This window comes from Pseudomonas sp. RIT778 (assembly GCF_019718735.1).
In the GTDB taxonomy this organism is placed as follows: domain Bacteria; phylum Pseudomonadota; class Gammaproteobacteria; order Pseudomonadales; family Pseudomonadaceae; genus Aquipseudomonas; species Aquipseudomonas aphyarum.
On the sequence record NZ_JAIHBA010000011.1, the window covers coordinates 57,345 to 112,409 of the forward strand.

The following is a 55,065-nucleotide window of genomic DNA, read 5'->3' on the forward strand; positions in this document are numbered from 1 at the left end:
GGCGTCGCCGATCAGCGAGCGAATGTCGCGGTCGGTTTCAGCGGCGATGCGTTGCACCAGCGGATAGGCTTCCGGGTGAACTGCCGAAGAGTCCAGCGGGTTGTCGCCGTTCATCACGCGCAGGAAGCCGGCGGCCTGTTCGAAGGTTTTCTCGCCCAGACGCGCGACTTTCTTCAGTGCGGCGCGGGTCTTGAACGCGCCATGTTCGTCACGGTGAGTCACGATGTTCTGCGCCAGGGTCGCGTTGAGGCCGGAGATTCGCGCCAGCAGCGCCACGGAGGCGGTGTTCACGTCCACGCCCACGGCGTTCACGCAGTCCTCGACCACGGCGTCCAGACCACGCGCCAGTTTCAGCTGCGACACGTCGTGCTGGTACTGGCCGACACCGATGGATTTCGGATCGATTTTCACCAGCTCGGCCAGTGGATCCTGCAGGCGACGGGCAATCGATACCGCGCCACGGATCGACACGTCCAGATCCGGGAATTCCTTGGCCGCCAGTTCAGATGCCGAATACACCGATGCGCCGGCTTCGGACACCATGACCTTGGTCATTTTCATCGCCGGGTATTTTTTGATCAGTTCGATTGCCAGCTTGTCGGTTTCACGGCTGGCGGTGCCGTTGCCGATGGCGATCAGGTCGACCGAGTGCTTGGCGCACAGGGCGGCCAGAATGGCGATGGTCTGATCCCATTTGTTGTGCGGCACGTGCGGGTAAACCGTGGCGTGATCCAGCAGTTTGCCGGTGGAGTCGACCACCGCAACCTTGCAACCGGTACGCAGGCCCGGGTCGAGGCCCAGGGTGGCGCGCGGGCCGGCCGGGGCGGCCAGCAGCAGGTCGTGCAGGTTGTGGGCGAACACGTTGATCGCTTCGGTTTCGGCGCCGTCGCGCAGCTCGCCGAGCAGGTCGGTTTCCAGGTGGGTGTAGAGCTTGACCTTCCAGGTCCAGCGCACCACTTCACCGAGCCATTTGTCGGCCGGGCGGTTCTGGTTCTGGATGCCGACGTGCTGGCCGATCATGCCTTCGCACGGGTGCAGGGTGCCCGGCAGCTCGTCGCCGACTTTCAGCGCGGAGCTGAGAATGCCTTCGTTGCGGCCACGGAAAATCGCCAGCGCGCGGTGCGACGGCATGCTTTTCAGCGGTTCGTCGTGTTCGAAGTAATCGCGGAATTTCGCGCCTTCCTCTTCCTTGCCGGCGATCACGCGGGCACTGAGGGTGGCTTCCTGCTTCAGGTAGGTGCGCAGTTTTTCGAGCAGGTTGGCGTCTTCGGCGAAGCGCTCCATGAGGATGTACTTGGCGCCTTCCAGCGCTGCCTTGGCGTCGGCCACGCCTTTTTCGGCGTCGATGAAGCGCGCGGCTTCGGCTTCCGGGGCCAGCGACGGATCGTTGAACAGACCGTCGGCCAGTTCGCCGAGGCCGGCTTCCAGGGCGATCTGGCCCTTGGTGCGGCGCTTCTGCTTGTACGGCAGGTACAAGTCTTCGAGGCGGGTCTTGGTGTCGGCGAATTTGATTTCGCGCTCCAGCTCAGGGGTGAGTTTGCCCTGCTCCTGGATGCTGGAAAGAATGCTGATGCGCCGTTCGTCGAGTTCTCGCAGGTAGCGCAGACGCTCTTCCAGATGACGCAATTGGGTGTCATCGAGGCTGCCGGTCACTTCTTTCCGGTAACGGGCGATGAAGGGAACGGTAGAGCCTTCATCGAGTAGCGCGACGGCCGCTTCGACCTGTTGTGGGCGTACGCCGAGTTCCTCGGCGATGCGGCTGTTGATGCTGTCCATAAAACCACCTGACAAATTGTGAAAGCAGGCTCGCAGGCGCGTAAATGAAGGCCCGGAGTCTGGTGGGGCGGCTTGATGCTGGCCGCTGCCTGGGTCAAAAGGCATCCCATTGACCCGTGAAATCGAACAATTACTGCGGCGCCCATGAAAATAAAGGACGGCCACCTGCGGTAACGATTCAGACGTTGCCTGACACAAAAGGCCGCGCATTATAACCAGCGTTCTGTCATTCGGGGGGGACGCAGTCTGTAGGCACAAGCCCCGGTTTTCTGGCAGTGAAGGAAAAATCTGCTAACAATGCACACGGTGCGTATAACGGCAGCTACGCCATAATGCGCGCCGAGCTAAAAGGAGCATCCAATGAGCAGCACTGCACAAACTGCTGAAGGCGAAAAAATTCTCATCGTTGACGACGATCCGGGGCTGAGCAGCCTGCTGGAACGCTTTTTCGTCAGCAAGGGCTACCGTGCCCGCGCCGTACCGAATACCGAGCAGATGGATCGTCTGCTGTCGCGTGAAGTGTTCAACCTGGTCGTCCTCGACCTGATGCTGCCGGGCGAAGACGGCCTGACCGCTTGCCGCCGCCTGCGTGGCGCGAACAATCAGATTCCGATCATCATGCTCACCGCCAAGGGCGACGAGCTGAGCCGTATCAAGGGCCTGGAACTGGGCGCCGACGATTACCTGGCCAAGCCATTCAACCCGGACGAGCTGATGGCTCGCGTCAAAGCCGTGTTGCGCCGTCAGGCCGCGCCGGTGCCGGGCGCGCCGGGCAGTGAAGAAGAAAACGTCACGTTCGGCGACTACGTGCTGTCCCTGGCCACCCGCGAACTCAAACGCGGCGACGAAGTGCACATGCTCACCACCGGTGAGTTTGCGGTGCTCAAGGCCCTGGTGATGAACGCCCGTCAGCCGCTGACCCGCGACAAGCTGATGAACCTGGCCCGTGGCCGTGAGTGGGATGCCCTGGAGCGTTCCATCGACGTGCAGATTTCCCGTCTGCGCCGGATGATCGAACCCGATCCGTCCAAGCCGCGCTACATCCAGACCGTCTGGGGTGTCGGCTACGTGTTCGTGCCGGATGGCAACTCCACCAAGTGATGGGTGATTTGTAGGAGCGGGTCTGCGGGAAACGGTCGGAAACGCCGTCCGCGCAGACTCGCAATCCGCAATATGCGAGCATTGCTCGCTCCTGCAAGTGTGTAGCGGTTATCCATGAAAACCCCCGTCTGGTTCCCCCAAAGTTTCTTCTCCCGCACCCTGTGGCTGGTGCTCATCGTCGTATTGTTTTCCAAGGCATTGACTCTGGTTTATCTGTTGATGAACGAGGACGTGCTGGTGGATCGGCAATACAGCCACGGCGTCGCCCTGACGCTGCGCGCCTACTGGGCCGCCGACGAAGAGAACCGCGCGAAAATCGCCGATGCCGCGACCCTGATCCGGGTGGTCGGTGCCGGTGTGCCGGAAGGCGAACAGCACTGGCCGTACAGCGAAATCTACCAGCGGCAGATGCAGGCGGAACTGGGTGCCGACACCGAAGTGCGCTTGCGCATGCATTCGCCGCCGGCCTTGTGGGTTCGTGCCCCGAGCCTCGGTGATGGCTGGTTGAAAGTGCCGTTGTACCCGCACCCGTTGCGTGGCCAGAAAATCTGGAACGTGCTCGGCTGGTTCCTGGCGATCGGCCTGCTGTCCACGGCGTCTGCGTGGATTTTCGTCAGCCAGCTTAACCAGCCACTGAAACGTCTGGTTTATGCCGCCCGGCAACTCGGCCAGGGCCGCAGCGTGCGCCTGCCGATCAGCGACACCCCCAGCGAAATGGCCGAGGTTTATCGTGCCTTCAACCAGATGGCCGAAGACGTCGAGCAGGCCGGTCGCGAGCGTGAGCTGATGCTCGCCGGGGTATCCCATGACTTGCGGACGCCGCTGACCCGTTTGCGGCTGTCACTGGAGTTGATGGGCGACCGCACCGACCTGACCGACGACATGGTGCGCGACATCGAAGACATGGACGCGATCCTCGACCAGTTCCTCGCCTTCATTCGCGATGGTCGGGACGAGTCGGTTGAGGAGGTGGACCTCAGCGATCTGGTGCGTGAAGTGGCGGCGCCCTATAACCAGACCGAAGAGAAAGTGCGCCTGCGCCTGGAACCGATCCAGCCGTTCCCGCTGCGTCGGGTGTCGATGAAGCGTCTGCTGAACAACCTGATTGGCAACGCGCTGAATCATGCCGGCGGCAGCGTGGACGTCGCAGCCTATGTGTCCGGTGACACCAGCGCGCCGTACGTGGTGCTGAGCGTGATGGACCGTGGGGCGGGGATCGACCCTTCCGAGCTTGAGGCGATCTTCAACCCGTTCACCCGTGGCGATCGGGCGCGGGGCGGGAAGGGCACCGGGCTGGGACTGGCGATTGTGAAGCGGATTGCTTCGATGCACGGCGGCAATGTCGAACTGCGCAACCGCTCCGGTGGCGGGCTGGAAGCACGGGTCCGGTTGCCGCTGGGATTGATGCTGCCGCGAGACGCGGTTTAAGTTTCAGGCGGCCTTGCGGCCGCCTGATTCAAGGTTCAACCCTTGCCTTTTGTGCGGGTCATGTTCGGCCCGCCATTCTTCTCGAGATGCTCGATGATGATCCCCGCCACGTTCTTGCCCGTGGTGGTTTCGATGCCTTCCAGACCCGGTGACGAGTTCACTTCCATCACCAGCGGCCCGTGGTTGGAACGCAGGATATCCACACCTGCCACCGACAGCCCCATGACCTTGGCTGCACGCAGCGCGGTCATGCGTTCTTCCGGGGTGATCTTGATCAGGCTGGCACTGCCGCCCCGGTGCAGGTTGGAGCGGAACTCGCCGGGCTTGGCCTGACGCTTCATCGCCGCGATCACCTTGTCGCCGACCACGAAGCAGCGGATGTCGGCGCCGCCGGCCTCCTTGATGTATTCCTGCACCATGATGTTCTGCTTCAGGCCCATGAAGGCCTCGATCACCGACTCTGCCGCCGTCGCGGTTTCACACAACACCACGCCGATGCCCTGAGTGCCTTCCAGCACCTTGATCACCAGCGGTGCGCCGTTGACCATGTCGATCAGGTCGGGAATATCGTCCGGCGAGTGGGCGAAGCCGGTCACCGGCAAACCGATGCCCCGGCGCGACAGCAATTGCAGCGAACGCAGCTTGTCCCGCGAGCGGGCGATGGCCACCGATTCGTTGAGCGGGAACACCCCCATCATTTCAAACTGGCGCAACACTGCGCAGCCATAAAACGTCACCGACGCGCCGATCCGCGGGATCACTGCATCGAAACCCTCCAGCGGCTTGCCGCGGTAGTGGATCTGCGGCTTGTGGCTGGCAATGTTCATATAGGCGCGCAAGGTGTCGATCACCACCATTTCATGCCCGCGTTCGGTTCCGGCTTCGACCAGACGGCGGGTGGAATACAGACGCGGGTTCCGCGACAGCACAGCGATCTTCATGCAACACCTGTGGAGGAGGTAGATACCGGGAACACCGGCTTGTCTTGTACATATTTGATGCCCGGATTGACCACCAGCTGGCCGTCGATCAGGGCTTTGGAACCGAGCAACAGGCGATAGCGCATGGACTTGCGGCAAGCGAGGGTGAACTCGATCGGCCAGACCCGGTCACCCAGGGCCAGGGTGGTGCTGATCACGTAGCGCACCTGGGCCTGACCGTTCGAACTCTTGATGGTCTTGCGGGCGACCAGTGGCGCTTCGCATCGCCGATGACGCAACTGCACGACAGTGCCCAGGTGCGCAGTGAAGCGCACCCATTTCTCGCCGTCGCGTTCGAACGGCTCGATGTCGGTGGCATGCAGGCTGGAGGTGCTGGCGCCGGTGTCGATTTTTGCCCGAAGGCCAGCGACTCCCAGATCCGGAAGCGCCACCCACTCGCGCAGACCGATAACGGTCAAATGGTCAAATGTCTTCAATGGAAAAAACCAACGATTAACGCGTCCACGCTTCAGGGGACACCTGGGCTAACGCTTTGAATGCGGGTCTGGCGAACCAGTAACCCTGCATCAGAAATATTCCGCAGTCCGCCAGGAAATCCCGTTCACCCGCACTCTCTATGCCTTCGGCGATGACTGTAACGTCCAACTCCGCACAGATTGTGACAATCCCCCGAACGATAGCCTGACGAACACGGTCAAGGTCGATATCGCGGATCAGCGCCATATCGAGCTTGATCAGGTCCGGTTGGAAATCGGCCAGCAGATTGAGCCCCGAATAGCCGGCACCGAAATCGTCGATGGCCGTCTTGAAGCCGAATTCGCGGTATTCACGCAGAATATTGGTCAAATGGCGATAGTTATCTACGTGCTCGCTTTCCAGTGTTTCGAAAATCAGCCGGTCGATCGGGAAATTGTGTTTTCTGGCAGCCTCCAGGGTGCTGCGAATGCATAACTCTGGACGATAGACGGCGTTGGGCATGAAGTTGATCGACAAGTGTGTCTGCATATTAAGCTCGGCTGCGCCTTCGATGGCGCGAGTCCGGCAGAGCTGGTCGAAACGGTAGCGGTTATCTTCTGTAACCTGATCCAACACCGTTAAAGCGCCTTCACCAGCCGCACCACGGACCAGTGCCTCATAGGCGTACACCGATTCGTCACGCAGATCCACGATGGGCTGATAAGCGAACGAAAAATCGAAGCCCAGCGGCTCGCTTTGCTGGCAGCCCAGGCACCCGGACTTGGGCGAGGTCAATGAAGACGGAAATTTGGTCACTCGATCACTCCATGCCGTTGAACCGGCGAAGATCACAGTTTATCTGGAGGGCCGGATTCTTGCGCCCGACAGAATCGGTAGTACAGTTCCGACTACTGGCTGAACGAGGAATTCATATGGCGCAAAAACAGGAAGAGGACGACAAGGTCCGTCTCGACAAGTGGCTGTGGGCCGCGCGTTTTTTCAAGACTCGCGCTTTGGCCAAGGCGGCCATCGAGAGCGGCAAGGTGCATTGTCGGGGAGAGCGCTGCAAGCCTGGCAAAGAGCCACGCATTGGCGATGAGTTCGAGATTCGCACGGGCTTCGATGAGAAGACCGTTGTGGTTCAGGCCCTGTCGATCGTGCGTCGCGGTGCACCTGAGGCGCAGACGCTGTATGCCGAGACCGAGGCGAGTATTGCCAAACGTGAAGCGGCTGCGGCGATGCGCAAGGCGGGCGCCCTGGGCGTGACCACCGACGGCAAACCGAGCAAGAAGCAGCGTCGGGATCTGTTCAAGTTTCGTGGGAACAGTAGCGGCGAATAAAAAAACGCAGCCTGCCGGCCTGGGTTCAAGACCCGCCGGCGGCTGCGTTTTTTTCAGTAACCGTTGATTACTGCGCGGACACCACACTCATTCGCGAAACCACCGGCAGTTTGCCCAGCAGCCGGAAAACCGGCGCCGTGACCTTCAGCCAGAAGTTCGCCGCGTGATAAGCAAACGGCGTGTAATAACCCCAGCCCAGTGCCCACACCGCCAACAGCATGCCGCCGATGTAATCGTCCTGGCCCCAATGTGCTCCGGCAACCAGACGCGGCAACATGAACAGCAGCGCCAGACCCCAGATCACCAGGAACTGGCCGACCGTGCGACTGAACACGCCCATGAACAGTGCCCAGATCAGCAGCACCGAAGCGTGGTCACCGGGGAAGCTCTGACTCGAGCGGTCCTTCAGTTCCCAGGTCTTCTCCAGGTGCGGGAAGTAATCGCTGATGTGCACTGCGCCTTCGAGCACCATCGACGGGCTGCTGTGCTGCCAGCCCATGTGATCGGCGAACTTGGAAAACAGCGTGCGGATCACCACCATCAGCAGCAGGATCGAAAAAAATCCGAAAAAGGCGCGGCGTACTTCAATCGCCCTGAACACCCAGTCGCCCTTGATCAGCAGCATCAGCAGAATCAGGCCGACGACGATGTCGAACGGTCGCAGACTTGCAATTGCCCAGATGTGGAGCCATATGGGGTTGCTGGCCAGCGGTGCATTGAGTGTGCGGAACAGCCACTCGTCGAAAATCACACACAGCATCTGACCCGTAGGCCATAACCAGAAAGCCAGTAGTGCCAATGGCACGATGTTGCACAGAACCAGCCGGCCGAGGTTCCACCTTGATTGGAACAAACCCGGATTGTTCATAAAATGCCTCCCGTGGCTGAACATCGGCATCAAAAAGGATGCCAGAAGCGCGGGATTTTCATTCTTTGTAACCATTTTGTCATCACATTCAGATACCCAGACCTATGACCGATTTCCTCGATACCGATTACACCCAACGCTTCATCTTCGATGACAGCGACACGCGCGGCGAACTGGTGTCGCTGGAGCGCAGCTATGCCGAAGTGCTCGCCAAGCACCCGTACCCGGAACCGGTTGCGCAATTGCTGGGCGAACTGATGGCTGCCGCGTCGTTGCTGGTGGGCACCCTGAAATTCGATGGCTTGCTGATTCTTCAGGCCCGCTCCGAAGGCCCGATCCCGCTACTGATGATCGAATGCTCCAGCGAGCGCGAAATCCGTGGCCTGGCGCGCTATCACGCCGAGCAGATTCCGGCCGATGCGACCCTCGGCGACCTGATGCCGAACGGTGTCCTGGCCTTGACCGTCGACCCGATCGCCGGCCAGCGTTATCAGGGCATCGTCGACCTCGACGGCGAAACCCTGTCCGACTGCTTCACCAACTATTTCGTCATGTCCCAGCAGGTCGGCACTCGCTTCAAGCTGTGCGCCGATGGCCGTCGTGCCCGTGGTCTGTTGCTGCAGCAACTGCCGGCCGATCGCCTGAAAGACGAAGAAGAGCGCGCAGCCAGCTGGCAGCACATCACCGCGCTGGGCAACACCCTGACCGCTGATGAACTGTTGAGCCTGGACAACGAAACAGTCCTGCATCGCCTCTACCATGAAGAGCAGGTTCGTCTGTTCGATGTGCAGAAACTGCGCTTCCACTGCAGCTGCTCCCGCGAGCGTTCGGGCAATGCGCTGGTCAGCCTGGGTCTGGAAGATGCGCAGGCGCTCGTGGCCGAGCAAGGTGGAAAAGTCGAGATCGATTGCCAGTTCTGCAACCAGCGCTACCTGTTCGATGCGGCAGATATCGCTCAATTGTTCGCTGGCGCGGGCGTCGAGACGCCGTCAGATACCCGGCACTAAAACGGTTCAGCGCAGGTAAATTCACTGCTCAACGACGGAATAACGCCGTTACGACGGGAGGGCCCTACTCTTTTTGGGCTTTTCTGGCATAATCCGGCCCACTTTTTTCGCGGTAGTAGTGCACGACTTTCTACTACAAAACGTTTGGAGCACACTCGGCCACTGGCCGACGGGGAACCTCATGACGCAAGCCAATAACGCCGTGTACACCGATCTGAGTGTTGATGATCTGGTAAAAGAAGCCCTGAACCGCGGTGAAGGCGAGCTTGCCGATACCGGCGCTCTGGTTGTTCGCACCGGTCATCGCACCGGCCGTTCGCCAGTCGACCGTTTCATCGTTGAAGAGCCTTCCACCCAGGCTGCAATCGCCTGGGGCCCGATCAACCGCAAGTTCCCGGCCGACAAGTTCGACGCGCTGTGGGCTCGTGTTGAAGCATTCAACAACGCGCAAGAGCATTTCGTTTCCCACGTGCATGTAGGCGCGGCCGAAGATCACTACCTGGCCGTGAAGATGACCACCCAGACTGCCTGGCAGAACCTGTTCGGTCGTTGCCTGTTCATCAACCCGGCTCAGTACAACCCGGCCGGTCGCGAAGAGTGGCAAGTGCTGAACGTCGCCAACTTCGAGTGCGTGCCTGAGCGTGACGGCACCAACTCCGACGGTTGCGTGATCATCAACTTCGCCCAGAAGAAAGTGCTGATCGCCGGCATGCGTTACGCCGGTGAAATGAAGAAAGCCATGTTCTCCGTGCAGAACTTCCTGCTGCCGGCCGCTGACGTGCTGCCAATGCACTGCGCTGCCAACATCGGCGAAGAAGGCGACGTGACCCTGTTCTTCGGTCTGTCGGGCACCGGCAAGACCACCCTGTCCGCCGACGAAAGCCGTTACCTGATCGGTGACGACGAACACGGCTGGGGCGAAGGCGTTGTCTTCAACATCGAAGGCGGTTGCTACGCCAAGTGCATCGACCTGTCCGAGAAGAACGAGCCGGTCATCTGGAAAGCCATCAAGCACGGCGCGGTGCTGGAAAACGTCGTGATCGACGATGCCAAGCACGCCGACTACGCCGATGTCAGCCTGACCCAGAACAGCCGCGCGGCCTACCCGCTGGAGCACGTTGCCAAGCGTTCCGAGAAGAACCTGGGCGGCGAGCCAAACGCTGTGATCTTCCTGACCTGCGACCTGACCGGCGTCCTGCCGCCAGTGTCGATCCTCAACGAAGAACAAGCGGCCTACCACTTCCTGTCCGGCTACACCGCTCTGGTGGGCTCGACTGAAATGGGTTCGGGCAGCGGCATCAAGTCGACCTTCTCCACCTGCTTCGGCGCACCGTTCTTCCCGCGTCCGGCCGGCGAATACGCTGAGCTGCTGATCAAGCGCATCCGCGGCTTCGGCTCCAAGGTCTACCTGGTCAACACCGGCTGGACCGGCGGTGGCTACGGCGTCGGCAAACGCTTCAACATCCCGACCACTCGTGCAGTGATCGCAGCGATCCAGAGCGGCGCGCTGATCGGTGCAGCCACCGAGCACCTGGACACCATCAACCTGGACGTGCCACTGGCCGTACCGGGCGTCGAAACCAACCTGCTCAACCCACGCAACACCTGGGCTGACAAGGCTGCGTACGACGAAGCTGCCAAAGCACTGGCCGGTCTGTTCATCGAGAACTTCAAGAAGTTCGAAGTGAGCGACGCGATCAAGGCTGCCGGGCCTAAGTTGTAAGACTTAGTTTTGGTGAATGAAAAAGCCGCCTCTTGAGGGCGGCTTTTTTGTGGGTGACGGGTTGGATTTCATTGTCAGATCAACTGCCATTATTCCCGCACAATCCGCGTTAAACAGCCAGAATAATGCTACTTAAGGAGCCGCGAATCCCCTGAGCATTTTCTCTCCAGCCATCATGGCCATTGCCGTCTGGTATGCAGCACTCGTAGTACTTCCACAACGTCAACTTTGATTGCGTAGATGATGACGTAGTTTGGAGTGACGACGATTTCGCGGGTACCTTCCGCGATACCTTTTCGGTACAGGGCTGGGTGCTGGCGAGCGCTTTCTCCTTTCAGTTCGAAGGCCTCATCGAGTTCAATCGCTGCAACGGGATTTTCCTGGCTGATACGCTCCATGATGTTGTCTCGGTCATCCAGCGCTTCTTGGCGCCAGACCAACCTCATCAACGTGCTCGCTGACGCAGGGCATCCCGTTTGGCGGCAAATATCCTGCGAGCGTCTTCATCGCTGACGCTGGGTCTTGGGTCATCAATGCTGATTTGTACCTGTTGCTTGACCCATTCTTCATACGCAGCTGCTTCATGAGCTTGTTTCATCGCTTCGGCGCGATCAGGGCGAGCATAGGTTTTTATCTGTAGGGGGTCGTAACTGGAGGCGTCCACATCGAAGTGATTGATGCCCACTCCTTGCAGGTAGGTCACCAGTGTTTCAAGCCGCTTGAACAGACGTACCTGGCCACTGCGTTGTGCGGTCAGTGAGTATTCTTTGCTTCCTTGCTGAATCTGAATCGACCAGCCACCGGGTTTGGCGACGATATGTGCGCTACTGATCGAACCGTTCTCAAACAGCCGCGTGAGAGTGCTGTGATCAATGGTTTCAGTGGTCATGAAGGCAAGCCCTTGGTTGAACAATGGCTCCCATCGTACGCAATCAATAATAGTTTGCAAAATTCTGATCCTTAAGTTTCGCGCCGGAGATGTCAGCGTCAGTGTTCGAGATAGGGGCAGGCAGTTCTAGCTGTGAACACGCCTGCCGAGGAATTCGTCAGGCCGGCGCTTTCCAGTTGAGCATTCGTTGCTGGGCGACCTGGAGCAGGTCATAGCCGTCTTTGGTGAGAAGGTAGAGCGCGTGGGTGATGTGCGGGATGTCTTCTACGTCGGCGTGTTTGAAGCAGAGGCAGTAGAGGGTTTGCAGCAGGTCGCTTGAGGCGCGCAGGCGCTGGACGGCGCATTCGAGGATGTCTTGCGGGTTGGCTTCGGTGTCGATGACGAGGGGCTTGGTGTCGGTGAGGTTGGAGTCGAGTGGGCGGTAGCGATCGGAGTGGAGCTCGTTCCATGATTTCATTTTTTAGATCCTCAATTGCTTCGAATGAAGCCACCACATCGTGACCAAGCGACTGGAGGCGACTGTGTTCGGGTTGGTCAACCGGTGAGGATCATGCACATACCCGGCACGCTCGAAAGCGTCCCAAACACAGCCACCATAACGCTGCTGGCAATTGAGTGCCGGCAGCATACAGCGGACGCGAATGCATGATCCATTCGGGTGACCAAGCCCGAGTCGCTGAATTGGCAGCGACAGTCACAACTATAGGTTTCAGCCCACTGGCGCCGATAGAAGACAAGGCGCCGCTGCGTGTAGGAACGGGATGCAGATTCCGGCAGGCTGTTCCTACAGTTCAATCACGGTTTTCAACGAATCGCCCGATACCCCTCAACATCCAGCACACTCGTGGTCAGCCCGGTCGCCGGGCTGTAGATCGTGCCTTTCACCGTCGAAAACGGAACGCCTTTGCTGCCCAGCGAAACGTAACGCTCGCCTTGATCCAGTTCGGTGAACCAGGTGTAGGAGCACTTCTCCATGGCCTTGTATTTCGCTGCCGCGTTGACGATGGTGGCGGCATGGTTGCGCAGGTCGGCGTCGGTGAGGTTGAGGTTTTTGTCGAGTACGGTGCCCCAGCGTTTCAGGCAGACCTCGGCAAAGTGGCGGACGATGAGGCCGGGTTCGGCCAGCACTTTTGGACCACTGTTGCCGTCGGCGGAGGCGTTGCCGACCAGGGTGGCGTGACGGCCAGGCATGGGGAAGATGCTGGTCTTGGTGCCGGTCGCGGTTTGCGGGATGACGCAACTGAAGCCCTTGGAGCGCTCATCCCGTGCATAGAAACCCACATATTCTTTTACGTTGACGTTGAGCTTTACCCGTTGTTCCTGAAAGTTGCCAATACCTGGTACCGGGTCGATGGCAAAGATATTCACTGGGATGTTTTTCAGTGCACTGTCGTTGAACATGGCATTGGCCAGCATATGGCAACTGATGCCGCCGCGGCTCCAGCCCACCAGATTGACTTTTGTTGGAATAACACCGTCCTTGCGAAAGGTTTTAATAATCTGTTCCTGTAACTTCTGTTGCGTGACGCTGCGATCGCCATAGTTATATTTACGCCACAGCCAGGAGCCTTCGACTTTTACTTCTTCAATCGGAATGCCGGCGGCTTTGAGGCGGTTGTATTCCACTTCGGTCAGTTGCTCGCGCTGCCAGTCGCACTTGCCTTTGATGATGTTCATCGCGTGCAGGACGTTTTCCTCCCAGCCCTTGCCGAACAAGGTCCCGCTGAGGCCGTAGTCCTTGGATTGGGTGAACAGTTCATCGGCTTGCAGGTTACTGGTGCCGGGGCCATCGACCACGATCCATTCGGCGAACTCACGACCGACGTGATGAGAGGCAAGTGTGGAAACCAATTCACCGTCCCAATAGTTTTCGTGGGCGTTATCAAACTTTGTCGAACCTGTACCGCAAAAGAAAATAGTCAGCGTAGTCATGTTGTTGCTCTTGATTGATGTAAGAGCAAACAGGCTAGTTCCAATCTTTGTTGTAATGGAAGCGATGGGTTGTTGCGAACTTTGTAAGTTGGTCAGCTGGCTTTAACTATTTATTTGCTGTCTGGCAACTTCCAGCAAGTCACAGCCGTCCTGCGTCAACAAATAAAGCGCATTGACGATGTTGGGGATATCTTTCACGTCGGCCTGTTTGAAACACAAACAGTAAAGAGTTTCCAGCAGGTCACTGGCGGCACGCAGGCGCTGATCGGCGGCATTGAGCAAATCACCCGGTGCTGCTGCGGTGTCGATGACCATTACCGGGTTGTCGCCGTCGCAGGTCTTGAGAGGGCGAAAACGAGTATTCAGCGGTGTGAACATGTTCATGGTTGAGGCGTGTCCTTTACGAAGTCGCTTCGGCGGGCCGACACAGTGTTTTCAGTCGCGCCGGCCACTATAGAAGGGCGCCGTCGAGTGGGACAAGACAGCCACAATGGACAGAATTCGTAGGGGTTTTTCCGGGGTACGGGCATTTGCCCTACGCGTTTTTGCGGCTTTTTCACAGCCAAACCCTGATGGGCGAAATTTCCTACGTGTTTGTCGGGCGATTCCCGTTAAACATCTGTATGGTGCGCGCCAGAATCCGTGGGGTGTTTCCAAACGTCCGACACAGACTTAAAGGGAATTAGGTATGCAGTGGCTACGAATGGCCTCGATCGTTTTGCTATGGGCGGGTGGTTGTCGTTTGGCGTTGGCCTCCGAGGCGGGCAATGGACTGGTGCTCACCCAAGTGGAGCGCACCGAATGGCCGGACGCACTCACGACCCAGGCCAGCATCGACACGGCGTCCCGCGCCGAAGTGCTGATGTTCGGCAAGGCACTGCTGGCCAGCGAAGGCCTGGATGAGTCCGGGCTGAAACAACGTCTGGGCGTGCCGCATGTGCAGCTCAAGTCGATCCGCCAAGTGCGTGACGGCCTATGGGATCGTTTGCTCACCACCTATCGCAACGCCAGCCAGAACTGCGACGAGCAAGCGTTCTGTCCTCGGGTGCGCAGTGTCGCCGACCTGCGTCAGTTGGCGGCGGCATTCACCGGTGATATCAGCCCGGCCCATGCACTGTGGGCCAGCAAAAGCCAGGGCGTGCATGAGCAGCTGTTGAACGAGCAATTGCGAGTGGCGGTGTTGCAGCCGTAGTCCCGCTGTCACGGCCCCGCCGTCACGACGTTGGCCAAAGGCTGGAGGTCGTCGGGTATCATCCCGTATCGATTTGACCCCCGACCTTTTCTCGACTCGCTGCGATCGCCCGCTAGGCTGTTGGCATCACAGCGGTCAACGGAGTGACAGCGAATGCACAACACCCTGGAACAGGTTTTCGGTTATCCACAGTTTCGACCCGGCCAGGAGACCGCAATCAGCGCCGTTCTCGCCGGGCGCTCGGCCGCCGCGATATTTCCCACCGGCTCCGGCAAGTCCCTTTGTTACCAGGTACCGGCACTCCTGCTGCCACACCTGACGCTGGTGGTCTCGCCGCTGCTGGCGTTGATGCAGGATCAGCTCGAGTTTTTGCGACGACACGGGATTTCGGCAGGCAGCATCGATTCGGCGCAGAGCCGCGAAGACGCCAACGATGTAATGGCGCGCGCCCGTTCGGGCGAACTGAAGATCCTGATGATTTCCGTGGAGCGTTTGAAGAACGAGCGCTTTCGCAACTTTTTGCAGCAGGTGCCGATCTCGCTGCTGGTGGTGGACGAGGCGCACTGCATCTCCGAATGGGGCCACAACTTCCGTCCCGACTACCTCAAGCTGCCGGACTACCAGCGCCAGTTCAACATCCCGCAAACCCTGTTGCTGACTGCCACGGCGACGCCGAAAGTGATCGCCGACATGCAGGCGAAATTCGCCATCGCGGCAGAAGATGTGGTGACCACCGGTTTCTATCGGCCCAACCTCAATCTGCTGGTCGAGCCGGTGCGTGGGCAGGACAAGCGCCGACGGCTGGTGGAGTGGATGAGCGAGCGCGCGGGCCAGCCGAGTATTGTCTACGTCACCCTGCAGAAAACCGCCGAGCAGATTGCCGAACATCTTGAGCGCAATGGCATTCAGGCCGAGGCTTATCACGCCGGTTTACCCCATGAGCAACGGGACGCGATCCAGAAGCGCTTCATGGGCGGGCAGTCCAATTGCATCGTCGCCACCATCGCCTTCGGCATGGGCATCGACAAGAGCGACATCCGCAACGTGGTGCATTTCGACCTGCCCAAATCCATCGAAAACTACAGCCAGGAAATCGGCCGCGCCGGGCGTGACGGGCAGCCGTCCGACTGCCTGGTGCTGGCCAACCGCGACAGCCTCAATGTGCTGGAAAACTTCGTGTATGGCGACACGCCGGAACAGGACGGTATTCGTCACGTGCTCGACGAATTGCAGGCCGCCGCACCCGAAGGCCAATGGGAATTTCTGCTCGGGCCGCTGGCGGACCAGAGCAACATCCGTTCGTTGCCTTTGAAGACGTTACTGGTGCAACTGGAGCTGCGAGGACTGATTGCCCCGCGCTACGCGTACTACGCCGAATACCGTTTCAAATACCTGCTGGAGCCCGAGGCGTTGCTTGAGCGTTTCGAAGGTGAACGGAGGGATTTCGTCGCCGCGATCATCCAGACCTCAAGCCGCGCACGCACCTGGGCTACGGTGAATTTCGAGGCGATGTACGAGCAGTATTCCGCCGAGCGCAATCGGGTGGTGAAGGCGCTGGATTACTTTCAGGAAAAGGGCTGGGTCGAGCTTGAGAGCAAGCAAATGACCGAGGTCTACAACGTCCTGCGCGGCGATTTCGACAGCCAGGCCCTGAGCGCTGAACTGCATGAGTATTTCACCCGCCATGAGCAAACCGAAGTGGCGCGGATTCACGCCATGCTCGAGCTGTTCGCCACCGAGCGATGCCTCGGATATCGGCTGGCCGAATATTTTGGCGATCACAATGCGCCGCAGCAGTGCGGACATTGCTCGGTGTGTCACGGGCACGTCGCCCGGTTGCCGGCGCCTCCGGAACTGCCGGCGCTTGTGGATAAAAATTTTGCGGCGTTGTGCGGCGATTTTATCCACAGGCATCAGCAGCACGCTGGCAGTGCTCCGTCGGCGGAGCGATTGACCCGATTCCTGTGCGGAATCAGCGTGCCGTTGTTTACCAAGCTCAAGGCCCGGGCCATTTCCGGGTTTGCGGCGCTGGAGGAATATCCTTACGCCGAGGTTCGGGCCTGGGCTCAGACACATCTTTGAGGTCTCGAATCCATCTGCTGAATGTCGATCATCACGGCAATGAACTTCAAAAATGCCCGGTGGCTGACTATGGTGATGGCTGTCTTCGGATCGCCAACAAGAGAACAACATGAGCCAGACATCCTTCGCTATTCAGCAGGCCGCCGTGATCGGCGCCGGCACCATGGGCCGCGGCATCGTCATGTGCCTGGCCAACGCCGGCGTGTCAGTGCAGTGGGTCGATAACAATCCACAAATGCTCGAACAGGCGCTGGCCACGGTGGCCGATATCTACGCGCACAACGTGCGGCAGGGACGGATCGACCAGGCCGAGGCCGATGCGCGGATTGCCCGTATCAGTGCGGCGCCAGACTATGTGGCGATTCGCAACGTCGACCTGGTGATCGAAGCGGTGTACGAAAACCTCGAACTCAAGCAGAAGATCTTCCGCGAGCTCGATGGCGTGCTGAAGCCCGAGGCGCTGCTGGCGAGCAATACCTCGGCGCTGGACATCGACGCCATTGCCGCCGCGACACGACGCCCGACTCAAGTGCTGGGCCTGCATTTCTTCAGCCCGGCGCACATCATGAAATTGCTGGAAATCGTCCGTGGCGCGCAGACCTCACCGGCAGTGCTTGAAGCGGCGCTTGAGCTGGGCAAACGCATGGGCAAGGTCAGTGTGGTGTCGGGCAACTGCCACGGTTTTATCGGCAACCGCATGCTGCATCCGTATGTGCTTGAAGCACGCAAGATGTTGCTCGAAGGGGCGTACCCGCACCAGGTCGATGCGGCATTGCAGAGCTTCGGTTTCGCCATGGGGCCGTTTCGCATGTACGACGTGGTCGGCATCGATCTCGAGTGGCGTGCCCGCGAGCTGGCCGGCAAGGGGCAGGACGCGCCCGAGGTTCAGGTGGATAACCGCTTGTGCGAACAGGGTCGCTTCGGTCAGAAGTCCGGTAATGGCTATTACCATTACGAGCCGGGCAGCCGTCAGGCCGAGCATGATCCCGAGGTCGATGCGCTGGTGTTGAGCGTCAGCGAAGGGTTGGGATTTCATCGGCGGGATATCGGCTCGGAGGAGATCCTTGAGCGGTGCTTGCTGGCGTTGGTCAATGAAGGCGCGAAGATCCTGCAGGAAGGGATTGCCGAGTCGGCGCATGACATCGATCAGGTCTACCTGAATGGCTATGGCTTCCCGGCGGAGCGGGGCGGACCGATGGCCTGGGCGGATGATCAGGGGCTGGCCGACATTCACAAGCGATTGCTGGCGCTGGAAACCCGGCAGGGCGACCACTGGCGGCCGGCGCCATTGATCGGCGAGCTGGCGGCGCGAGGCAAGGGTTTTTACCTTTAGACTGGGCAGATCACTCCAGGAATCGACACTGATGTCCAACCCGATGCCGCAACGCAGCGATTACCCGCACTTCCAGCCGATCACCACGCGCTGGCATGACAACGACGCCTACGGCCACGTCAACAACGTCACCTATTACAGCTTCTTCGACACGGCGGTGAACACGTACCTGATCCAGGTCGGAGGGCTGGATATCCATGACGGCGAGGTGGTGGGGTTTGTGGTGAGTTCGTCCTGCGACTATTTCGCGTCGATCGCTTTTCCGGATCGAATCGAGATTGGTCTGCGGGTCGGCAAGCTGGGCAACAGTTCGGTGCAATACGAACTGGCGGTGTTCAAGGAGGGAGAACAGGAAGCCTGTGCCGCCGGACGTTTCGTGCATGTATTCGTCGACCGGGCATCCAATCAGCCGGTGTCGATTCCGGCCCCATTGCGCGATGCGCTGGAACGCCTGACGGTGTGACAGGCAAAAAAAATCGCAGCCCGGGGGAGCTGCGATTTTTCTTCAAGCCTTCGCCTCAGCGGTGGCGATAGTACTTGTGATGCTTGCGATGGCCGTAGGCATGACCGCGACCACGGTGGTCGTCACGGTAGTAGCGACGGTCACGACCACGGTCGTAATGACGATCGTCGTCATCGCTCTTGTTGCCCATGTAGTTGCCCAGCGCGCCACCCGCGCCGCCGCCGGCTGCTGCGCCGATCAGGCTGCCGGTGGTGCCGCCCATGCTGCGGCCGACCACGTTGCCGCCGGCTGCGCCCAGCGCACCACCGATGGCCGCTTCGCCACGGCTGCGCTTGTCGGCGCCGACCGCACTACCACCCGCGCCGCCCAGGGCTGCGCCAATGGTTGAACCTGTACTGCCGCCTAACGATTGACCGACGACCGAGCCAAGAACCCCGCCCAATGCGCCGCCCACACCTGCTTCGGTGGTGCCTCCGGCAGAAGCGAAGCCACTGACCAGGCCAAGGGACAACAAGAGAATCGAGGAGAACTTCATAGAGGAGCCTCAAAGGGATGACGGCGCGATCCTGAGGCTCTGCAATGGGCGTGACAATCGAAATCCGACGAATAGCACGACCTGTATACAATTCTGCAAGTTGCTGATTTTTGGGCGGAACTTAACGGTTTTTCGCCGGTCTTTAGCTACTTCGGACAGGCCGCTTTGATCACAAAGCGGCCTTTTTTGTGGGCGTTTGAAAAGTGTTTGCGCGTTCTATCGAGTCTGATTTTCGGACGCAGAGCGTCCTTGGCTGCGCTCCCACGCAGAACGTGGGAGCGATCAGGATCAGGCCGACTTGGCCATGATCAGCCCCGTTTCACTCGCAGCTTCCAGCCGGATAGCAATAAACTTCGACGTCGGCGTATGGCTGCCATCGCCGGTGCTTTCCAGCGGCACCAACGGGTTCACCTCAGGGTAATAAGCCGCCGCCTGCCCCGCCGGAATATCGAACGCCAGCAGCGTGAAGCCCTTCACCCGACGCTCGCGGCCGTCGTCCCACAGCGACACGATGTCAGCCTTTTGCCCCGGCTTGAAGCCCAGACGAATGATGTCCGCCTCGTTGGCGAACAGCACATCACGTTGCCCCTTCACGCCGCGATAACGATCGTCGAGACCATAAATCGTGGTGTTGTACTGATCGTGGGAACGCATCGATTGCAGGATCAGGTCCGGCAGTTGGCCGGTAGCGCGAGTGCGCTCGTGGATCAGGTCCTTGGGCAGCATGTTCGGCTTGAAGTTGGCCCGGCCTGACGTGGTGTTCCACTTGCGCGCGCCGGCGCTGTTGCCGAGGTAGAAACCGCCCGGGTTCTTGACCTTCTCGTTGAAATCCTTGAAGCCCGGAATGGTGTCGGCGATCAGCTCGCGGATGCGCCGGTAGTCGGCCACCAGCCAGTTCCAGTCCACCGGTTTGCTGCCCAGGGTCGCGGCGGCGATGCCGGCAATGATCGACGGCTCCGAGCGCATCTGGTTCGACAGTGGCTGCAACTGACCGTTGGAGGCGTGCACCATGCTGAACGAGTCTTCCACGGTGACGGCTTGCGGGCCTTCGGTCTGGATGTCGATGTCGGTACGGCCCAGGCACGGCAGGATCAACGCATCCTTGCCGTGAGCCAGGTGGCTGCGGTTGAGTTTGGTGCTGATCTGCACGGTCAGGTCGCAGTTGCTCAGGGCCTGGAAGGTACGCGGGCTGTCCGGTGTGGCTTGAGCGAAGTTGCCGCCCAGCCCGATGAACACCTTGGCGCGACCTTCGGCCATCGCGTGAATCGCTTCGACCACGTTGTGCCCGTTGTGACGCGGCACCTTGAACTGGAAGCGACGCTCCAGGGAATCGAGGAATGCCACCGGCGGACGCTCGTTGATGCCCATAGTGCGGTCGCCCTGCACGTTACTGTGGCCACGCACCGGGCACAGACCGGCGCCGGGCTTGCCGATGTTGCCGCGCAGCAGCATCAGGTTGGCGATTTCCTGGATGGTCGGCACCGAATGACGATGCTGGGTGATGCCCATCGCCCAGCACATGATCACGTTCTTGCCTTTGGCGTACATGCGCGCCGCTTGCTCGATTTCCACCAGGGTCAGGCCGGACTGCGCGACGATCTGTTCCCACGGCGTGTCATCGACGACGCCCAGATACTCGAGCACGTTGACGCTGTGTTCATTGAGGAAGTCGTGATCGAACACCGCCGGTGCGCCGGCCTTCTGCGCCTCGCGTTCCCATTGCAGCAGGAACTTGGCCATGCCGCGCAGCACCGCCATGTCGCCGCCCAGCGCCGGGCGGAAATACGCGGTGTTGGTCGGCTTGTCGCCGTTGGTGAGCATTTCGATCGGGTGCTGTGGATGCTGGAAACGTTCCAGACCCCGCTCTTTCAGCGGGTTGATGCACACCACCTGAGCGCCGCGTTTCACCGCTTCACGCAGGGGTTCGAGCATGCGCGGGTGGTTGGTGCCCGGGTTCTGGCCCCAGACGAAAATCGCGTCGGCGTGTTCGAAATCGTCGAAGGTCACGGTGCCTTTGCCGACGCCGACACTCTGCGCCAGCGCCACGCCGCTGGCCTCGTGGCACATGTTCGAGCAGTCGGGGAAGTTGTTGGTGCCGAAGGCGCGCACGAACAGTTGATACAGATACGCCGCTTCGTTGCTGGCGCGGCCCGAGGTGTAGAACTCGGCCTGATCCGGACTCGACAGCGCTTGCAGGTGTTTGCCGATCAGCGCGTAGGCATCGTCCCAGCTGATCGGCTTGTAGCGATCGGTTTCGGCGTCATACACGACCGGCTCGGTCAGGCGACCTTGATATTCGAGCCAGTAGTCGCTCTGTTCCAGCAACGCAGTGACGCTGTGCTTGGCGAAAAATTTGCCGTCCACCCGACGCTTGGTCGCTTCCCAGTTCACCGCTTTGGCGCCGTTTTCGCAGAACTTGACCATGCCGCTTTCCGGCGAATCGCCCCAGGCGCAGCCCGGGCAGTCGAAGCCGCCGTTCTGGTTGGTCTTGAGCATCATGCGCAGGTTTTTCAGCGCGTTGTCGCTGGTCAGCCAGGCCTGGGCCACGCTGATCAGGGCGCCCCAGCCGCCGGCTGCGCCCTTGTAAGGCTTGTAGCGCGGGACGGGTTTCTGGTCGGCTTGATGGTGTTGGCTCACGAGTGTTTCTCCATTTCTGGGCTATACACCCGCGGCGCGTTCTTTTGCGGCAGGTGGATGAGATTGAGGTTGTGGCGTCGGGCCCATTGCACGGCGAGGCCGGTGGGCGCGGACAGGCTGACCAGGGTCTGAATCCCGGCCCGCAAAACTTTCTGGATCAATTCGAGGCTGCAACGGCTGGTGACAATCGCCAGCCCGCCGGCTGTGGATATCTTTTGTCGGATCAGGCCGCCGATCAGCTTGTCGAGGGCGTTGTGCCGGCCGATGTCTTCGCGGCCCAGCAGCAATTCACCGCTGGCGTTCATGAACACCGCGGCATGCACCGCGCCGCAGTGCTGGCCCAGCGGCTGGAACGCGCCGATGCGCTGACGCAAACCTTCGAGCCATTCGATGGGCGGTAAAGGTGCGCCGGGCAAAACCTTCAAATCAGGCAGCGCCTGCTCCACCGCTTCCACGCCGCACAACCCGCAACCGCTGGTGCCGGCCAGTTGCCGACGTTGTTGCTTGAGGTTCCAGAAGGCGCGGTTGGCGATGGTCACTTGTGCGTATTGCGCCGAGCCCGAGCCGGTCAGTTGCAGGTCGTAGATGTCCGAGGCGTCTTCGATGATGCCGCTGCCGAGGCTGAAGCCGACGATGAAGTCTTCAAGGTCGGTCGGGGTGACCAGCATCACGGCCTGGCTGATGCCGTTGTAGGCAATCGCCAACGCGACTTCTTCGGCCAGCGCGGTGCTGGCCGATTCCGCGAGGGGAAGATCGCTGTAGCTGTAGGTCTGACTGGCGGCAGGCGCGGGCGTTTCGAGAGCAGGCGCCGCGCAGGCCGGGCGCTTGGCGTTCATGGCATCACCGACGGATTGATCAACGTTAAGACTAGGCGCGGCAAGTTGTCGCGTCTAATCGCTAGTGTCGATCCTTCGATAGATGCCGTCGATCAAGCGTCTGTTGGTGATTTCTGATAAAGCGCGAAACACGCCTCGGCCAGCGCCGATCGTGGTGCCCCGCGACGCATGATCAGCCCCAGTCGGGCAAGGGTCTGGGCGTTTTCGATGGGTTGCAAACGCAGGTTATCCGTGAGGTTTTCCAGGCCGCCGTCCAGTGGCATCACCGCGCAGCACAGCCCGCCGTGCACAGCTTGCAACAATTGGTGAACGGCGTCGGTTTGCAGCAAGGGTTGCGGGGTCAGGCCTCGGCTGTGGAAGTTATGGTCGATGGACTGGCGAAAATGCATGCCGCTGGTGAGCATGCCCAGGGGCAGTTCGATCAGTGACTCCCAGCTCAGCGGTGCTTCGCCAAAGCTGAAGAACCGCTGGTCGTAGAGCAGGCCCATCTGCGTTTCACTGAAGGCCAGGGATTCAAAACGCTCGCCGTCGAGGCGATCCAGATAAGACACGCCAATGTCGATGCGATTGTTCGCCAGTTGCTCCAGAACGTGTTCTGAGCTGAGCGAGGACAGTTCGAAGCGCAGGTTCGGGTGTTGCGCGTGCAGGCGTTGCATCAAAGGCAGCGCATCGAAACTCGACAACGGCACCACGCCCAGCCGCAGGGTGCCGATCAGATTGCCGCGACAGGCCGCCGCTTCCGCCTGCAAGCCGTCGTAGGCCGCTAGCACCGTGCGCGCCCAGGCCAGTACCCGTTCGCCCGGCGCGGTGAAACCTTCGAAACGCTGGCCACGGTTGACCAGCGGCAGGTCTAGTTCTTCTTCGAGGCTGCGCAGGCGCATCGACAAGGTCGGCTGGGTGATGTGGCAGCGGGCGGCGGCCTGGCCGAAATGGCGGGTTTCGTCGAGGGCGATGAGGAATTTCAGCTGCTTGATGTCCATCTTCGCTCCGGGGCGCTGGCAAGGGTGGGCGATTCTACCGCTTGCGCGGAGGCAGGGTCATTGGTCGGGCCGGAACCGGGTTTGTCCGGGGTGGTCTAGGCTTGGGCGTCTGGAACTTAAATCAAGGAGTGTGCTATGAGTCTTTTGAGCTTTGTGAAAGAGGCCGGTGAGAAGTTGCTAGACCTGCTCACCCCCGGCAACGCCAATGCCAGCGAGCAATTGAAGGAGCACATCAGCAAGGTCGGGTTGGGTAACCCGAATGTTCAGGCGACCGTGGACGGTGACAAGGTGACGGTCACCGGTGAAGTGGCGAGCCAGGAAGAGAAAGAGAAGATTCTTCTGGCAGTGGGCAACATTGCCGGTGTCGGCAGCGTCGATGACCAGATCACCGTGACCGGGCCGGTTGTGGCGGCGGCGCGTTTTGTGGTCGTGAAGAAGGGCGACACCCTCAGCGCGATTTCCCTGGCGGTGTATGGCAACGCCAACCAGTACAACAAAATCTTCGAGGCCAACAAGCCGCTGCTGTCACATCCGGACAAGATTTATCCGGGGCAGACGCTGCGTATTCCTGAATAACCGCAGATACCGCCATCGCGAGCAGGCTCGCTCCCACCTTGGAATGCATTTCTATTGTGGGAGCGAGCCTGCTCACGATGGGGACGATGCGGTCTACAGGCCCGCAATCAAATCCCGATAATCCTCGACCGCCGCAAATTCCCCGGTGTCCTTCGGCCCTTTGCGGCTGTCCGGTTCCTTCACGGCCAACAGATGCGCCACGCCGAAATTCCGCGCACTGCGCAGGATCGGCAAGGTGTCGTCGATGAACAGGCTGCGTGCCGGGTCAAAACCGATGTCGGCCTGCAAGGCGTCCCAGAATTGCGGGTTTTCCTTGGGGAAACCGTAATCGTGGGAACTGATCAGCCGTTCGAAGTACGGCGCCAGTTCGATTCGTTCCAGTTTCAGCGACAGTGAATCGCGGTGCGCGTTGGTGATCATCACCACGCGTTTGCCGGCTCGTTTGATCGCTTCCAGAAAGGTGTCGGCGTCCGGGCGCAGGGCGATCAGGTGGGCGGTTTCCAGTTTCAGTTCACGCACCGATAGCTTCAGTTCCGCGCTCCAGAAGTCCAGGCAGTACCACTGCAATTGACCGGCATGGCGCTCGAACAGCGGCTGCAATTCCATTTCCGCCATGGCCCGGCTCACGCCATGCAGTTCGGCGTAGCGTTGCGGCAGGTGTTCCAGCCAGAAGTGGTTGTCGAAGTGCAGGTCCAGCAACGTGCCGTCCATGTCGAGCAGAACGGTATCGATGTCGGACCACGGTAATGAAGGCATGGCAACGTCTCGAACGGTAGAAAGATATCCGACGCAAACAATCGGAAAAGCCGCGTTATAGTAGCGCGTTCACGCCAAGGAGCTTTGCATGCGCCAGAAACCCACCGTACTCGCCCGCGAGATCGTCGCCACCAGCCGGCTGTTCTGCGTCGAAGAGCTGAAGCTGCGTTTCTCCAACGGCGTGGAACGCACCTACGAGCGGCTGGTCGGCAAGGGCGCCGGCTATGGCGCGGTCATGATCGTGGCGATGCTCGATGCCGAGCACGCGGTGCTGGTCGAGGAATACTGCGGTGGCACCGACGAATATGAACTGTCGTTGCCCAAAGGCCTGATCGAACCCGGCGAAGATGTGCTGGCTGCCGCCGAACGCGAGCTCAAGGAAGAAGCCGGTTATGGCGCGCGACAACTGGAGCATCTGACCGAGCTGTCGTTGTCCCCCGGTTACATGAGCCAGAAGATACAGGTGGTGCTGGCCACCGATTTGTACGAAGAACGCCTCGAAGGCGATGAGCCCGAGCCGATGCGTGTGGACAAGGTCAACCTGCGGGAGCTGTCGACGCTGGCGCAAAATCCGAATTTCAGTGAGGGACGCGCCCTGGCGGCGTTGTACCTGACCCGCGACCTGCTGACCCAGCGCGGATTTTTCCAGTCATGAGTGAGATGCCGATGAGTTTTCCCCATCCGTTGATGGCGCCGGTGGTCGAGCTGGCATTACGGGCCGGTGAGGCGATCCTGCCGTTCTGGCGTGCCGATGTGGCCGTCACCGCCAAGTCCGATGATTCGCCGGTGACGGCGGCGGACATGGCCGCGCATCACGTGATCGTGGCCGGCCTGACAGCGCTGGATCCGAGCATTCCGGTGCTGTCCGAAGAGGACGCCAATATCCCGCAAAGCGTGCGCGCGGGCTGGCAGCGCTGGTGGCTGGTGGATCCGCTGGATGGCACCAAGGAGTTCATCAGCGGCAGCGAAGAATTCACCGTCAACATCGCGCTGATCGAGAACGGCCGGGTGGTGTTCGGTGTGGTGACGATGCCGACCAACGGTCGCTTCTACGTCGGCGGAGCCGGGCTTGGTGCCTGGCGCGGCGATACGGGCGGTACGCCGGTGGCGATTCAGGTTCGTGATGTGCCCGGTCCTGGCGAAGCCTTCACCGTGGTTGCCAGCCGCCGTCATTCGAGCCCGGAGCAGGAACGCTTGCTGGCCGGGTTGAGTGCCAGCCTTGGCGAGTTGCAGCTGGCCAACATCGGCAGTTCGCTGAAGTTCTGTCTGCTGGCCGAAGGTGCTGCCGATTGCTACCCGCGTCTGGCGCCGACTTCGCAGTGGGACACGGCAGCGGCGCAGGGTGTTCTGGAAGGGGCGGGTGGCGAGGTGCTGGACCTGAGTGGCGAAGCGTTCTGTTACCCACCACGGGAGTCGTTGTTGAACGGTTTCTTCCTGGCGTTGCCAGCGAAAGCCGCGTGGCGGGCGAAGCTGCTCGAACTCGCCCGCTCGTAAGCTCCCTCAGTCTTCAGCGGTGCAGGACGTACTGCCCGCTGAACGTCACCGCATCCTCATCGCTTCCCGTATTGACCACCCGCGTGTGCAGGGTCAGTCGCGCCCGTCCGTAGCGCTGATACATCGCCAGAAATTTCTTCCACACCGCAGCGCTCGGTGACGGGCAGATCGCAATGGCATCGCCCGTGACCGGCAGTGGATAACTGATCTGCCCTTCCTGAATCACGATGTGCCCGTCTTCGATGCCTTCCTCTTTCAAACGCAAATGCAGCCAGCCCCAACCCGCCAGCACCGCGCCGCAATACAGGCTGCCGCCGAACATGGTGCTCTTGTGATTGACGTTGGCGTCCAGCGGCAGGTGCAGGCGTAGTTGCTGTTCCTGCCAGTCGAGCACCTTGAGGCCCATGTCCCGGGTCAGCGGGATGTCGTGGTGAAGAACGGATTCCAGATAACGACTGTCGTGCTTCATGCCCGGACCTCTTGCGGCAGAAAAGTGAATTGAGCGTGCTTCATTCGGATTCGTCGGAATGGCCGCCGCTGCCAGCGAAATTCAGCCCGTGCTTGCGCAGTTTGTCGTGCAGGGTCTTGCGCGGAATGCCCAGGGCTTCGGCGAGACTGCGCACGGAACCGTGAGAGCGGGCCAGTTCGGCGGCGATCAGGGATTTCTCGAAGTTTTCCACTTGCTCGCTGAGCCCACCTGCGGTGATTTCGACGGTGGTGCCGGGGCTGCCATCGGGCTGCGTGTTGTCCAGTGCCAGTTCCAGGCCGAGGGCAAAGCGCTCCGCCGCGTTCTGCAATTCCCGCACGTTGCCCGGCCATGAATGCCGCAGCAGCAACGCCCGTTGCGCCGGTTGCAGTTCATGCGGTGGCAGACCATGGCGCGCGCTGGCTTCATCGGCGTAATGCTGGAACAGCATCAACGCGTCTTCGCCCCGTTCACGCAGTGGCGGAATGCGCAGCGGCGCCACGTTGAGGCGGTAATACAAGTCCGCCCGGAAACGTCCCTGATCGGCGGCCTGACGCAGGTCTTCCTTGGTGGCGGCAATGACGCGGATGTCCAGCGGGATCAACTGATTGCCGCCCAGGCGTTCGACCACGCGCTCCTGCAGCATGCGCAGCAGTTTGACCTGCACATCCATGCTCATGCTTTCGATTTCGTCGAGGAACAGCGTGCCGCCATTGGCGAATTCAAACTTGCCGATCCGGCGCTTTTGCGCGCCGGTGAAAGCGCCGGGCTCATGGCCGAACAGTTCGCTTTCGACCACCGACTCGGCCAGCGCTCCGGCGTTGATCGCCACGAACGGGCCGTTACGCCGGCTCGACAGATCGTGCAGGGCGCGGGCGACGACTTCCTTGCCGGCGCCGGTTTCGCCGAGGATCAGCACGTCGGCTTTGGTCGCCGCCAGTGCGCCGATCTGCTCGCGCAGGCGTGACATCGGCGCGGACTGGCCGACCAACCGCGCGCTCAGTTCGTTGCGATCACTCAGGGCCATGCGCAGGCTGCGGTTGTCCAGCACCAGGCGCCGCAGAGCCAGGGCGCGGCGCACGCTGTCGAGCAGGGCGTCGCTGGCGAAGGGTTTTTCCAGAAAGTCATAAGCACCGGCGCGCATGGCCTGCACGGCCAGTGGCACGTCGCCGTGGCCGGTGATCAGCAGCACCGGCAGTTCCGGATCCTGGGCGTGCAGTTCGCTCAGCAGTTCCAGGCCATCCATGCCGGGCATGCGGATGTCGCTGACCACCACGCCCGGCCAGTCGCGCTCGAGTTGCGCGGCCAGGCCCTTGGCTTCGGACAGTGGAAGAATTTTCAGGCCGGCCAGATCCAGGGTCTGGCCGAGAGCCTGCCGCAGGTGCGGGTCGTCGTCGATCAGCACCACCTGAATGCGGTTGTCGATGGTCATGCGCTTCGATCCTCGGACGGTTGCAGGCTGACCCCGGGCGCGCCGGCGCGCAGCCGCAGGGTGATCAAGGCGCCACCTTGCTTGTGGTTGGCGAACGACAGTTCACCACCGAAGGCGCGCATCAGGGTTTCGCAAATGGCCAACCCCAGACCGAGACCCTGAGTGCGGGTCTTGGTCGTGTAAAACGGTTCGCTGGCGCGGCCCAGGGCTTCCATGCAGAAACCCGGGCCATTGTCGCGAATGTACAGGTTGACGCCTTCGTCGGTGGATTCGGCACTCAGCCACAATTTGCGCGGCGGGCCTTTCTCGGTCAGGGCGTCGAGGGCGTTGGCCAGCAGGTTACCCAACACCTGACGCAGACGGGTTTCCCCGGCCTCGACCCACAGGGTGGCGGCGGGCAGGTCACGGATCAGCTCGACATCCATGCTGCGGCGACGTTTGGCCAGCAAGGCGAGCGCGTCGTCCAGCGCCGGTTGCAGGGCGACGCTTTCCGGGGCGTGGCGGTCGCGGCGGGCGAAGGCGCGCAGGTGGGCGATGATCGAGGCCATGCGCCCGGTCAGCTCGCTGATCAGCTTGAGGTTACCGCGGGCATCTTCGGTGCGTTCGTGGTCGAGCAGCACTTCGGCGTTCTCGGCGTAGCTGCGGATCGCCGCCAGCGGCTGGTTAAGTTCGTGGCTGATGCTCGCCGACATTGTCCCCAGCGCCGACAGTTTGCCGGCCTGCACCAGATCGTCCTGGGCGCGCACCAGTTCCTGCTGGGCCTGTTCGCGTTCAAGCACTTCCTGTTTCAGGCGGCGGTTGAGGCCTTCGAGATCGCTGGTGCGTTCGGCGACCCGCCCCTCAAGCTCCCGTCGGGCCTTGGCTTCGAATGCGATCCGTTCCAGATAATGACGACGACGCTGCATCATCAGGCCCAGCAATAGCATCACCACCAGCAAGGTGGCGCCGCCGATCGCCACCACCGTGCGCACCGGTCGGTCGATCAACGTGCGCGGGGCCAGAATGCTGACGCTCCAGCCGGTTTCCGCGATGTCCTGGGTCTGCGGCAGCCACGCGGTCGGGCTCAGATTCAGCGGGCGTGGCTCGCGGGTCGGGTAGGGCTGGATTGCGGTGATCGCCGCACGCTCGGCATCACTCAGAGTGCGGGTCGCGCGAAAGCGCCATTCCGGGCGCGAGGTGAGGATGACGACACCGTTGTGGTCGGTCACCAGCAGTTGTTCCGGGGTTTTGCCCCACAGGCTTTCGGTGTGGTCGAGGTCAACCTTGATCACCAGCACCCCGATGATTTTCTCGCCATTGCGCACGGCAGCGGCGAAGAAGTAGCCGCGCTTGGCGGAGGTGGTGCCCAGACCGAAGAAGCGCCCGAGGCGGCCGGCCATGGCCTCGCTGAAGTACGGCCGGAAAGAGAAATTGCGCCCGACGAAACTGTCGTGCTTGTCCCAGTTCGATGCCGCGAGCGTCTGGCCGCTGGTGTCCATCAGGTACATGACTTCGGCGCCGGTCTGCGCCGCGATGTTCTTCAACAGGCGGTTGGCGTTGCCCTGGGTCACGCCGTCATCCGGCGCCCCGAGCACCGCGCGCAGGGCCGGGAGGTCGCCGAGGATTTGCGGCAGCACTTCATAGCGATGCAGCGTGCCCAGCAGGTTGGCGACGTAGAGGTCGAGGGTCTGGCGGTTCTGGCCGGCCAGTTCGCTGCGGTAATAGCGCTCGGCCAGATGTTCCAGCGGCCACAGCAGCGGTGCCAGGCACAGAGCCAGCAGGGCAAGACTGCGCCAGCGGGGGCGGCGGGGAAGGGTCGGAGTCATGAGCATCGAGCGCCTGTGGGTACAGGCGCATTATGCCTAGGCTTGCCGGCGCAGTCTGCGCACCCGTGGTCGGGTGTGCAGCGGCGCTGAAAATTCACACAGGACTTCAGGAAAAGACGTCGGCGTCCTTGAAGAAGGCGGCTGCCTGATCCTTGGCCGACAGTTTTGGCGCTTCGTCCAGCTGCCAGTCGATAGCCAGATCCGGGTCATCCCAGCGAATGCTGCGCTCGGCCGACGGGGTGTAGTAGTCAGTAGTCTTGTAGAGGAATTCGGCGAACTCGCTCAGCACCACGAAACCGTGGGCGAAACCTTCCGGTACCCACAGTTGGCGATGGTTGTCGGCGGACAGGCGTACGGCCACCCACTTGCCGAAATGCGGCGAGCTGCGGCGGATATCCACGGCGACATCGAGGACTTCGCCGACGGTGACGCGGACCAGTTTGCCCTGGGTGTTTTCCAACTGGTAATGCAGCCCACGCAGAACGCCTTTCTGCGAGCGCGAATGGTTGTCCTGCACAAACTGCGTGTCGAGGCCGGTCGCGTCCTGAAACGCCTTGGCATTGAAGCTTTCGTAAAAGAACCCGCGCTCATCACCAAACACCTTGGGTTCGATGATCAGGACACCAGGCAGGTCAGTGGGGATTACATTCATGGGGATATTCCAGTGGCAGGTTTGAATGGCCGACATTCTTGCGCAAAGTGCCAGAGGGTGCGAGGGGGGCATGCAAATCCACTTGCCTCGCAGGGCGTCGGGGGACGGATGGTCGGGGGTTGCTAATCGCCCGTAGCAATGGCGATATAGGCGCCTAATAAAATTTCAGGGGTCGTTCCATGTCGTTCGCCACGTTGATTCATCGCGCCAGTTTGCCCAGCCCTCAGGTTTCGCTGGAGCAGGCCCGGCATCTGCTGGCGCAGCATTACGGCTTGAACGGCACGTTGCAGGCCCTGGGCAGCCAGCAAGATCTCAATTACCGGGTCGACAGCGAGCGTGGGCGGTTCGTGCTGAAGATCTGTCGGGGCGACTATTCGCTGGTCGAACTGCAAGCCCAGCATGCTGGCCTGAAATATCTGGCTGAACACTGCGATGTCCACGTTCCCCGGGTCATCCCGGCCAACGACGGCCAAGACCTGTTGACCCTGGACGTCGGTGGAGAATCGGTGCATGTGCGGTTGCTCGATTACATCGAGGGGCAGCCACTGACGGCTCTCGATCATCTTGGCCATGAGGTTGTTGCCGGGTTCGGACGGCTCTGCGGTGAAATGGATCTGGCTCTGGCCGGGTTCGACCATCCGGGACTCGAACGCACGTTGCAGTGGGACGCGCGCCACGCCAGCGCACTGATCGAGCACCTGCTGCCGGTCATCGAAGACGAACGCCAACGCACGCTGATCGCCGAGGCTGCCGAACAGGTCAGGCTTCGTTTGCAGCCGCTGCTGGAAAAACTGCCGGTGCAGGCGATCCACATGGACATCACCGATGACAACGTGGTCTGGCAGCGTGATGCCCGGCGGCACTGGCAATTGCAGGGCGTTATCGATTTCGGCGATCTGGTGCGCACCTGGCGCATCACCGATCTGTCGGTCACCTGCGCCGCGCTGCTGCATCACGCCGCCGGCGATCCGTTCGTGATTCTGCCGGCCGTGCAGGCTTATCACGCGGTCAATCCGCTGCAACACGAAGAACTGCTGGCGCTGTGGCCGCTGATCGTGGCGCGGGCGGCGGTGCTGGTGCTCAGTGGCGAGCAACAGGTCAGCATCGATCCGGGCAATATCTACAGCCGCGACAACCTGACCCACGAGTGGGAGATCTTCCGGGTCGCCACTTCGGTGCCGCTGGCATTGATGGAAGCGGCGATTCTCACGGTGGTCGGCCAGACATTGCCAGCCATCGACAGTGAAGGCTTTGCGCCGTTGTTGCCCGATCTGGTCGGGCGCGAATTCGCGTTGATCGATCTGGGGGTGTTGAGCGCGCACTTCGAGGCGGGCAACTGGGAGCAACCTGGCATCGATCAGCGCCTGTTGAACGAGGCCGCCGCGATCCACGGTCTGGCGGCCAGCCGATACGGGCAATACCGGTTGTCGCGCACCCGGCCTGACAGCGCCGATGAGCCAGAGACATTCCCGCTGCACGTCGAATTGCACGTGCCCCAGGGTTCGACGGTGGAAGCGCCGTTTGCTGGCGTACTTCACCTGTCGGCCGACGGCGCGCTGCGACTCGACGGCCCGCAACTGAGCCTGCGTTTGTGGGGCGTGAAACCGTTGCACGGCGGCGCAGCGCTGGTCAAAGGCCAGGTGCTGGGTTCGGTGGACGGTCCGTTGATCGTGCAATTGATTCGCGGCGCACAGCTTGAAGCGCCGCTGTTCTGCACGCCGACCCGCGCGGCTGCTTGGCAAGCACTTTCCCCATCACCGGCCGCGCTGCTGGGCCTGGCCTGCGACGCCGAACCCGAGCTGGACGCGGCAACCCTGCTGGCGCGCCGCGACGCCAGTTTCGCCCGCACCCAGAAGCATTATTACGTCGACCCGCCGCGCATAGAGCGCGGCTGGCGCAATCACCTGATCGACATGCAGGGCCGCTCCTATCTCGACATGCTCAACAACGTCGCGGTGCTCGGCCACGGTCATCCGCGCATGGCGGCGGTGGCGAGCCGGCAGTGGTCGCTGCTCAACACCAACTCGCGATTTAACTATGCGGCGGTCGCCGAGTTTTCCGAGCGCTTGCTGAAGCTGGCGCCGGAGGGCATGGATCGGGTGTTCCTGGTCAACAGCGGCAGCGAGGCCAATGACCTGGCGATTCGCCTGGCGTGGGCCGCCAGCGGTGGCCGCGACATGATCAGCGTGCTGGAGGCCTATCACGGCTGGACGGTCGGCGCGGACGCGGTCTCGACCTCGATTGCCGATAACCCGCAGGCCCTGAGCAGTCGCCCGGACTGGGTGCATGCGGTCACCGCTCCAAACACCTATCGCGGCGAATTTCGCGGCCCGGATTCGGCGCCGGATTACGTGCGCAGCGTCGAACATCATCTGGCGAAGATTGATGAGCAGAAACGCCAACTGGCCGGGTTCATCTGCGAGCCGGTCTACGGCAACGCGGGCGGGATCTCGCTGCCGCCGGGTTACCTGAAAAAAGTCTATGAACTGGTGCGCGCCCGGGGCGGCGTGTGCATCGCCGATGAGGTGCAGGTCGGTTACGGGCGCATGGGCCACTTCTTCTGGGGTTTCGAAGAGCAGGGCGTGGTGCCGGACATCATCACCATGGCCAAAGGCATGGGCAACGGCCAGCCGCTGGGTGCTGTGATCACCCGCCGGGAAATCGCCGAGGCGCTGGAAGCCGAGGGTTATTTCTTCTCGTCCGCCGGCGGCAGTCCCGTGAGCTGCCAGATCGGCATGGCGGTGCTCGACGTCATGGAAGAAGAAAAACTCTGGGAAAACGCCCAAGTGGTCGGCGCTCACTTCAAGACCCGGCTGGAGGCGTTGATCGATCAATATCCGTTGGTCGGCGCGGTGCACGGTTCCGGGTTCTATCTGGGGGTCGAGCTGATCCGCAATCGGGAAACCCTGGAACCGGCGACCGAGGAAACCACGCTGTTGTGTGATCGTCTGCGGGCGCTGGGGATTTTCATGCAGCCAACCGGCGATTACCTGAACGTCCTGAAGATCAAGCCGCCGATGGTCACCTCGCGTCAGAGCGTGGATTTCTTTGTCGACATGCTGGCGAAGGTGCTTGAAGAAGGGCTTTGAAACGATCCGCAACCTTCAAATACCGATTTGTATCGGTATTTGAAGGGGCTAATTCAGATTGTTTTTTATTATTGGCTTCTAAAGCCGATATTTATCGTTTATAAAGTCGCCATAGTCCGTCGTCCATCCCTGTACGGCGTGTTGAAAACCCTCGACGGTTCCCTGGAGTCTGATCGACATGACCACATTGAAAAGCACACCACGCGCCGATGGCTTCTACATGCCGGCCGAATGGGCACCGCAAACCCAGACCTGGATGATCTGGCCGGAACGTCCGGACAACTGGCGTCTGGGCGGCAAGCCAGCTCAGGCTGCCCATGCCGCTGTGGCCAAGGCCATCGCGCGTTTCGAACCGGTGACCGTGGCGGTGTCCGCCGGCCAGTACGAAAACGCTCGCGCTCGCCTCGACGTGCCGAATATCCGTGTGGTCGAGATGTCCAGCGATGACGCCTGGGTTCGCGACAGCGGCCCGACTTTCGTGATCAACAACAGCGGCGAAGTGCGCGGTGTGAACTGGGACTTCAACGCCTGGGGCGGCTTTGACGGCGGCCTGTATTCGCCGTGGAACCGCGATTCCCAGGTCGGCGGCAAGATCCTCGAAATCGAGCGCAGCTCGCGTTATCGCACCGAAGGTTTCGTGCTCGAAGGCGGCTCGATTCATGTCGACGGCGAAGGCACCCTGATCACCACCGAAGAATGCCTGCTCAACCGCAATCGCAACCCGCATTTGGGCCGCGAAGAAATCGAAGCGGTGCTCAGCGAAAACCTGTCGGTGGACAAGATCATCTGGCTGCCGGATGGCCTGTTCAACGACGAAACCGACGGCCATGTGGATAACTTCTGCTGCTACGTGCGTCCGGGCGAAGTGTTGCTGGCGTGGACCGACGATCCGCAGGATCCGAACTACCCGCGCTGCCAGGCCGCGATGAAAGTGCTGGAAAGCAGCACCGACGCCAAGGGCCGCCCGTTCACGGTGCACAAGATGCCGATTCCGGGGCCGCTGTTCGCCACTGAAGAAGAGTGCGCGGGCGTGGATCCGGTGGATGGCACTCAGGAACGTAACCCTAGCGTGCGTCTGGCCGGTTCCTACGTGAACTTCCTGATCGTCAACGGCGGCATCATCGCGCCAAGCTTCGACGATCCGATGGACGCGCCGGCCCGGGAGATCCTGCAGAACCTGTTCCCGCAACACGAAGTGGTGATGGTGCCGGGCCGCGAACTGTTACTGGGCGGTGGCAATATTCACTGCCTTACCCAACAGCAACCCGCACCGCACAAAGAGTGAGTGCGGATGTAACAGCTTGAGTTGATTGAAAAAACGACCGGGCAGTCATTTGTTGCCCACGGTTGAAGAGAAACCCGCAGCCCGTCAGGACTGCGGGTTTCTTTATGTCCGCCGGTCGACAATTTCATGACGTTGGCATAGGTCTTGTATCGCTCATGGCGCACTAGGGAGGGGGGAGAACTTCAACAGTTCTGTCATAAACCTTGGATAACGTAGCCGCTCATGAACGGGGAGAGAGCGCTGAAATGAACGCCGAAGTGAACGTAATCAGCGAGCGGACGTTGCATCCCATGGCTGTAAATAGTGAGTCGCTCCAGATTGTCGCGCACTGGTTGAAGTCCAATGGAACGCGTCAGATCAGGGAACCTGATCCGCGCCGGATGATGATCGAGCGTTACCCCGCTGGCCTGTTCAGCGAGGCCGAACTGGAAGCACTTTGGGATGTGATGGAAGGATAAGAAGAACAAACAAGGATTGTAAAAAGCGCTGCCGGGATGGCAGCGCTTTTTTTATGGGCGCGATATCAGAAGCTGTAGGTGCCGGTAACCACCAGGCTGCGCGGTGCGCCCGGCTGGATCTGGAACGCGCTGGTGGCCGACGAGTAATACTCGCGGTCGGTGATGTTGTTCAGGGCGCCACGCAGGTCCCAGTCCTTGTGGCGGTAGCCGACCAGTGCGTCCCAGCGACCGTAGCCCGGCAGCACGGTGGTGTTGGCGTTGTCGGCATAACGCTGACCGACCAGGGTCAGGCCGGTTTCGGCGTACCAGCCCATTTCCGGTTTCCAGGTCAGGAACAGGCTGCCGTTGCGCTTGGCCACGTTGTTCACGCGTTTACCTTCCAGGCCGTTGTTGTCCTTCTCGATAGTTGCGTCCTGCACACCGACGCCGCCGCGCACGTACCAGTTGCCGACGATCTTGCCGGTACCGGTCAGCTCGATCCCGCGCGAGCGTTGCAGACCGCTGAGCACGGTCAGGGTCGGGTCGTTCGGATCGGTGGTGCGACGGTTGTAGAGTTCCAGCTCATAGACGGCGAGGGTGGTGCTCAGGCGATCGTCGAGCCAGTCGCTCTTCACGCCAATTTCCTTTTGCTTGGTCAGTTCCGGGCTCAGGTCGTTGGTATTGCCGGCCGCGCCCGGGGTGATACCGATCAGACCACCGCCGACCGGCGAGAACGTCTTGGTCCACGAGGCGTAGAACGAGTGGTTCTGCAGCGGCGTCCAGACCACGCCGAAACGCGGGCTGGTGCTATGGCTGTCACGGTCTTCGGAGATGTTGCGCAGCTTGTTGGTCGACTCGATATCGAAGGTGTCGTAGCGCAGACCGGCGAGCAATTGCCATTGATCGTTGAGGCGCAGTTGATCCTGAACGTAGACCGCGCGGCTTTCGACTTCGGTGTGGCTGCTGCTCGACACCTGCATGCGCCCGGTGTGGCGCAGGTCGCGGTTGGGGTTGTACAGATCCAGCGAAGGCACGGCGGAACTGCCGCGCCCGGAAGTGGCGGCGTTGTACAGCGTCGGGTCGCGGCGCTGGCTGCCGGTTTCGAGGCCGGTCAGCAGGCGGTGCTCGAGGCCGAAGGTTTCGAATCCGCCTTCCAGCTCAACGTTGTTGAACACGTTGCGGGTAGTCAGATCCTGCTGCCAGTGCTGGCGGGTGACCTTCTTGGTCGCCGGGGTGTAACCGGTGAGGTAGGTGTTGTCGAAATCGCTGTCGAGCTTGAACACGCCGAGTGTGTGGCGCAACTGCCAGTTATCGTTGATTTCATAGCTCAGCTTCGAGCGCAGGGACTGGGTTTTGTCGTCGATGAAATCGTGATCGTTGCCGTAGGTCGTGTCCCGGCCGACATCCGCCGGACGTCCACCGACCCCGGGAATGCCGCGATCCGGCGTGCGGTTGTAGCGGCTGTATTCGTATTGCACCAGCCAGTTCAGATCTGGGGTGAGCTGCCAGCTCATCGACGGTGCGAACAGTTGGCGATTGCCGCTGACGCCGTCGCGGAAGCTGTTCTCGTCCATGTTGCCCATGTTCAGGCGCAGGCTGATGTTGTCGCTCGGGTCGGTGCTGAGGTCAGCGTACAGGCTGCGCAGATCTTCGCTGCCACCCTGGGCCTCGATGGTCGAGCGGCGACCGAATTCGGGAGCCTTGCTCACGCGGTTGACGATCCCGCCCTGGCTGCCACGGCCGTACAACACAGCGGCCGGGCCTTTGAGCACTTCGACGCGTTCGATGTTGTGCAGGTCGCGCTTGTACTGGCTGTCGTCGCGGATGCCGTCCAGATAGAAGTCATTGCTGGCATCGAAGCCACGGATGCGCAGGCTGTCGAAGCGCGTGTCGCCGCCGCTGCTGACGTTGGGCATGCCGCTCAAGGCGTCGCCCAAGTCATTGGTGCCGTAGTTGGCGAAGTTGGCGGTCTTGACCGAGTCGATTGCCTGGGGCACGTAACGCACGGGTGTTGAAGTACGGGTCGCGGTATTGCTGACCTTCACACGCGGGTCGTCGGCCTGGGTTTCGGCACTGATCGAGGTGGCGGGCAGTTCGGTCGCGGAGTAAGCAAAACCGGAAGACAAAAAGGCAGAAAGCCCAAGCGTGACGGGCGTGAGACGGAACGGGGCAGGCATTGAAAAGCGCATCCGAAAGGGTGGAAGAATTCGAGCGCGCGAATGGTAATGCTTTGCATTTACTTCCGTTAATTATTCCTGAAAGGTTCCGTGGTTTGATTGTGTCAATTTATTTCAGATTTGTATCGGAGCGGACAACGAGTGCATTTGACCGATTGCCGAAACAGACTGAAAGCCATTCCGGCGTTTTTCCGCAACGACCGAGGGACTAATGTGCCGACATCATTTTTCCCACCTTCAGACCGGAGCTTTCCGATGACTCTTCATTACATCTACGACCCGCTGTGCGGCTGGTGCTATGGCGCCAAACCACTGGTGCAAGCCGCACAGCAAGTGCTGCCGGTGATCGCCCACGCAGGCGGCATGATGACCGGTGCCAACCGCCAGAACGTTTCACCGCAACTGCGCAATTACGTAATGCCGCATGATCGGCGCATTGCCGAATACACCGGTCAGCCATTCGGCGACGCCTACTTCGAAGGATTGTTGCGCGATCATTCGGCGGTGTTTGATTCGGCACCACCGATTGCTGCTGTGATGGCAGCGGAAAAAATCGACGGTCGTGGCCTGGAACTACTTGGCCGTTTGCAGACTGCGCACTATGTCGAAGGGCGGCGAATCGCCGACGAAAGTGTGCTGTTGGAATGTGCGGTGGAGTTGGGCTACAACGCCGATATTTTCTTGAACACCGTGCAGTCCGTCGACACCGAACAACATATAAAGAACAGCCGCGCCCTGTTGGCAAAAGTTGGTGGGCAGGGTTTTCCAACTTTTGCACTGGAACAGGACGGTCAGTTCACACTGGTTGATATCGGGCCGTGGCTGGGCAAGTCCGAAGCCTTCGCTCAATGGCTGAGCGAGTCGTTTACACCCGCGCCAGGGACTGAAACCCTGCAGGTCTGTGGCCTCGATGGTTGCGCGTAATCCCGCATCAAAATCCCTGACTGCGAGCAATTCCGTGCACGAAGCCATCGCAAAATTTACTTTTTTTAGACGTTTTTCGCCTATTTAAAGACGATTCTTGAAATTGACACATTGTTGAGGGCGCGGCTACGATTCGGCTCAACGCCTGTGGCTAACCGCCATGACTCAAAATTAGGAGCAGGCCCGCCATGACATTGTCTTGAGCGGGTCTTTTTGTTTCGGGGTGAATAAAAGAGTGCAATAAGCGCCGTTTCAGCCGTTCGACACAGCGCGTTTCAACCCGTAATAAGGAAAACAAAATGTTGAACAAGCGAATCAGTCTGATCGCACTGGGGATGTTGAGTGCCACTTCGGCCATGGCTAACGACCAGGCCGAGTCCAAGGGTTTTGTTGAAGACAGCAGCCTCAAAGTGCTGCTGCGCAATGCCTACATCAATCGTGACTACAAAGACGGTAACGACGATAAAGCCGAGTGGGGCCAAGCGGCTATCGGTACGTTCTCGTCCGGTTTCACCCAAGGCACCGTCGGTGTAGGTGTGGACGCGTTCGGTCTGTACGCGCTGCGTCTGGACGGCGGCAAGGGCCGCAGCGGCGCTGGCGGTATCGACTTCTTCAAACAGGGTGACAGCGGCAACGCGGCTGACGACCTGTCCAAGGGCGGCGCAGCGGTCAAATTCCGTCTGTCCAACACCGTACTGACCTACGGCGACCAGATGCCGGCCCTGCCGGTGCTGAACTACGACAACTCGCGTCTGCTGCCGGAAAGCTACACCGGTACCTTGATCACTTCCAAAGAGATCAAAGGCCTGGAACTGAATGCCGGTCGTTTCACCGCTGAATCGCGTAAAAGCGCTGAAGGCCGTGACAGCGGTGGTCTGAAGTCGATCAACGTGTTGGGCGGTAGCTACCAGTTCACCGAACAGTTCAAGGCAGCGCTGTACGCTTCCGACGTCGAAGACGTGCTGAAGAAGCAATACGTGAACGCCAACTACGTGTTCCCGATCGACAAGGATCAGTCCCTGACCCTGGACTTCAACGGCTACCGCACCAAGCTGGACAACTCCTACGTCCGCGAAAACGGTGTGACCGGCGACGACAACAAGATCTGGAGCCTGGCAGCGACCTTCGCCACCGGCCCGCACTCGTTCACCGTGGCGCACCAGCGCTCCACCGGCGACAGCAACCTGGGTTACGCCTACGGCGGTTACCAGAAAGGTCAGGGTCGCGTGGGTGACGGTGGCAACACCATCTACCTGGCCAACTCCTACTGGTCCGACTTCAACGCTGAAGACGAGCGCAGCTGGCAGTTGGGCTACGGCCTGGACTTCAGCGCATTCGGCGTACCGGGTCTGAGCTACAACTTCGCGTACGTGCGTGGTGACAACATCACCACGTCCACCAGCGAAGGCGGCACCGAGCGCGAGATCTTCAACCAGTTCAAGTACGTCGTGCAAAGTGGCCCGGCCAAAGACTTGAGCATCAAGCTGCGTAGCTCGATCCTGCGTGTTTCGCAGAAATCCAGCGAATACAACGTCAGCGGCAACGAACTGCGTGTGTTCGTGGACTACCCGATCAACATCTTCTGATGATCGGTTGAACCCGCGAAACGCGACAGAAAAACCCCGACTTGTTCGGGGTTTTTTTTTGACGCTTTTTGAAAAAACAGCATAAAAACCCGTGTTTTTGTCATTTGAAATGCACTTTCAAGCCGTTTCAAATCGCGTTTCAAACAGGGCTTTAAATGCCTGAAATTCTTTCTCATGGACGCAAATTCTCCACCTAATAGATTAGGCCGCTCAATGCAGCGGAGAATTTGGTAATGATCGTTTTAACCAGAGAAGTGGGCGAATCGCTACGGCGCGACAAGTACGCCAATGTGCAGGGTGCTGACTTCAATCTCTACGGTCATTTCGCCGACTTCGTCAGACTGACCAAAAGTTGGGAAAACATGGAGCCTGACAGTTACTACGGTCAGGCCGAAGCCGGCATGCGTTACCGTCGTTACAGCGACTTTGAGTACAACCCCAAGACTCGCGAACTGAAGCAACTGGAACATCGCGCGTACGTGCAATCCAAGGCCAACAACAGCTATGTGGGCGGCGTGGTACGGCACTTCCAGGACTTCTCGGACGAAGTCATCAGCTCGCCGGTGATGCGCAGCCTGATCGACACCGATTTCGAAGTGTACAAAAGCGTGTTGCCGGAAGAGCTGCACGATGAAATCTGGCAGTGCCAGATCCATCAGATCCGCATCGAGATCAAACCCGGCAAACAACTGGAAATCACCCCGGAAGGGATTCACTGCGACGGTTATCCGTTCAGCGGCGTGCACTTCTGGGGCCGCAACAATGTCGAGGGTGCCGAGAGTCGTTTGTACGACATCCACGAGCATCAACTGGCCTCGACCACCTACCAGGAAATCCTCGACACCACCTACTTCCTCGACCGCGACATGCGCCACTACGTGACACCGGCGCGCAACACCCATACCCATGCCATGGCGTACCGGCAGATCCTGGCAATTTCTTTCTCGCGGCCCGGGACCGCTTTCGACATTGTTCGCTAATCAGATTGCCCAAATCGACGGCGTCGAATGCTCGACGCCGGTGGTGCTGCGGCGCGCGACGGCCAAGGACGCGCAGCGCATGGAGCGTTTCTTCCGCCAGTTCGACGAAGTGTCGTTCTGCGAATGGCAGGACGCCAAATGCCTGCGCGGCGTGCTGATCCAGAAAACCACCACGGCGTATCTGGCCTTCGATGTTGAAGGCGAAATCGTCGGCGCGGTGCTGGGCGGCATGCTGGGCAGTCGCGGCACGATCAATCATCTGGCGGTCAGCCTGCGCTATCGCAGCCAGGGCGTCGGCCAGCGGTTGGTGGAAGCGGCGTCGGCTGACATGAAACGGGTCGGTGTGCTGCGGATGTTTCTGTTCGTCGACGATGCTAACCTCGCGGGCAAGCGTTTCTGGACGGCCCAGGGTTTTTGCGAACCTCACGGCGAGCGAACATTTGAGAGGGATCTATGAATGAAACATCCGGCAGTGCGCCGCTGATGGTCGACCGTCAGCCGTCGCGCACCTTTGCCGAAGCCAGCCCGGTGGTGGCCGGTTACTTCACCGTGTCGTTCGTGTTCGGGCTGATGGCGGTCAACGCGGGGCTGCCGCTGTGGCTGCCGGTGGCCATGTGTCTGTTCGTGTATGCCGGGGCTTCGCAATTTGCGGCGCTGGCGCTGATCAGCAGCGGGGCGTCGCTGACCACCATTGTGCTGACCACGTTTCTGATCAACGCGCGGCACATGCTGATGTCGGTCTACATGGCGAAGGCCCTGCGGGCGCTGGGTCTGAGCCGCATGGAGCGCTGGTGTTACGCCGGCGGGCTGACCGACGAATCGTTCGCCTTCCACAGCGTCAAACTGGGCACTGGTGCGCCGGTGAACATTCGATATCTGATCGGCTTCAACCTGTTCTGCCACACCTCTTGGGTGATCGGCGGATTGCTCGGCGCTCTGTGCGCGCAGTACGCGTCGCACCTGATCAAATACCAGCTCGATTACGCGCTGACCGCGATGATGCTCTACGTGCTGGTCTCGCTGTGCAACACCCGCAACAAACTCATCGCCGCTCTGGCCGCAGTCGTCTGCATGGGCGCACTGAGTCTGGTGGGCAGCTCGCCATTCAACGTTTTCATCGCCACGTTTGTGGGCTGCGGAGTGGGTGTATGCCTGACCAAACGTTCCTGATTCTGGTGGTCGCGCTGATGATGGCCGTGACCTTCCTGCCACGGGCCTTGCCGCTGCAGGTCAACACCGAGCACTGGCCGCCCTTCGTCGCCCGGGCGCTGGAGTACCTGCCGGTGGCGATCGTCGCTGCGATCAGCCTGACACCCTTGTTGATCAAGGATCAGCACATACAGCTCGATCGCCCGGAATTCTATGCAGCGATTCCGACGCTGTTATGTGCGTATTTCAGCAAAAACCTCTTTCTCAGTGTGGCGGTTGGGACGGCTGCGTACATTGCGCTCGGCTCGTTCATGTAGCGGCAGATCGACCACGTCGTTCAACGCCTGGCCGGACAGATCCGGGTTGTTCACCGCCAGGCGCACTTCGAGGAAATCCTCGAACCCGGGGAAAATCGTCAGGCCGTTCTTCTGCGCGGCCTCGCGGGAGACCATGCCGACGGCGTCCATCTGGGTGATGAGCGACAGGGTCAGCGTTTCGCTGCAGGAGTAGATCGTCCGCTGACTGTTCTCGTGATTGCCCAGCCCGGCGTCGAGAAAACGCAAAAAGCTGTGGGAATACGGACAATCTTCTGCGGGACGCACCTGAAACTTGTTGCCAAGCAACGTCAGCGGATCGTTCTCCTGACCGCAGTGCGCGCCGACCACCTGCACCTGCACTTCCGGCAGGACAATGCTCGGAAGACCCGGACGCTGCGGGCCGATCAGCACCGCAAGGTCGAAGTCTTCGTTCTTCAGCTTGCTGAGGTTTTCCATCGACTCGGCGTAGCTGAATTCCATCTGGTAATCAGGAAACACCTCGATCAGGCGTCCGATCATTCGCCGGTTGAAGTCCGGCGCCAGCGTGGTGTTCAACGCCACTTTCAACGTGCGCTGTCCCGGCACCTTCAACGCTTCGACTTTCTCTTCCATCTGCCGCGTGGCAATCAGCACTCTGTCCATATAGGGCGTCAGCTCGGTGCCTTGCGGCGTCAGCGTCAGCCCCTTGTTGGATCGTCTAAACAAGCGGAAACCGAACTGCTCTTCGACCTTGTTCAACTGTGCGGCCAGGGCCTGCACAGTCAGGCACGAATGCTCGGCTGCGGCCGACAACGAGCCGGTCTGCACGATGCGCATGAGGTTGCGTAAGGTTCTGCTATCCATGGGTAATGCCCTCTGAAGTGGGCTGGGTATTGTTGTGTACGTGACGACCTGAACGGCGCCATTTGCCGGCTATATTCCTGTACCTGAGCATAGTTGTCGCGCAATTAGTAGCGAATTGATGTCCCCGCCGATGGCTGGAGGCTGACACAGGATCGGGGTTTTTGGTGACGTGGGGGTGATTGGGGTCAAAAAAAGTGCACGGTTTGGGTGCGTCTTCGGGGATTTTTCAAGGGAAACGACTGACACGAAGGGTGCCTTTTACCCGCAGTTTTTACGGACAGGTCCCAGAGATCATTGCGAATGAGCTGATATCGACTGTCAGAGTGATCGTCTCTAATAAGTCGCACTGTCTGGAAATAGGTAATTGCGATGCTGGTTAAACGAAAATCCGAACATGTGCGAAGACCCTCGCAGAAGACCGCCCGCGCCATGAGGGAAGCACTACTCCTTCGCCAGTATTTTGATTCGATTGGCTGAAGGCACAAGGAGATGCAGAAAAAGGCATTGAATCACGCTGAACTGACGCGTTCGTTTTGCTCAAATTCTGGTGTCGTTGTTACAGGCTATTCATTACACCACCTCACAAATGAAGTACCCCACCCCTACTTTTTCCCCTCCCGGCACACGCCTACATTGAGCTCCAACACCTGACCATCATCCCGAGGGCAGGTCACTGGAGTAGTCGTCATGCCATTTGTCAGCGTACGCATCACCCGCGACGGTGTTACCCGCGAGCAGAAAGCTCAGGTGATCGCCGAAATCACCGAAACCCTGGAACGCGTCCTCAACAAACGCCCGGACCTGACCCACATCGTGATCGAAGAAGTCGACACCGATAACTGGGGCTACGCCGGCATCACCACTACCGAATACCGCCGACAACTGGCGGAACGGGGCCAGTCATGACCCCGACCGTGACCATCGATTTCGTCTCCGACGTGGTGTGCCCCTGGTGCGCACTCGGGGCGACAGCGCTGGAGCAGGCGATCGGCAATCTGGCCGGCGAGGTTTCGGTGGAGCTGACCTACAAGCCCTTCGAACTCAACCCGGACATGCCCGCCGAAGGTGAACCGGCGGTGCAGCACCTGATGCGCAAATACGGCCGCACCGCCGAAGACGTCGCCGCCGGCAAGAAGATGCAGATCGAACGCGGCAAAGCCATCGGTTTCGAGTTCGACCTGGAGAAACGCACGCACTTTCACAACACCTTCGACGCTCATCGATTGCTGATGTGGGCGGCGCAGGAAGGGCGGCAGGTCGCGCTGAAAAAGATCCTGCTGCGCGCTTACTTCCGCGACGGCGACAACCCCAACGATCACCCGACGCTGATCCGTCTGGCGACCGAAGCGGGACTGGATGCGGCGAGGGCCCGCAAGGTGCTGGCCAACGACGAATTCGCCAGCGAAGTGCGGCAACTGCAGGCGTTTTACCGGCAGCACGGAATCAACTCGGTGCCCGCGCTGATCCTGAACGGTAAGCACCTGGTGTCCGGTTCGCAATCGGTCGAGTACTACGAACAAATGCTGAAACAACTGGCTACCGCCTGATTCAACACCTACTTATTGATTGAGGATTTCATCATGAGCAATTCGAAAAAAACCGTCGTTATCACCGGTGCTTCCCAAGGTCTGGGCGAAGGCATGGTCAAGGCCTTCCGTGAACTGGGCTACAACATCGTCGCCACCTCGCGCTCGATCAAACCGTCGAACGATCCGCAGATCCTGACCATCGCCGGCGACATCGGCGACCCGGCCACCGCACAGCGTGTAATCAGCGAAGGCGTGGCACGTTTCGGCCGCATCGACACCCTGGTCAACAACGCCGGCATCTTCGTCGCCAAACCGTTCACCGCCTACACACCGGAAGACTACGCCGCCGTGCTGTCAGTCAACCTCAACGGTTTCTTCTATATCACCCAACTGGCCATCGCCGAGATGGAAAAACAAGGCAAGGGCCACGTGGTCAACATCACCACCAGCCTGGTCGACCACGCCATCGACGGCGTGCCCTCGGTCCTCGCTTCGCTGACCAAGGGCGGCCTCAACGCGGCCACCAAATCCTTGGCCATCGAATACGCCAAGCGCGGAATCCGGGTGAACGCGGTATCGCCGGGCATCATCAAGACACCGATGCACGGCGAGGAAACCCACGCGGCACTGGGGGCGCTGCATCCGGTTGGGCATATGGGCGAGATCGACGATATTGCGCAGGCGGTGGTGTATCTCGATAACGCGAACTTTGTGACCGGCGAGATTCTGCATGTGGATGGCGGGCAGAGCGCTGGGCACTGATTGATGCGGTAACACAACGCCCTTGCAGAGATGCGAGGGCTTTTTTGTGCGCGACGGTTTACGGATCTGGAGTCAGCACTTTGACCGCGTCATCGACCAGCGCCTTGCTCAATTCCTGCAAATATTGCGAGGCGCAGGCGTGGAGTTCCGGGTCGTTGGCGGCAGAGGTATCCGAGGTGAGCAGTTTGGAAATATGGAGCAGATGCGAGGCGTGGGAGAGGGCGGTGACGACCGGGACGCCGGAGTTGGTGCGGAAGAGTGCGTGGTTGGACTGGAAGGAGAAATGGGTGAGGCCGAGGGTTTTCAGATTGTGGGGATGGGTCATGGCTTCACCTACCGTTTGCTGGTTGGTGGAACGGGCAGACTTTGGACGGATCGATGCTAATCATTTGTGAAACTCCCTGTACCAAATGAGCGCTGCCACTTCGTTCTCAGGCGAAAGGGTGGCAGTTATGCGCAGGCTGAGAAACCGGAGATACAGGAACCCGGCAGGCCCGAAGACCTCCCACGCACAGCCGCCATTGCACGGAAATGCAGGCACAAAAAAACGCCGGCAAACGTGGGTTGGGGCGCTGGTGCGCCTGCATCTTACGCGGGTTCTCAGGCCCGGTCGCTGAGTTGGCAGCGACGGGTTTGACGGTAGCGCAATCGTGGCCAGGTGGTGGCGAGGAGGCCGACATACTCGCATGCAACACTTATGTTGCATGGGTAACAAATATGTTGCACGGTCGCTCTACCGAAGCGGCGAGTGATGTGCGAGAGCAACATCGAATTTCGGCATGCGGTTGGACCCAGTTGTACCCCTATGAAAGGAAGCGTGATGTTCGAATATGCGTTGGAAGTTCACGAGGAGCCGAGCAGTGTATGGTTGTCCTGCGCAGAAATTCCAGAGATGCACGCCGCTGGCGACACCCTCAAGGAAGCACTCGATGGCGCGATTGATGCGATGGAAACGGCATTGTCGATTTACGTTGATGATCGCCGGTTGATTCCGACAGGTGATACGGGAGAGCAGGAAAGTGACGCGGTATTGCGTCTGCCTGCACTGACTGCCGCAAAGGTTGGGCTCTGGAATACGCTTTTGGAGTCTGGGGTAAGCAAAGCTGAACTGGCACGACGCTTGGGTGTGCAACGGCCCCAGGTAGATCGGTTAGTCGATTTCCTGCATCACTCCAAGATCGAGAATGTCGAGCGCGCGTTGCAGCAGCTTGGGCGGCGGATTTTGCTTTCGGTTGAAGCTGCTTAGGATTGGAGAAAAGCCCCCCCCCCGACAGCGATCGCTGTCGGGGGCTTTTTCATTTGACGCGGAAAACCCAAGCCCCAGAAACAACAAAGCCCCTGCATTTCTGCAGGGGCTTCGTCTTTGTATGGTGCCGGCACCAGGAATCGCCCCCGAGATCTATTGATTACGGAAAGGTGCTTTAAACAATAAAAACAATGTCTTATGTGAATTTTTGTTGCGTGCGGACACACCAAAGCCCGCATGCTTCGCGGGCTTCGGTTCGCTTGTTACGTGGGTGTTGGCCCAGACGTCGGACGAATAGGACCTTATTCGGAAAGTTCATTCACGCGGCTGGTAAAGGAAATCCATATCGTCGGCCCGAAGATTCCACTTTTCCGCGATCACGCGTGCCTCACCCGCACCATGCAAAACGTTCCTGGCAGGGGGGAATACGCCCGCATAATGATGTGCGAAGTGTCCAAGCAGCATGACGATAACCATTAGATGGCCCGATCCCAGCATGTACTGATCTTGCAAGTTGTTCGCTTGGCCGTTCTGAATTGCCCCGATGAAATCACTGTGCACATGGCCGCTCAAAAAAGGATAGATCGAGGTGAAGTAGGTTCTGTGCAAACCCGCCTCTAATGCTAAGTCGTTCCAGTTCCAGCCAACGCCCCAGTCACCCTTACGAAGGCTTTTTTGTTGGGCTTCAGTATAGTTTTGGAAGTGCGGAGAGCCTTGGATCTCAGGCCACAAAGCGACAGCATCGTCTTCGGCTGCCTGTCTGACTGTCCGAGCATCATTTGTGGTGGCAGCCATTTTGCTCCGTTTTTTCCACCCACAATACTCCCAAACATTATGTCGGAACTCTTGTAGGGATTGGTTTCCACCGCTGAGGAGCCACGTCATCACCAGATAGTTCTCAAGCGACGAACGAGTCAGAACCGCTATTGAAGAGTGGTCAATAAAGCTGCGTGATGGGATGGTTTGATTTTGAAACGGAGAGGGTTCCAGTAAGGTTCGCGCGGAACACATATGACGGAACAGCTTCTTTGCCAGATCATGCTGACTGAACATCCACCCAGGAACTTCCGCTTTCGGATCATGCTGCGTTGCCTGCGCAGTTATCATGTCTGCCATCAGTGCGATCAGAAGACCGAATTCCCTCTCAAGCTCTTCCTCTCGTTGATACGGCATCCACTGATCCCCCTCGTTTTTATTATGTTCGTTCAGTGTATCAGTCAGCCAGTCATCGCTGATCAGGCGCGCTCGCGCTTCTTTCTCGCCCGCGGTCTAGACGTGTCGTTGAGTGTGTTTCACTCAGTCTGAGGAGAAAAGGTGACAGAGAAAAGGTGACAGATCTATTTTTCGAATACTCATCCGATACTGGGGAGCTCCTGTGTATTGAACGTGGTTTTAGCAACGTGCATCGGTACACACAGGTCGTCTAAACCCTGCCCTCCCAAAGCTGCCAAACTCTTCATCAGACAAACGTGCATTGCCCATCTATACGGCAAAGCCGTATAGTTCCGCCCATGTATACCATTATCGAAACCGAAATTTTCAAGCGCTATGCTGACGGTATCTGGGCCGATGGTGAGCGGCATGAATTCATAAACTGGCTTGCCGCAAACCCGCTGGCTGGTGACGTCGTGCCGGGTAGCGGAGGCCTTCGCAAGGTTCGCTGGTCTCGTAGCGGAATGGGCAAGCGAGGTGGTACACGTGTCATTTATTACAACACGCTTTCCGAAGGCTCAATTTGGTTGCTGATTGCCTACACCAAGGCCAAATTTGACAACCTGCCCGCAGCCTTCCTTAAGCAACTGAAGGAGGAAATCAGCGATGGTCAATGAACTGGAGCAATTCCAGCAGGACTTGCTGGACTCTGTCCGCCAAATGAAGGCGGGAAAAGCAGCTCGTGTGACAGAGGTGCCACTTTCGGCGGCTGCTGAAGCGCGGGCCAAGGTGGGCGTTTCGCAAAGTGCGTTCGCCAAGTTGATCGGTGTGAGTCTGCGGACGTTGCAGGATTGGGAGCAGGGTCGCAGGCAGCCGACTGGGGCGGCACAGACATTGTTGCGTGTTGCTAGCCAGCATCCGGAAGCATTGCGGGATTTGCAGCCAGCCTGAGGTGAAATCGTCTACGGATTGTTGCGACTAGAAACTGGCAACACGGTTGCCGATGATCGGAAATGTGGACACTCCAGAAACAACAAAGCCCCTGCATTTCTGCAGGGGCTTCGTTTTGTATGGTGCCGGCACCAGGAATCGAACCCGGGACCTACTGATTACAAGTCAGTTGCTCTACCATCTGAGCTATACCGGCGTGTGGGCGACGATTATAGCGACTCGGGTGCTTCTGTAAACCCCTGAATTCAGACTATTTTTGCGCCCTCTGCGAATTACGCCCGGCGCAGGACGTTGCGCAGTTTTTGTACAGTGCGCCAGGCGCGGCTGTTTTGCATGGCGCGCAGTTCGGCTTCGGCTTGTTCGGCGCGTTGCAGGGCGGTTTCCAGTGCAGGGTTGATCGGGTGGGCGAGGTTGTGGCCTTTGCACAGCTGGAAGTTGTCGAGGTTGCACGGTGGCAGGTCGAACGCGGGTTTGAGGGCGATGTGTTCGTTGGCCAGGAAGAAGCTGTTGAGGCCGTCGAACAAGACGTTGGTGTAGCCGGCGTCGGTCACCAGGTGTTCCCAGGTGTGGTCGCGCTCCCATGGGGTTTCGATGAGGATGATCCAGGGGCGGAAGCGACTGAAGTCCATGCCGCGCAGGACGGTTTCTTCGTGGCCTTCGACGTCGATTTTCAGGAAGTGGATCGGCCGCTCGGCGGCGTGTTCTTCGCAGATCGAGGTCAGTGTGCGTGCGTTGACGGTGAGGCTTTGCACGTCCATGCCGAGGTTTTTGCGTTCTTGCGCAACGACCGGGTCAGCGGTGGACAGCCCGGTGTCGGGAATGCCGTAGAAAGTCAGTTCGCCCGGCTGGTCGCTGGCCACGCATTGCAGCGTGGTGTCGCGGGGGCGATGCTGGCGGAGTGCGTCGTAGTAGTTCTGCATCGGTTCGACGTTAATACCTTGCCAGCCGCGATCATAAAAGGCTTTGGTGACCGAATCGTGGATCGGGTCATTGGCGCCGACATCGATATAAAAGCCGTTTTCAAAATACTGCAGGGCGCGCCAAAGGCGAACGTCCTCGAAATTCTGTGCGTAAGAAATGAACGTCACGGTCGCTTCCTGTCGGTCAGATTTTTCTTGTTCGGGCGCGCGCTACCTGCACGGCGTAGGTCTGTATAGCAAGGGCGGATGGCAGGCGCAATTGCCCGTTGCCGGCGTCCGCGATTCGGCGGTTATGTCCTTTTGGTCGAGGGCTTATGCACAACAGGCTCTGAAGAGGGCGGGCTTAGGCAGGTTTTTGTGGACGGGTTCTCATTTGAGTCGCAAATCCCTGTTTTGCCGGTTTTTTATTTATGTGAACAAAAAATGACCAGTGCTGTTAATGGCCTGAAACAGCCGTGGATATTGGATCCACGATAAATCCATCAACAGAGTTATCCACAGGTCGTGAAAGATTAAACGCGTTCGGCCAGCAGCAGGAAATTGCGCGGTGTGAGCGGCGCCTCGCAGAAGGTGCCGAGACGTACGACGTATCCTTGTTCGGTGAGGAAAAGTGCCCGGTCAAGATTCAGCCAAAGCTCAAGCGGGCGTCGGAACAGTCCGCGGAGCAGTTCCAGGTTGCGAACTTCGGCCAATCGCTGCCAACCGGCGGCTTCCAGTGCTAGCCAATCTGGCGAGCCGATTGTGGATAACTCTTTCAGCGCTGCCAGGTCGCGGCAGTAATCAGCAAACGGTTTCTCCAGCCAGGCGCTGGGCAGAGAAGGCGTGGGCAGGTATTCGTCGACGCCGCGCACTTGCCGTTGCAACAGATCAAAGGCCAGTCGCCTGGCCATGGAGGTGTCACGCTGACGTCGGACGCGGGCACCGGCGGTGACGGTTTCGCTCATTGGCAGTGAAAGATCTTCCAGCGAGAGCTGTAAGTCTGATCGCGAACCTGCGGAGGACAACGCCTGATATTCAGTGCGACTGATCCGGTTATAGCAGCACGGTGAAACAGCCAATTGCCGGCAACCGGCGGCACTAGCCAGATACATCAGCCGCACATGCAGATCACCGCAAGCGTGCAGGGCAACAGGCGTGTGTTCGGCGCTCAGCAATAAAGCGGTGTTCGCCGCGAGCACATTCTGCTCCACATGCAGCGCATGCAGGTGATGACGCTGACTCAGCGCCTGACCGCTGACAACCAGCGCCGGGTCGTATTCCAGGCAGGTGAGTTGCTGATCAGCACCGAGCAGACGCCTGCCCAAATGCCCTTTTCCCGAACACCAATCCAACCAGTGCTTCGGTTGCGAGGCAAACGACAAGCGGCTGGCGAAGGCCTCGATCTGCTGCCATTTGCGTCCCGGCACATCGACATTCAGACGATGCCCGGCGGTTTCCAGCGAATGCGCAGGCAACTCACCGACCGAACTCAACTCAAGCGACAACGCCGCCAATGAAGCAAACGGCTCCGGCGCATTCAAGAGTTCGGCAGGCTGGTTATGGGCGTTTTCCGCATCTTCCAGCGACCGCCCGCGTAGCCACGAGGCCAGTTCCGGGTAGGACGCTTCCCAAGGCAGTTGCAGATGAGTGAACGGGCGGGGCTTCCACAACGCCTGATGGGCTGTGAGAAATGAATCCAGTGCCGTGAAACGGGCGAGCAGGGCCTCGCCCGTCAGCACGCCGGAAGAATCAGCGCCCTTGGCACGCATCGACGCGCAGCCAGCGTTCCAGCAGTTTGAAACCGCGAACCAGCACGTAAGCCATCACCAGATAGAACACGCCAGCCGCGAAGAAGATCTCCACCGGCAAGTAAGTGCGGGCGATGATTGTGCGCGCCATGCCGGTCAGTTCCAGCAAGGTCACGGTGCTGGCCAGGGCGCTGGCCTTGAGCATCAGGATCACTTCGTTGCTGTAGGCCGGCAGGCCGATACGCGCGGCACGCGGCAGGATGATGTAGAACAGCGCTTTCGGCCGGGACATGCCCAACGCCCGCGCCGCTTCGATCTCGCCCGGCGGAATCGCCTGAATCGCACCACGCAGGATCTCGGCGATGTATGCCGCCGTATGCAGAGTCATGGTTGCGGTGGCGCACCAGAACGGATCGCGCAGGTACGGCCACATCGAGCTGTTACGCACCGCATCGAATTGCGCCAGGCCGTAGTAGACCAGGAACAGCTGAACCAGCAACGGCGTGCCACGGAAAAAGAAGATGTAGCCGTAGGGCAAAGCGCGCACGTACCACAGCTTCGAAGAACGGGCGATGCCCAGTGGAATCGCCAGCAGCAAACCGGCGATCACGGCGATGGCCACCAGCTCCAGGGTCAGCGTCGCGCCTTGGGCCAGTTTCGGCAGCCACTTGATGATGACTTCCCAATTCATTGAGCGCTCCTCGCGAAGCCGCGTGCGGCGCGCTTTTCCAGCAGGTGCATGCCGATCATCGCCAGCACGGTCAGGCACAGGTACATGAGCGCCGCCACCATATAGAAGGTGAACGGCTGCTTGGACACGTTTACGCCGATCTGTGCGTGGCGCATGATTTCTTCCAGGCCGATGACCGACACCAGCGCGGTGTCTTTCATCAGGATCATGAACAGGTTGCCCAGGCCGGGCAGGGCGATGCGCCACATCTGCGGCATGATCAGTCGGGTGAAGATCCGCCATTTCGACAGGCCCAGGGCCACGCCGGCCTCACGGTGGCCTTTGGGAATGGCGAGGATCGCGCCACGAAACACTTCCGTGGCGTAGGCGCCGAAGCACAGGCCCAGCGCGATGACGCCGGCGGCGAAGGCGCTGAGTTCCAGTTCGGGGTTGCCGAGGAATTCACCGAGCGCGCGCATCGCGTTGACCGTACCGAAGTAGATCAACAGCACCCAGAGCAATTCCGGGACGCCACGCACCAGGGTCGAATAGGTTCCGCCAAGCCATTGCAGCGGCTTGTACGGGGACGTCTTGGCCAAGGCGCCGAGCAGACCGAGCACCAGCCCCAGGCACAGGGCCGAGAGTGCCAGTTTGACGGTCATCAGCGCGCCGGCGAAAAGCGCCGGGCCGAATCCGTAGAGGTCGATAATCATGGATTTCTTTTCAAATCGCGGCAGGCAAGGCCGGGGATCGGCGCCGTCATGTAACGGCGCCGATCCGGCAGGTCAGGATCAGTAGATGCTGAACGGGAAGTACTTGTCGTTGATCTTCTTGTAGGTGCCGTCGGCAACGATTTCCTTCAGCGCGGCGTTCAGCTTCTCGCGGATCGGGTCGCCTTTACGTACAGCGATACCGATCTTGTCGCTTTCTTCCACCGGGTCGCCCTTGAATTCGTAGGCTTTGCCGGCGTCGCTTTTCAGCCACTCGTAGTTGACGTATTTGTCGGCGAGGATGCCGTCCAGGCGACCGGAGGTCAGGTCGAGGTAAGCGTTTTCCTGGGTGTCATACAGCTTGACGGTGATGTCGTCACCGAAGTTGTCTTCCAGGAAGGTGCCGGCCAGGGTCGCACGCTGGGCGCCGATCACTTTGCCTTTCAGCGCAGCCTTGTCGGTTTTGAAGTCGACGTTTTTCGGCGCGATGAATTGCAGCTTGTTGGAGTAGTACGGGTCGGTGAAGTCCACCGCTTGCTTGCGCTCGTCGGTGATCGACATCGAGGAGATCAGGAAGTCGAACTTCTTGGCGTTCAGGGCCGGGATGATGCCGTCCCAGTCCGAGGTAACCACGGAGCATTCAACTTTCATCTTGGCGCACAGGGCGTCGCCGATGTCTTTGTCGAAGCCGACGACGTTGCCGCTGGCGTCTTTATTGTTGAACGGCGGGTAAGCCGCTTCGATGCCCATCTTCAGGGTCTCGGCCATGGCACCGGCGCTGAACGCGAGGGTGACGGCGGCGGCCAGGAAGACCTTTTTGTAGTTCTGCATGCGGGTAGCTCCGTTAGCGGTTGCTGGACATGAATTGTTTGCAGCGCGCCGAAAGCGGGTTTTCGAACACCTGCTGTGGCGATCCTTGCTCTTCTACCAGGCCCTGGTGGAGGAACACCACTTCGCTGGAGACCTGACGGGCGAAGCCCATTTCATGGGTCACGAGCAGCATGGTGCGGCCTTCTTCGGCCAATGCGCGGATGACATTAAGTACTTCCTGGACCATTTCCGGGTCAAGGGCGGAGGTGGGCTCGTCGAAGAGGATCACCTTGGGCTGCATCGCCAGCGTACGGGCAATCGCCGCGCGCTGTTGCTGGCCGCCGGACAGTTGCGCCGGATAAGCGTGGCGCTTGTCGGCGATGCCGACCTTGGCCAGCAGCGCTTCGGCCACTTCGATGGCTTCGGCCTTGCTCTGGCCGAGCACGCGGCGCGGGGCTTCGATGATGTTGTCGAGCACGCTCATGTGCGGCCACAGATTAAAGTTTTGAAACACAAAACCAATCTCGGAGCGCAGGCGATTGATCTGCTTGCCGTCGGCGGCAACCAGTTCGCCATTCTTGGCGGCCTTGAGCTTGAGTTCTTCCCCGGCGACCAGGATCTGGCCTTGATGCGGGTTTTCCAACAGGTTGATGCAACGCAGGAACGTGGACTTGCCGGAACCGGAGGAACCCAGGATCGAGATCACATCGCCGTCGCGGGCGGTCAGCGAGATGCCTTTGAGCACCTCAAGCTGTCCGTAGCGTTTGTGCAAGTTGCGGATTTCAAGCGCGGGCGTGGCCTCAGCCATGTGCGTTCCTCATATATGTTGCGCTCCTGCTGTTGGTTGGCCTTCCTGGCGAGGCGGCCAAGCTAGCATAGCGTTTCAATGGCAGCCAACAGCGCTACGAGCGGTAAACGGATGGCGTGTGGCAGGTTGTCGCATCGGCGCAGCAGACTGTCGCCCCATCAACAACCGAACGGGTGTTTGAACGTGGATTCCCGTAGGTGTCGCGTAAAAAAAGGCGCGATGTTGCCACCTTTGGCGGGGTGTTGGAAGCGCTAACCGGCCGAACGTTCCTCATTCGCCCTTTTATTGTGCAT

At 59.9% G+C, this 55,065-nt stretch carries 56 protein-coding genes and 1 tRNA gene (1 of these 57 cut by a window edge); 27 read left to right on the forward strand and 30 right to left on the reverse strand.

Going from position 1 to position 55,065, the window contains the following annotated elements; translation table 11 throughout:
• Positions 1–1,776, reverse strand: partial view of a Tex family protein gene (locus K5E37_RS08615; protein ID WP_221533604.1) — the 5' portion only. 549 nt of this gene lie to the left of the window's left edge; the window shows 1,776 of its 2,325 coding nt (coding positions 1–1,776); it begins with the start codon at positions 1,774–1,776; the stop codon falls past the left edge of the window.
• A 360-nt stretch (positions 1,777–2,136) separates the two neighbouring features.
• Between K5E37_RS08615 and ompR the strand changes: the two genes are divergently transcribed.
• Both ompR and K5E37_RS08625 read left to right on the forward strand, forming a co-directional pair.
• On the forward strand, positions 2,137–2,877 hold the full coding sequence (gene ompR, locus K5E37_RS08620) for a two-component system response regulator OmpR (protein WP_007952694.1): 741 nt from the start codon (positions 2,137–2,139) through the stop codon (positions 2,875–2,877).
• A gap of 114 nt (positions 2,878–2,991) precedes the next feature.
• Positions 2,992–4,305 (forward strand): ATP-binding protein, encoded by a 1,314-nt coding sequence (locus K5E37_RS08625; RefSeq protein WP_007952691.1) that lies wholly within the window; start codon positions 2,992–2,994, stop codon positions 4,303–4,305.
• 35 nt (positions 4,306–4,340) lie between these two features.
• Here K5E37_RS08625 and rimK read toward each other — a convergent pair whose 3' ends face one another.
• Genes rimK through K5E37_RS08640 form a run of 3 tightly spaced genes read right to left on the reverse strand, consistent with a single transcriptional unit; the run spans position 4,341 to position 6,518 of the window.
• A complete protein-coding gene (gene rimK / locus K5E37_RS08630; protein ID WP_007952690.1) occupies positions 4,341–5,246 on the reverse strand; it encodes a 30S ribosomal protein S6--L-glutamate ligase in 906 nt (301 codons plus the stop codon).
• Positions 5,243–5,689 (reverse strand): ATP-dependent zinc protease, encoded by a 447-nt coding sequence (locus tag K5E37_RS08635; RefSeq protein WP_170844915.1) that lies wholly within the window; start codon positions 5,687–5,689, stop codon positions 5,243–5,245. Before K5E37_RS08635 ends, rimK begins: the two co-directional genes overlap by 4 nt.
• A gap of 49 nt (positions 5,690–5,738) precedes the next feature.
• Positions 5,739–6,518 (reverse strand): EAL domain-containing protein, encoded by a 780-nt coding sequence (locus tag K5E37_RS08640; RefSeq protein WP_221533605.1) that lies wholly within the window; start codon positions 6,516–6,518, stop codon positions 5,739–5,741.
• A gap of 116 nt (positions 6,519–6,634) precedes the next feature.
• Between K5E37_RS08640 and K5E37_RS08645 the strand changes: the two genes are divergently transcribed.
• Positions 6,635–7,042: an RNA-binding S4 domain-containing protein gene (locus K5E37_RS08645; protein WP_007952687.1), complete on the forward strand. Its 408-nt coding sequence runs from the start codon at positions 6,635–6,637 to the stop codon at positions 7,040–7,042.
• A 67-nt stretch (positions 7,043–7,109) separates the two neighbouring features.
• Here the strand turns inward: K5E37_RS08645 and K5E37_RS08650 are convergent, their stop codons facing one another.
• The gene (locus K5E37_RS08650) at positions 7,110–7,910 is read right to left on the reverse strand and encodes a phosphatase PAP2 family protein (protein ID WP_221533606.1); all 801 of its coding nucleotides are present in this window, start codon (positions 7,908–7,910) and stop codon (positions 7,110–7,112) included.
• Positions 7,911–8,014: 104 nt separating this feature from the next.
• Here K5E37_RS08650 and hslO point away from each other — a divergent pair, with 104 nt between their 5' ends.
• Together hslO and K5E37_RS08660 are read left to right on the forward strand one after the other, a co-directional pair.
• On the forward strand, positions 8,015–8,917 hold the full coding sequence (gene hslO / locus K5E37_RS08655; RefSeq protein WP_085608616.1) for an Hsp33 family molecular chaperone HslO: 903 nt from the start codon (positions 8,015–8,017) through the stop codon (positions 8,915–8,917).
• Positions 8,918–9,098: 181 nt separating this feature from the next.
• Positions 9,099–10,640 (forward strand): phosphoenolpyruvate carboxykinase, encoded by a 1,542-nt coding sequence (locus tag K5E37_RS08660; RefSeq protein WP_007952682.1) that lies wholly within the window; start codon positions 9,099–9,101, stop codon positions 10,638–10,640.
• A 173-nt stretch (positions 10,641–10,813) separates the two neighbouring features.
• Here K5E37_RS08660 and K5E37_RS08665 read toward each other — a convergent pair whose 3' ends face one another.
• The 5 genes from K5E37_RS08665 to K5E37_RS08685 all read right to left on the reverse strand — a co-directional run bounded on the left by K5E37_RS08665 (position 10,814) and on the right by K5E37_RS08685 (position 13,845).
• A complete protein-coding gene (locus K5E37_RS08665) occupies positions 10,814–11,086 on the reverse strand; it encodes a type II toxin-antitoxin system RelE/ParE family toxin (protein ID WP_085608617.1) in 273 nt (90 codons plus the stop codon).
• Positions 11,086–11,529, reverse strand: coding sequence for a hypothetical protein (locus K5E37_RS08670; RefSeq protein WP_039764743.1), 444 nt, complete (start codon positions 11,527–11,529; stop codon positions 11,086–11,088). Before K5E37_RS08670 ends, K5E37_RS08665 begins: the two co-directional genes overlap by 1 nt.
• A gap of 157 nt (positions 11,530–11,686) precedes the next feature.
• Positions 11,687–11,986: a hypothetical protein gene (locus K5E37_RS08675; RefSeq protein ID WP_007952679.1), complete on the reverse strand. Its 300-nt coding sequence runs from the start codon at positions 11,984–11,986 to the stop codon at positions 11,687–11,689.
• A 347-nt stretch (positions 11,987–12,333) separates the two neighbouring features.
• Complete coding sequence (locus tag K5E37_RS08680) at positions 12,334–13,461, reverse strand: hypothetical protein (RefSeq protein WP_221533607.1); 1,128 nt, start codon at positions 13,459–13,461, stop codon at positions 12,334–12,336.
• 102 nt (positions 13,462–13,563) lie between these two features.
• Positions 13,564–13,845, reverse strand: a complete 282-nt coding sequence (locus K5E37_RS08685; protein WP_221533608.1) for a hypothetical protein — start codon at positions 13,843–13,845, stop codon at positions 13,564–13,566.
• A 304-nt stretch (positions 13,846–14,149) separates the two neighbouring features.
• Here K5E37_RS08685 and K5E37_RS08690 point away from each other — a divergent pair, with 304 nt between their 5' ends.
• The 4 genes from K5E37_RS08690 (at position 14,150) to K5E37_RS08705 (ending at position 18,531) form a co-directional block, all read left to right on the forward strand.
• The gene (locus K5E37_RS08690; protein WP_085608620.1) at positions 14,150–14,653 is read left to right on the forward strand and encodes a polysaccharide deacetylase; all 504 of its coding nucleotides are present in this window, start codon (positions 14,150–14,152) and stop codon (positions 14,651–14,653) included.
• Positions 14,654–14,806: 153 nt separating this feature from the next.
• The gene (locus K5E37_RS08695; protein ID WP_221533609.1) at positions 14,807–16,735 is read left to right on the forward strand and encodes an ATP-dependent DNA helicase RecQ; all 1,929 of its coding nucleotides are present in this window, start codon (positions 14,807–14,809) and stop codon (positions 16,733–16,735) included.
• A 109-nt stretch (positions 16,736–16,844) separates the two neighbouring features.
• Complete coding sequence (locus tag K5E37_RS08700) at positions 16,845–18,068, forward strand: 3-hydroxyacyl-CoA dehydrogenase (protein ID WP_085608622.1); 1,224 nt, start codon at positions 16,845–16,847, stop codon at positions 18,066–18,068.
• 31 nt (positions 18,069–18,099) lie between these two features.
• The gene (locus K5E37_RS08705) at positions 18,100–18,531 is read left to right on the forward strand and encodes a thioesterase family protein (protein WP_085608623.1); all 432 of its coding nucleotides are present in this window, start codon (positions 18,100–18,102) and stop codon (positions 18,529–18,531) included.
• A 55-nt stretch (positions 18,532–18,586) separates the two neighbouring features.
• Here K5E37_RS08705 and K5E37_RS08710 read toward each other — a convergent pair whose 3' ends face one another.
• The 4 genes from K5E37_RS08710 to K5E37_RS08725 form a co-directional block, all read right to left on the reverse strand.
• Complete coding sequence (locus K5E37_RS08710) at positions 18,587–19,066, reverse strand: YMGG-like glycine zipper-containing protein (RefSeq protein WP_085608624.1); 480 nt, start codon at positions 19,064–19,066, stop codon at positions 18,587–18,589.
• Positions 19,067–19,354: 288 nt separating this feature from the next.
• Positions 19,355–21,703: an FdhF/YdeP family oxidoreductase gene (locus tag K5E37_RS08715; RefSeq protein WP_221533610.1), complete on the reverse strand. Its 2,349-nt coding sequence runs from the start codon at positions 21,701–21,703 to the stop codon at positions 19,355–19,357.
• Complete coding sequence (gene fdhD, locus K5E37_RS08720) at positions 21,700–22,539, reverse strand: formate dehydrogenase accessory sulfurtransferase FdhD (protein WP_221533611.1); 840 nt, start codon at positions 22,537–22,539, stop codon at positions 21,700–21,702. The genes K5E37_RS08715 and fdhD overlap by 4 nt, the downstream gene beginning before the upstream one ends.
• 92 nt (positions 22,540–22,631) lie before the next feature.
• Complete coding sequence (locus tag K5E37_RS08725; RefSeq protein ID WP_221533612.1) at positions 22,632–23,519, reverse strand: LysR family transcriptional regulator; 888 nt, start codon at positions 23,517–23,519, stop codon at positions 22,632–22,634.
• 135 nt (positions 23,520–23,654) lie between these two features.
• On the opposite strand from K5E37_RS08725, the gene lysM reads away from it, so the two are divergent.
• Positions 23,655–24,095 (forward strand): peptidoglycan-binding protein LysM, encoded by a 441-nt coding sequence (lysM, locus tag K5E37_RS08730; RefSeq protein WP_039764611.1) that lies wholly within the window; start codon positions 23,655–23,657, stop codon positions 24,093–24,095.
• A 93-nt stretch (positions 24,096–24,188) separates the two neighbouring features.
• Here lysM and yrfG read toward each other — a convergent pair whose 3' ends face one another.
• Positions 24,189–24,851: a GMP/IMP nucleotidase gene (gene yrfG / locus K5E37_RS08735; protein ID WP_007952643.1), complete on the reverse strand. Its 663-nt coding sequence runs from the start codon at positions 24,849–24,851 to the stop codon at positions 24,189–24,191.
• Between the two features lie 88 nt (positions 24,852–24,939).
• On the opposite strand from yrfG, the gene nudE reads away from it, so the two are divergent.
• Positions 24,940–25,506, forward strand: coding sequence for an ADP compounds hydrolase NudE (nudE, locus tag K5E37_RS08740; protein ID WP_007952641.1), 567 nt, complete (start codon positions 24,940–24,942; stop codon positions 25,504–25,506).
• A gap of 5 nt (positions 25,507–25,511) precedes the next feature.
• Positions 25,512–26,345, forward strand: a complete 834-nt coding sequence (cysQ, locus tag K5E37_RS08745) for a 3'(2'),5'-bisphosphate nucleotidase CysQ (protein ID WP_221533636.1) — start codon at positions 25,512–25,514, stop codon at positions 26,343–26,345.
• 13 nt (positions 26,346–26,358) lie between these two features.
• Here cysQ and K5E37_RS08750 read toward each other — a convergent pair whose 3' ends face one another.
• The 4 genes from K5E37_RS08750 to rfbC all read right to left on the reverse strand — a co-directional run bounded on the left by K5E37_RS08750 (position 26,359) and on the right by rfbC (position 30,700).
• Positions 26,359–26,814 carry a thioesterase domain-containing protein gene (locus K5E37_RS08750; RefSeq protein ID WP_007952639.1) on the reverse strand — a complete coding sequence of 152 codons (456 nt, stop codon included), beginning with the start codon at positions 26,812–26,814 and terminating at the stop codon, positions 26,359–26,361.
• A 40-nt stretch (positions 26,815–26,854) separates the two neighbouring features.
• Positions 26,855–28,243 (reverse strand): sigma-54 dependent transcriptional regulator, encoded by a 1,389-nt coding sequence (locus tag K5E37_RS08755; protein WP_007952638.1) that lies wholly within the window; start codon positions 28,241–28,243, stop codon positions 26,855–26,857.
• Positions 28,240–30,048 (reverse strand): ATP-binding protein, encoded by a 1,809-nt coding sequence (locus K5E37_RS08760; RefSeq protein ID WP_085608660.1) that lies wholly within the window; start codon positions 30,046–30,048, stop codon positions 28,240–28,242. Before K5E37_RS08760 ends, K5E37_RS08755 begins: the two co-directional genes overlap by 4 nt.
• A 106-nt stretch (positions 30,049–30,154) precedes the next feature.
• Entirely contained in the window at positions 30,155–30,700 is a 546-nt protein-coding gene (rfbC, locus tag K5E37_RS08765) for a dTDP-4-dehydrorhamnose 3,5-epimerase (protein ID WP_007952636.1), read from the reverse strand.
• A gap of 179 nt (positions 30,701–30,879) precedes the next feature.
• Between rfbC and K5E37_RS08770 the strand changes: the two genes are divergently transcribed.
• The 3 genes from K5E37_RS08770 to K5E37_RS08780 all read left to right on the forward strand — a co-directional run bounded on the left by K5E37_RS08770 (position 30,880) and on the right by K5E37_RS08780 (position 35,532).
• Entirely contained in the window at positions 30,880–33,789 is a 2,910-nt protein-coding gene (locus K5E37_RS08770; RefSeq protein ID WP_221533613.1) for an aminotransferase, read from the forward strand.
• Between the two features lie 178 nt (positions 33,790–33,967).
• Positions 33,968–35,074 carry an agmatine deiminase gene (gene aguA / locus K5E37_RS08775; RefSeq protein WP_085608632.1) on the forward strand — a complete coding sequence of 369 codons (1,107 nt, stop codon included), beginning with the start codon at positions 33,968–33,970 and terminating at the stop codon, positions 35,072–35,074.
• A 245-nt stretch (positions 35,075–35,319) separates the two neighbouring features.
• Positions 35,320–35,532, forward strand: a complete 213-nt coding sequence (locus K5E37_RS08780; protein ID WP_007952633.1) for a hypothetical protein — start codon at positions 35,320–35,322, stop codon at positions 35,530–35,532.
• A gap of 65 nt (positions 35,533–35,597) precedes the next feature.
• Here the strand turns inward: K5E37_RS08780 and K5E37_RS08785 are convergent, their stop codons facing one another.
• Entirely contained in the window at positions 35,598–37,688 is a 2,091-nt protein-coding gene (locus K5E37_RS08785) for a TonB-dependent siderophore receptor (protein ID WP_127796628.1), read from the reverse strand.
• A 255-nt stretch (positions 37,689–37,943) separates the two neighbouring features.
• Between K5E37_RS08785 and K5E37_RS08790 the strand changes: the two genes are divergently transcribed.
• From K5E37_RS08790 to K5E37_RS08815, 6 genes are all read left to right on the forward strand, one after another.
• Positions 37,944–38,612: a DsbA family protein gene (locus tag K5E37_RS08790; RefSeq protein WP_007952625.1), complete on the forward strand. Its 669-nt coding sequence runs from the start codon at positions 37,944–37,946 to the stop codon at positions 38,610–38,612.
• 299 nt (positions 38,613–38,911) lie between these two features.
• Positions 38,912–40,198, forward strand: coding sequence for an OprD family porin (locus K5E37_RS08795; RefSeq protein ID WP_085608634.1), 1,287 nt, complete (start codon positions 38,912–38,914; stop codon positions 40,196–40,198).
• A gap of 233 nt (positions 40,199–40,431) precedes the next feature.
• A complete protein-coding gene (locus K5E37_RS08800; RefSeq protein ID WP_085608635.1) occupies positions 40,432–41,178 on the forward strand; it encodes a 2OG-Fe dioxygenase family protein in 747 nt (248 codons plus the stop codon).
• 79 nt (positions 41,179–41,257) lie between these two features.
• Entirely contained in the window at positions 41,258–41,635 is a 378-nt protein-coding gene (locus K5E37_RS08805) for a GNAT family N-acetyltransferase (RefSeq protein ID WP_007952618.1), read from the forward strand.
• On the forward strand, positions 41,632–42,348 hold the full coding sequence (locus tag K5E37_RS08810) for an AzlC family ABC transporter permease (RefSeq protein ID WP_085608636.1): 717 nt from the start codon (positions 41,632–41,634) through the stop codon (positions 42,346–42,348). The genes K5E37_RS08805 and K5E37_RS08810 overlap by 4 nt, the downstream gene beginning before the upstream one ends.
• Positions 42,327–42,644: an AzlD domain-containing protein gene (locus K5E37_RS08815; protein WP_007952614.1), complete on the forward strand. Its 318-nt coding sequence runs from the start codon at positions 42,327–42,329 to the stop codon at positions 42,642–42,644. Before K5E37_RS08810 ends, K5E37_RS08815 begins: the two co-directional genes overlap by 22 nt.
• Here the strand turns inward: K5E37_RS08815 and K5E37_RS08820 are convergent.
• On the reverse strand, positions 42,561–43,487 hold the full coding sequence (locus K5E37_RS08820; RefSeq protein WP_085608637.1) for a LysR family transcriptional regulator: 927 nt from the start codon (positions 43,485–43,487) through the stop codon (positions 42,561–42,563). The two genes, K5E37_RS08815 and K5E37_RS08820, sit on opposite strands and share 84 nt — an antisense overlap.
• 687 nt (positions 43,488–44,174) lie before the next feature.
• On the opposite strand from K5E37_RS08820, the gene K5E37_RS08825 reads away from it, so the two are divergent.
• The 3 genes from K5E37_RS08825 to K5E37_RS08835 are packed head-to-tail and all read left to right on the forward strand — an operon-like array spanning position 44,175 to position 45,778.
• Positions 44,175–44,393 carry a 4-oxalocrotonate tautomerase family protein gene (locus K5E37_RS08825; RefSeq protein WP_007952610.1) on the forward strand — a complete coding sequence of 73 codons (219 nt, stop codon included), beginning with the start codon at positions 44,175–44,177 and terminating at the stop codon, positions 44,391–44,393.
• On the forward strand, positions 44,390–45,034 hold the full coding sequence (locus tag K5E37_RS08830) for a DsbA family oxidoreductase (RefSeq protein WP_221533614.1): 645 nt from the start codon (positions 44,390–44,392) through the stop codon (positions 45,032–45,034). Before K5E37_RS08825 ends, K5E37_RS08830 begins: the two co-directional genes overlap by 4 nt.
• A gap of 33 nt (positions 45,035–45,067) precedes the next feature.
• A complete protein-coding gene (locus K5E37_RS08835) occupies positions 45,068–45,778 on the forward strand; it encodes an SDR family NAD(P)-dependent oxidoreductase (protein ID WP_085608639.1) in 711 nt (236 codons plus the stop codon).
• A 58-nt stretch (positions 45,779–45,836) separates the two neighbouring features.
• Here the strand turns inward: K5E37_RS08835 and K5E37_RS08840 are convergent, their stop codons facing one another.
• Positions 45,837–46,103, reverse strand: a complete 267-nt coding sequence (locus K5E37_RS08840; RefSeq protein ID WP_221533615.1) for a DUF3077 domain-containing protein — start codon at positions 46,101–46,103, stop codon at positions 45,837–45,839.
• Positions 46,104–46,598: 495 nt separating this feature from the next.
• Here K5E37_RS08840 and K5E37_RS08845 point away from each other — a divergent pair, with 495 nt between their 5' ends.
• A complete protein-coding gene (locus tag K5E37_RS08845; protein ID WP_221533616.1) occupies positions 46,599–47,024 on the forward strand; it encodes a type II toxin-antitoxin system HicB family antitoxin in 426 nt (141 codons plus the stop codon).
• 315 nt (positions 47,025–47,339) lie between these two features.
• On the opposite strand, the gene K5E37_RS08850 is transcribed toward K5E37_RS08845, so the two are convergent.
• Complete coding sequence (locus tag K5E37_RS08850) at positions 47,340–48,197, reverse strand: DUF5677 domain-containing protein (protein ID WP_221533617.1); 858 nt, start codon at positions 48,195–48,197, stop codon at positions 47,340–47,342.
• Positions 48,198–48,535: 338 nt separating this feature from the next.
• Between K5E37_RS08850 and K5E37_RS08855 the strand changes: the two genes are divergently transcribed.
• Together K5E37_RS08855 and K5E37_RS08860 are read left to right on the forward strand one after the other, a co-directional pair.
• Complete coding sequence (locus K5E37_RS08855; protein ID WP_007952604.1) at positions 48,536–48,853, forward strand: hypothetical protein; 318 nt, start codon at positions 48,536–48,538, stop codon at positions 48,851–48,853.
• A complete protein-coding gene (locus K5E37_RS08860; protein WP_007952602.1) occupies positions 48,843–49,127 on the forward strand; it encodes a DNA-binding transcriptional regulator in 285 nt (94 codons plus the stop codon). Before K5E37_RS08855 ends, K5E37_RS08860 begins: the two co-directional genes overlap by 11 nt.
• 120 nt (positions 49,128–49,247) lie before the next feature.
• Here the strand turns inward: K5E37_RS08860 and K5E37_RS08865 are convergent.
• The 7 genes from K5E37_RS08865 to K5E37_RS08895 all read right to left on the reverse strand — a co-directional run bounded on the left by K5E37_RS08865 (position 49,248) and on the right by K5E37_RS08895 (position 54,772).
• Positions 49,248–49,323 (reverse strand) — tRNA-Thr (locus K5E37_RS08865).
• Between the two features lie 76 nt (positions 49,324–49,399).
• Positions 49,400–50,215, reverse strand: a complete 816-nt coding sequence (locus K5E37_RS08870; RefSeq protein ID WP_221533618.1) for an FkbM family methyltransferase — start codon at positions 50,213–50,215, stop codon at positions 49,400–49,402.
• A gap of 344 nt (positions 50,216–50,559) precedes the next feature.
• On the reverse strand, positions 50,560–51,795 hold the full coding sequence (locus K5E37_RS08875; RefSeq protein WP_221533619.1) for a methyltransferase: 1,236 nt from the start codon (positions 51,793–51,795) through the stop codon (positions 50,560–50,562).
• A complete protein-coding gene (locus K5E37_RS08880; protein WP_221533620.1) occupies positions 51,776–52,465 on the reverse strand; it encodes an ABC transporter permease in 690 nt (229 codons plus the stop codon). The genes K5E37_RS08875 and K5E37_RS08880 overlap by 20 nt, the downstream gene beginning before the upstream one ends.
• A complete protein-coding gene (locus tag K5E37_RS08885) occupies positions 52,462–53,157 on the reverse strand; it encodes an ABC transporter permease (protein WP_221533621.1) in 696 nt (231 codons plus the stop codon). Before K5E37_RS08885 ends, K5E37_RS08880 begins: the two co-directional genes overlap by 4 nt.
• 78 nt (positions 53,158–53,235) lie before the next feature.
• The gene (locus K5E37_RS08890) at positions 53,236–53,985 is read right to left on the reverse strand and encodes an ABC transporter substrate-binding protein (RefSeq protein ID WP_039764659.1); all 750 of its coding nucleotides are present in this window, start codon (positions 53,983–53,985) and stop codon (positions 53,236–53,238) included.
• A 13-nt stretch (positions 53,986–53,998) separates the two neighbouring features.
• A complete protein-coding gene (locus tag K5E37_RS08895) occupies positions 53,999–54,772 on the reverse strand; it encodes an ABC transporter ATP-binding protein (protein ID WP_007897462.1) in 774 nt (257 codons plus the stop codon).
• Between the last annotated feature and the right edge of the window lie 293 nt (positions 54,773–55,065).

What these genes read in the sequence shown, in the direction of transcription:
- K5E37_RS08680 (WP_221533607.1), bottom strand. Translation starts at nt 13,461, where the DNA reads ATGACTACGCTGACTATTTTCTTTTGCGGTACAGGTTCGACAAAGTTT.
- K5E37_RS08860 (WP_007952602.1), top strand. Translation starts at nt 48,843, where the DNA reads ATGGTCAATGAACTGGAGCAATTCCAGCAGGACTTGCTGGACTCTGTC.
- K5E37_RS08755 (WP_007952638.1), bottom strand. Translation starts at nt 28,243, where the DNA reads ATGACCATCGACAACCGCATTCAGGTGGTGCTGATCGACGACGACCCG.
- K5E37_RS08710 (WP_085608624.1), bottom strand. Translation starts at nt 19,066, where the DNA reads ATGAAGTTCTCCTCGATTCTCTTGTTGTCCCTTGGCCTGGTCAGTGGC.
- K5E37_RS08785 (WP_127796628.1), bottom strand. Translation starts at nt 37,688, where the DNA reads ATGCCTGCCCCGTTCCGTCTCACGCCCGTCACGCTTGGGCTTTCTGCC.
- K5E37_RS08845 (WP_221533616.1), top strand. Translation starts at nt 46,599, where the DNA reads ATGTTCGAATATGCGTTGGAAGTTCACGAGGAGCCGAGCAGTGTATGG.
- ompR (WP_007952694.1), top strand. Translation starts at nt 2,137, where the DNA reads ATGAGCAGCACTGCACAAACTGCTGAAGGCGAAAAAATTCTCATCGTT.
- K5E37_RS08835 (WP_085608639.1), top strand. Translation starts at nt 45,068, where the DNA reads ATGAGCAATTCGAAAAAAACCGTCGTTATCACCGGTGCTTCCCAAGGT.
- yrfG (WP_007952643.1), bottom strand. Translation starts at nt 24,851, where the DNA reads ATGCCTTCATTACCGTGGTCCGACATCGATACCGTTCTGCTCGACATG.
- K5E37_RS08895 (WP_007897462.1), bottom strand. Translation starts at nt 54,772, where the DNA reads ATGGCTGAGGCCACGCCCGCGCTTGAAATCCGCAACTTGCACAAACGC.
- K5E37_RS08725 (WP_221533612.1), bottom strand. Translation starts at nt 23,519, where the DNA reads ATGGACATCAAGCAGCTGAAATTCCTCATCGCCCTCGACGAAACCCGC.
- K5E37_RS08750 (WP_007952639.1), bottom strand. Translation starts at nt 26,814, where the DNA reads ATGAAGCACGACAGTCGTTATCTGGAATCCGTTCTTCACCACGACATC.
- K5E37_RS08815 (WP_007952614.1), top strand. Translation starts at nt 42,327, where the DNA reads ATGCCTGACCAAACGTTCCTGATTCTGGTGGTCGCGCTGATGATGGCC.
- K5E37_RS08800 (WP_085608635.1), top strand. Translation starts at nt 40,432, where the DNA reads ATGATCGTTTTAACCAGAGAAGTGGGCGAATCGCTACGGCGCGACAAG.
- K5E37_RS08890 (WP_039764659.1), bottom strand. Translation starts at nt 53,985, where the DNA reads ATGCAGAACTACAAAAAGGTCTTCCTGGCCGCCGCCGTCACCCTCGCG.
- K5E37_RS08825 (WP_007952610.1), top strand. Translation starts at nt 44,175, where the DNA reads ATGCCATTTGTCAGCGTACGCATCACCCGCGACGGTGTTACCCGCGAG.
- K5E37_RS08875 (WP_221533619.1), bottom strand. Translation starts at nt 51,795, where the DNA reads ATGCGTGCCAAGGGCGCTGATTCTTCCGGCGTGCTGACGGGCGAGGCC.
- K5E37_RS08665 (WP_085608617.1), bottom strand. Translation starts at nt 11,086, where the DNA reads ATGAGGTTGGTCTGGCGCCAAGAAGCGCTGGATGACCGAGACAACATC.
- K5E37_RS08770 (WP_221533613.1), top strand. Translation starts at nt 30,880, where the DNA reads ATGTCGTTCGCCACGTTGATTCATCGCGCCAGTTTGCCCAGCCCTCAG.
- K5E37_RS08670 (WP_039764743.1), bottom strand. Translation starts at nt 11,529, where the DNA reads ATGACCACTGAAACCATTGATCACAGCACTCTCACGCGGCTGTTTGAG.
- K5E37_RS08790 (WP_007952625.1), top strand. Translation starts at nt 37,944, where the DNA reads ATGACTCTTCATTACATCTACGACCCGCTGTGCGGCTGGTGCTATGGC.
- K5E37_RS08820 (WP_085608637.1), bottom strand. Translation starts at nt 43,487, where the DNA reads ATGGATAGCAGAACCTTACGCAACCTCATGCGCATCGTGCAGACCGGC.
- K5E37_RS08880 (WP_221533620.1), bottom strand. Translation starts at nt 52,465, where the DNA reads ATGAATTGGGAAGTCATCATCAAGTGGCTGCCGAAACTGGCCCAAGGC.
- hslO (WP_085608616.1), top strand. Translation starts at nt 8,015, where the DNA reads ATGACCGATTTCCTCGATACCGATTACACCCAACGCTTCATCTTCGAT.
- K5E37_RS08650 (WP_221533606.1), bottom strand. Translation starts at nt 7,910, where the DNA reads ATGAACAATCCGGGTTTGTTCCAATCAAGGTGGAACCTCGGCCGGCTG.
- K5E37_RS08805 (WP_007952618.1), top strand. Translation starts at nt 41,258, where the DNA reads ATGGAGCGTTTCTTCCGCCAGTTCGACGAAGTGTCGTTCTGCGAATGG.
- lysM (WP_039764611.1), top strand. Translation starts at nt 23,655, where the DNA reads ATGAGTCTTTTGAGCTTTGTGAAAGAGGCCGGTGAGAAGTTGCTAGAC.
- K5E37_RS08625 (WP_007952691.1), top strand. Translation starts at nt 2,992, where the DNA reads ATGAAAACCCCCGTCTGGTTCCCCCAAAGTTTCTTCTCCCGCACCCTG.
- K5E37_RS08885 (WP_221533621.1), bottom strand. Translation starts at nt 53,157, where the DNA reads ATGATTATCGACCTCTACGGATTCGGCCCGGCGCTTTTCGCCGGCGCG.
- aguA (WP_085608632.1), top strand. Translation starts at nt 33,968, where the DNA reads ATGACCACATTGAAAAGCACACCACGCGCCGATGGCTTCTACATGCCG.
- K5E37_RS08690 (WP_085608620.1), top strand. Translation starts at nt 14,150, where the DNA reads ATGCAGTGGCTACGAATGGCCTCGATCGTTTTGCTATGGGCGGGTGGT.
- rfbC (WP_007952636.1), bottom strand. Translation starts at nt 30,700, where the DNA reads ATGAATGTAATCCCCACTGACCTGCCTGGTGTCCTGATCATCGAACCC.
- K5E37_RS08660 (WP_007952682.1), top strand. Translation starts at nt 9,099, where the DNA reads ATGACGCAAGCCAATAACGCCGTGTACACCGATCTGAGTGTTGATGAT.
- K5E37_RS08760 (WP_085608660.1), bottom strand. Translation starts at nt 30,048, where the DNA reads ATGACTCCGACCCTTCCCCGCCGCCCCCGCTGGCGCAGTCTTGCCCTG.
- nudE (WP_007952641.1), top strand. Translation starts at nt 24,940, where the DNA reads ATGCGCCAGAAACCCACCGTACTCGCCCGCGAGATCGTCGCCACCAGC.
- K5E37_RS08685 (WP_221533608.1), bottom strand. Translation starts at nt 13,845, where the DNA reads ATGAACATGTTCACACCGCTGAATACTCGTTTTCGCCCTCTCAAGACC.
- K5E37_RS08675 (WP_007952679.1), bottom strand. Translation starts at nt 11,986, where the DNA reads ATGAAATCATGGAACGAGCTCCACTCCGATCGCTACCGCCCACTCGAC.
- K5E37_RS08830 (WP_221533614.1), top strand. Translation starts at nt 44,390, where the DNA reads ATGACCCCGACCGTGACCATCGATTTCGTCTCCGACGTGGTGTGCCCC.
- K5E37_RS08780 (WP_007952633.1), top strand. Translation starts at nt 35,320, where the DNA reads ATGAACGCCGAAGTGAACGTAATCAGCGAGCGGACGTTGCATCCCATG.
- K5E37_RS08810 (WP_085608636.1), top strand. Translation starts at nt 41,632, where the DNA reads ATGAATGAAACATCCGGCAGTGCGCCGCTGATGGTCGACCGTCAGCCG.
- K5E37_RS08795 (WP_085608634.1), top strand. Translation starts at nt 38,912, where the DNA reads ATGTTGAACAAGCGAATCAGTCTGATCGCACTGGGGATGTTGAGTGCC.
- K5E37_RS08695 (WP_221533609.1), top strand. Translation starts at nt 14,807, where the DNA reads ATGCACAACACCCTGGAACAGGTTTTCGGTTATCCACAGTTTCGACCC.
- K5E37_RS08840 (WP_221533615.1), bottom strand. Translation starts at nt 46,103, where the DNA reads ATGACCCATCCCCACAATCTGAAAACCCTCGGCCTCACCCATTTCTCC.
- cysQ (WP_221533636.1), top strand. Translation starts at nt 25,512, where the DNA reads ATGCCGATGAGTTTTCCCCATCCGTTGATGGCGCCGGTGGTCGAGCTG.
- rimK (WP_007952690.1), bottom strand. Translation starts at nt 5,246, where the DNA reads ATGAAGATCGCTGTGCTGTCGCGGAACCCGCGTCTGTATTCCACCCGC.
- fdhD (WP_221533611.1), bottom strand. Translation starts at nt 22,539, where the DNA reads ATGAACGCCAAGCGCCCGGCCTGCGCGGCGCCTGCTCTCGAAACGCCC.
- K5E37_RS08705 (WP_085608623.1), top strand. Translation starts at nt 18,100, where the DNA reads ATGTCCAACCCGATGCCGCAACGCAGCGATTACCCGCACTTCCAGCCG.
- K5E37_RS08700 (WP_085608622.1), top strand. Translation starts at nt 16,845, where the DNA reads ATGAGCCAGACATCCTTCGCTATTCAGCAGGCCGCCGTGATCGGCGCC.
- K5E37_RS08855 (WP_007952604.1), top strand. Translation starts at nt 48,536, where the DNA reads ATGTATACCATTATCGAAACCGAAATTTTCAAGCGCTATGCTGACGGT.
- K5E37_RS08850 (WP_221533617.1), bottom strand. Translation starts at nt 48,197, where the DNA reads ATGCCGTATCAACGAGAGGAAGAGCTTGAGAGGGAATTCGGTCTTCTG.
- K5E37_RS08645 (WP_007952687.1), top strand. Translation starts at nt 6,635, where the DNA reads ATGGCGCAAAAACAGGAAGAGGACGACAAGGTCCGTCTCGACAAGTGG.